Origin of the sequence: Snodgrassella sp. M0351 (assembly GCF_016100575.1) — a bacterium.
In the GTDB taxonomy this organism is placed as follows: Bacteria; Pseudomonadota; Gammaproteobacteria; order Burkholderiales; family Neisseriaceae; genus Snodgrassella; species Snodgrassella alvi.
This window is the reverse complement of sequence record NZ_JACFSG010000001.1, coordinates 1,539,818-1,597,488: the sequence shown is the minus strand read 5'-3', so window position 1 is coordinate 1,597,488 and position 57,671 is coordinate 1,539,818. Positions and strand designations below refer to the sequence as shown.

At 40.0% G+C, this 57,671-nt stretch carries 52 protein-coding genes, 3 tRNA genes and 2 pseudogenes (2 of these 57 running past the window's edge); 25 read left to right on the top strand and 32 right to left on the bottom strand.

All coding sequences use genetic code 11. From position 1 onward, the window contains the following. The 5 genes from atoS to atoD all read right to left on the bottom strand — a co-directional run. Positions 1-1,234, bottom strand: the 5' portion of a protein-coding gene (gene atoS, locus H3V01_RS07115) for a two-component system sensor histidine kinase AtoS (protein WP_198186353.1). 587 nt of this gene lie to the left of the window's left edge; the window shows 1,234 of its 1,821 coding nt (coding positions 1-1,234); it begins with the start codon at positions 1,232-1,234; its stop codon lies off the left edge, out of view. 212 nt (positions 1,235-1,446) lie between these two features. Further along, positions 1,447-2,628, bottom strand: a complete 1,182-nt coding sequence (locus H3V01_RS07110; protein WP_198186352.1) for an acetyl-CoA C-acetyltransferase — start codon at positions 2,626-2,628, stop codon at positions 1,447-1,449. Between the two features lie 19 nt (positions 2,629-2,647). Beyond that, positions 2,648-3,994, bottom strand: a complete 1,347-nt coding sequence (locus H3V01_RS07105; RefSeq protein ID WP_025331312.1) for a TIGR00366 family protein — start codon at positions 3,992-3,994, stop codon at positions 2,648-2,650. A 5-nt stretch (positions 3,995-3,999) separates the two neighbouring features. After that, positions 4,000-4,656: a 3-oxoacid CoA-transferase subunit B gene (locus H3V01_RS07100; protein WP_025331311.1), complete on the bottom strand. Its 657-nt coding sequence runs from the start codon at positions 4,654-4,656 to the stop codon at positions 4,000-4,002. A 12-nt stretch (positions 4,657-4,668) separates the two neighbouring features. Continuing rightward, entirely contained in the window at positions 4,669-5,325 is a 657-nt protein-coding gene (atoD, locus tag H3V01_RS07095; protein ID WP_025331310.1) for an acetate CoA-transferase subunit alpha, read from the bottom strand. Positions 5,326-5,999: 674 nt separating this feature from the next. Here atoD and H3V01_RS07090 point away from each other — a divergent pair. The 4 genes from H3V01_RS07090 (at position 6,000) to H3V01_RS07075 (ending at position 7,899) form a co-directional block, all read left to right on the top strand. After that, a tRNA-Asn gene (locus H3V01_RS07090) sits at positions 6,000-6,075 on the top strand. Between the two features lie 2 nt (positions 6,076-6,077). Beyond that, positions 6,078-6,153: transfer RNA gene (locus H3V01_RS07085), tRNA-Lys, on the top strand. A gap of 682 nt (positions 6,154-6,835) precedes the next feature. Next, a complete protein-coding gene (locus H3V01_RS07080) occupies positions 6,836-7,243 on the top strand; it encodes a DUF4878 domain-containing protein (RefSeq protein WP_084553766.1) in 408 nt (135 codons plus the stop codon). A gap of 32 nt (positions 7,244-7,275) precedes the next feature. Next, on the top strand, positions 7,276-7,899 hold the full coding sequence (locus H3V01_RS07075) for a YiiX/YebB-like N1pC/P60 family cysteine hydrolase (protein ID WP_198186351.1): 624 nt from the start codon (positions 7,276-7,278) through the stop codon (positions 7,897-7,899). Positions 7,900-8,225: 326 nt separating this feature from the next. On the opposite strand, the gene H3V01_RS07070 is transcribed toward H3V01_RS07075, so the two are convergent. The 4 genes from H3V01_RS07070 to H3V01_RS07055 all read right to left on the bottom strand — a co-directional run bounded on the left by H3V01_RS07070 (position 8,226) and on the right by H3V01_RS07055 (position 16,304). Next, complete coding sequence (locus H3V01_RS07070; protein WP_198186350.1) at positions 8,226-8,771, bottom strand: cysteine hydrolase family protein; 546 nt, start codon at positions 8,769-8,771, stop codon at positions 8,226-8,228. Positions 8,772-9,299: 528 nt separating this feature from the next. Next, on the bottom strand, positions 9,300-12,206 hold the full coding sequence (locus H3V01_RS07065) for a type III restriction-modification system endonuclease (RefSeq protein ID WP_198186349.1): 2,907 nt from the start codon (positions 12,204-12,206) through the stop codon (positions 9,300-9,302). A gap of 2 nt (positions 12,207-12,208) precedes the next feature. Further along, positions 12,209-14,152: a site-specific DNA-methyltransferase gene (locus tag H3V01_RS07060; protein ID WP_198186348.1), complete on the bottom strand. Its 1,944-nt coding sequence runs from the start codon at positions 14,150-14,152 to the stop codon at positions 12,209-12,211. 205 nt (positions 14,153-14,357) lie between these two features. Next, a complete protein-coding gene (locus H3V01_RS07055) occupies positions 14,358-16,304 on the bottom strand; it encodes a site-specific DNA-methyltransferase (protein WP_198186347.1) in 1,947 nt (648 codons plus the stop codon). Between the two features lie 635 nt (positions 16,305-16,939). On the opposite strand from H3V01_RS07055, the gene H3V01_RS11270 reads away from it, so the two are divergent. Together H3V01_RS11270 and H3V01_RS07050 are read left to right on the top strand one after the other, a co-directional pair. Beyond that, the gene (locus tag H3V01_RS11270; protein WP_370523949.1) at positions 16,940-17,407 is read left to right on the top strand and encodes a hypothetical protein; all 468 of its coding nucleotides are present in this window, start codon (positions 16,940-16,942) and stop codon (positions 17,405-17,407) included. Further along, entirely contained in the window at positions 17,296-17,694 is a 399-nt protein-coding gene (locus tag H3V01_RS07050; RefSeq protein ID WP_370570126.1) for a type I restriction-modification enzyme R subunit C-terminal domain-containing protein, read from the top strand. The genes H3V01_RS11270 and H3V01_RS07050 overlap by 112 nt, the downstream gene beginning before the upstream one ends. Positions 17,695-17,911: 217 nt before the next feature. Here the strand turns inward: H3V01_RS07050 and H3V01_RS07045 are convergent, their stop codons facing one another. The 9 genes from H3V01_RS07045 to H3V01_RS07005 form a co-directional block, all read right to left on the bottom strand. Beyond that, complete coding sequence (locus H3V01_RS07045) at positions 17,912-19,174, bottom strand: Y-family DNA polymerase (protein WP_198186346.1); 1,263 nt, start codon at positions 19,172-19,174, stop codon at positions 17,912-17,914. Then, complete coding sequence (locus tag H3V01_RS07040; protein ID WP_198186345.1) at positions 19,158-20,555, bottom strand: 3'-5' exonuclease family protein; 1,398 nt, start codon at positions 20,553-20,555, stop codon at positions 19,158-19,160. Before H3V01_RS07040 ends, H3V01_RS07045 begins: the two co-directional genes overlap by 17 nt. 10 nt (positions 20,556-20,565) lie before the next feature. After that, positions 20,566-21,189, bottom strand: coding sequence for a LexA family protein (locus tag H3V01_RS07035; RefSeq protein ID WP_198186344.1), 624 nt, complete (start codon positions 21,187-21,189; stop codon positions 20,566-20,568). 209 nt (positions 21,190-21,398) lie between these two features. Next, on the bottom strand, positions 21,399-21,641 hold the full coding sequence (locus H3V01_RS07030) for a hypothetical protein (protein WP_198186343.1): 243 nt from the start codon (positions 21,639-21,641) through the stop codon (positions 21,399-21,401). Positions 21,642-21,675: 34 nt separating this feature from the next. Continuing rightward, on the bottom strand, positions 21,676-22,281 hold the full coding sequence (locus H3V01_RS07025; protein WP_078475725.1) for a Maf family protein: 606 nt from the start codon (positions 22,279-22,281) through the stop codon (positions 21,676-21,678). Positions 22,282-22,439: 158 nt separating this feature from the next. Further along, a complete protein-coding gene (gene acuI, locus H3V01_RS07020) occupies positions 22,440-23,432 on the bottom strand; it encodes an acrylyl-CoA reductase (NADPH) (RefSeq protein WP_078475724.1) in 993 nt (330 codons plus the stop codon). 170 nt (positions 23,433-23,602) lie between these two features. Then, entirely contained in the window at positions 23,603-24,223 is a 621-nt protein-coding gene (gene acuR, locus H3V01_RS07015; RefSeq protein ID WP_198186342.1) for an acrylate utilization transcriptional regulator AcuR, read from the bottom strand. A gap of 49 nt (positions 24,224-24,272) precedes the next feature. After that, entirely contained in the window at positions 24,273-25,115 is an 843-nt protein-coding gene (locus H3V01_RS07010; protein WP_100125784.1) for an SDR family NAD(P)-dependent oxidoreductase, read from the bottom strand. A 205-nt stretch (positions 25,116-25,320) separates the two neighbouring features. After that, positions 25,321-26,280, bottom strand: coding sequence for a PhoH family protein (locus tag H3V01_RS07005; RefSeq protein WP_041878921.1), 960 nt, complete (start codon positions 26,278-26,280; stop codon positions 25,321-25,323). A 242-nt stretch (positions 26,281-26,522) separates the two neighbouring features. Between H3V01_RS07005 and hisB the strand changes: the two are divergent. From hisB to H3V01_RS06940, 13 genes and pseudogenes are all read left to right on the top strand, one after another. Further along, positions 26,523-27,113: pseudogene (hisB, locus tag H3V01_RS07000) on the top strand (imidazoleglycerol-phosphate dehydratase HisB); the annotation flags it as partial. Positions 27,114-27,642: 529 nt separating this feature from the next. After that, positions 27,643-28,290, top strand: coding sequence for an imidazole glycerol phosphate synthase subunit HisH (gene hisH / locus H3V01_RS06995; protein ID WP_198186341.1), 648 nt, complete (start codon positions 27,643-27,645; stop codon positions 28,288-28,290). A gap of 49 nt (positions 28,291-28,339) precedes the next feature. After that, positions 28,340-29,077 (top strand): 1-(5-phosphoribosyl)-5-[(5-phosphoribosylamino)methylideneamino]imidazole-4-carboxamide isomerase, encoded by a 738-nt coding sequence (gene hisA / locus H3V01_RS06990; protein WP_037392725.1) that lies wholly within the window; start codon positions 28,340-28,342, stop codon positions 29,075-29,077. Positions 29,078-29,224: 147 nt separating this feature from the next. Next, complete coding sequence (locus H3V01_RS06985) at positions 29,225-29,554, top strand: hypothetical protein (RefSeq protein ID WP_025331288.1); 330 nt, start codon at positions 29,225-29,227, stop codon at positions 29,552-29,554. A 34-nt stretch (positions 29,555-29,588) separates the two neighbouring features. Further along, positions 29,589-30,356: an imidazole glycerol phosphate synthase subunit HisF gene (gene hisF, locus H3V01_RS06980; protein WP_025331287.1), complete on the top strand. Its 768-nt coding sequence runs from the start codon at positions 29,589-29,591 to the stop codon at positions 30,354-30,356. A 51-nt stretch (positions 30,357-30,407) separates the two neighbouring features. Continuing rightward, positions 30,408-30,818 carry a phosphoribosyl-AMP cyclohydrolase gene (gene hisI, locus H3V01_RS06975; RefSeq protein ID WP_198186340.1) on the top strand — a complete coding sequence of 137 codons (411 nt, stop codon included), beginning with the start codon at positions 30,408-30,410 and terminating at the stop codon, positions 30,816-30,818. A 16-nt stretch (positions 30,819-30,834) separates the two neighbouring features. Next, a complete protein-coding gene (locus H3V01_RS06970) occupies positions 30,835-31,182 on the top strand; it encodes a phosphoribosyl-ATP diphosphatase (protein WP_084553803.1) in 348 nt (115 codons plus the stop codon). An 84-nt stretch (positions 31,183-31,266) separates the two neighbouring features. Continuing rightward, positions 31,267-31,467: a Sec-independent protein translocase subunit TatA gene (tatA, locus tag H3V01_RS06965; RefSeq protein ID WP_025331284.1), complete on the top strand. Its 201-nt coding sequence runs from the start codon at positions 31,267-31,269 to the stop codon at positions 31,465-31,467. 9 nt (positions 31,468-31,476) lie between these two features. After that, positions 31,477-31,953, top strand: a complete 477-nt coding sequence (gene tatB / locus H3V01_RS06960) for a Sec-independent protein translocase protein TatB (protein ID WP_025331283.1) — start codon at positions 31,477-31,479, stop codon at positions 31,951-31,953. A 13-nt stretch (positions 31,954-31,966) separates the two neighbouring features. Beyond that, positions 31,967-32,734, top strand: a complete 768-nt coding sequence (gene tatC, locus H3V01_RS06955; RefSeq protein ID WP_025331282.1) for a twin-arginine translocase subunit TatC — start codon at positions 31,967-31,969, stop codon at positions 32,732-32,734. A gap of 111 nt (positions 32,735-32,845) precedes the next feature. Continuing rightward, positions 32,846-34,654: a PglL family O-oligosaccharyltransferase gene (locus H3V01_RS06950; protein WP_084552101.1), complete on the top strand. Its 1,809-nt coding sequence runs from the start codon at positions 32,846-32,848 to the stop codon at positions 34,652-34,654. A gap of 162 nt (positions 34,655-34,816) precedes the next feature. Next, positions 34,817-35,500: a response regulator transcription factor gene (locus H3V01_RS06945; protein WP_084552100.1), complete on the top strand. Its 684-nt coding sequence runs from the start codon at positions 34,817-34,819 to the stop codon at positions 35,498-35,500. A gap of 42 nt (positions 35,501-35,542) precedes the next feature. Further along, positions 35,543-36,973 (top strand): sensor histidine kinase, encoded by a 1,431-nt coding sequence (locus tag H3V01_RS06940; protein WP_025331279.1) that lies wholly within the window; start codon positions 35,543-35,545, stop codon positions 36,971-36,973. A 132-nt stretch (positions 36,974-37,105) separates the two neighbouring features. Here H3V01_RS06940 and yihA read toward each other — a convergent pair whose 3' ends face one another. After that, positions 37,106-37,753, bottom strand: coding sequence for a ribosome biogenesis GTP-binding protein YihA/YsxC (gene yihA, locus H3V01_RS06935; protein WP_084547651.1), 648 nt, complete (start codon positions 37,751-37,753; stop codon positions 37,106-37,108). Positions 37,754-38,027: 274 nt separating this feature from the next. Here yihA and H3V01_RS06930 point away from each other — a divergent pair, with 274 nt between their 5' ends. Then, on the top strand, positions 38,028-39,593 hold the full coding sequence (locus H3V01_RS06930; RefSeq protein WP_041878906.1) for a TerC family protein: 1,566 nt from the start codon (positions 38,028-38,030) through the stop codon (positions 39,591-39,593). A 63-nt stretch (positions 39,594-39,656) separates the two neighbouring features. Here H3V01_RS06930 and H3V01_RS06925 read toward each other — a convergent pair whose 3' ends face one another. The 8 genes from H3V01_RS06925 to H3V01_RS06890 all read right to left on the bottom strand — a co-directional run bounded on the left by H3V01_RS06925 (position 39,657) and on the right by H3V01_RS06890 (position 45,205). Then, a complete protein-coding gene (locus tag H3V01_RS06925) occupies positions 39,657-39,860 on the bottom strand; it encodes a glycine zipper 2TM domain-containing protein (RefSeq protein ID WP_198186339.1) in 204 nt (67 codons plus the stop codon). A gap of 191 nt (positions 39,861-40,051) precedes the next feature. Next, positions 40,052-40,390: a ribosome hibernation-promoting factor, HPF/YfiA family gene (gene hpf / locus H3V01_RS06920; RefSeq protein WP_025331275.1), complete on the bottom strand. Its 339-nt coding sequence runs from the start codon at positions 40,388-40,390 to the stop codon at positions 40,052-40,054. A 64-nt stretch (positions 40,391-40,454) separates the two neighbouring features. After that, a complete protein-coding gene (gene rpoN, locus H3V01_RS06915) occupies positions 40,455-41,831 on the bottom strand; it encodes an RNA polymerase factor sigma-54 (protein ID WP_198186338.1) in 1,377 nt (458 codons plus the stop codon). A gap of 6 nt (positions 41,832-41,837) precedes the next feature. Beyond that, a complete protein-coding gene (gene lptB, locus H3V01_RS06910) occupies positions 41,838-42,581 on the bottom strand; it encodes an LPS export ABC transporter ATP-binding protein (RefSeq protein WP_078475710.1) in 744 nt (247 codons plus the stop codon). Positions 42,582-42,590: 9 nt separating this feature from the next. Continuing rightward, positions 42,591-43,094, bottom strand: a complete 504-nt coding sequence (gene lptA, locus H3V01_RS06905) for a lipopolysaccharide transport periplasmic protein LptA (RefSeq protein WP_037392713.1) — start codon at positions 43,092-43,094, stop codon at positions 42,591-42,593. Then, complete coding sequence (gene lptC, locus H3V01_RS06900; protein ID WP_084547647.1) at positions 43,075-43,659, bottom strand: LPS export ABC transporter periplasmic protein LptC; 585 nt, start codon at positions 43,657-43,659, stop codon at positions 43,075-43,077. The genes lptA and lptC overlap by 20 nt, the downstream gene beginning before the upstream one ends. After that, the gene (gene kdsC / locus H3V01_RS06895) at positions 43,656-44,189 is read right to left on the bottom strand and encodes a 3-deoxy-manno-octulosonate-8-phosphatase KdsC (RefSeq protein ID WP_370570125.1); all 534 of its coding nucleotides are present in this window, start codon (positions 44,187-44,189) and stop codon (positions 43,656-43,658) included. Before kdsC ends, lptC begins: the two co-directional genes overlap by 4 nt. Positions 44,190-44,230: 41 nt before the next feature. Continuing rightward, positions 44,231-45,205 carry a KpsF/GutQ family sugar-phosphate isomerase gene (locus H3V01_RS06890; protein WP_198186337.1) on the bottom strand — a complete coding sequence of 325 codons (975 nt, stop codon included), beginning with the start codon at positions 45,203-45,205 and terminating at the stop codon, positions 44,231-44,233. Between the two features lie 206 nt (positions 45,206-45,411). Here H3V01_RS06890 and tal point away from each other — a divergent pair, with 206 nt between their 5' ends. Continuing rightward, positions 45,412-46,467 carry a transaldolase gene (gene tal, locus H3V01_RS06885; protein ID WP_198186336.1) on the top strand — a complete coding sequence of 352 codons (1,056 nt, stop codon included), beginning with the start codon at positions 45,412-45,414 and terminating at the stop codon, positions 46,465-46,467. Positions 46,468-46,974: 507 nt separating this feature from the next. On the opposite strand, the gene H3V01_RS06880 is transcribed toward tal, so the two are convergent. Next, positions 46,975-48,681, bottom strand: a complete 1,707-nt coding sequence (locus tag H3V01_RS06880; RefSeq protein ID WP_198186335.1) for a formate--tetrahydrofolate ligase — start codon at positions 48,679-48,681, stop codon at positions 46,975-46,977. Between the two features lie 367 nt (positions 48,682-49,048). On the opposite strand from H3V01_RS06880, the gene H3V01_RS06875 reads away from it, so the two are divergent. The 4 genes from H3V01_RS06875 to H3V01_RS06860 are packed head-to-tail and all read left to right on the top strand — an operon-like array spanning position 49,049 to position 53,646. After that, complete coding sequence (locus H3V01_RS06875; protein WP_198186334.1) at positions 49,049-50,290, top strand: hypothetical protein; 1,242 nt, start codon at positions 49,049-49,051, stop codon at positions 50,288-50,290. After that, positions 50,290-50,757, top strand: coding sequence for a three component ABC system middle component (locus H3V01_RS06870; protein ID WP_198186333.1), 468 nt, complete (start codon positions 50,290-50,292; stop codon positions 50,755-50,757). Before H3V01_RS06875 ends, H3V01_RS06870 begins: the two co-directional genes overlap by 1 nt. Then, entirely contained in the window at positions 50,754-52,598 is a 1,845-nt protein-coding gene (locus tag H3V01_RS06865; protein ID WP_198186332.1) for a DUF3732 domain-containing protein, read from the top strand. The genes H3V01_RS06870 and H3V01_RS06865 overlap by 4 nt, the downstream gene beginning before the upstream one ends. Positions 52,599-52,602: 4 nt before the next feature. Continuing rightward, complete coding sequence (locus H3V01_RS06860; protein WP_198186331.1) at positions 52,603-53,646, top strand: nucleoid-associated protein; 1,044 nt, start codon at positions 52,603-52,605, stop codon at positions 53,644-53,646. Positions 53,647-54,075: 429 nt separating this feature from the next. Here the strand turns inward: H3V01_RS06860 and H3V01_RS11265 are convergent, their stop codons facing one another. The 4 genes and pseudogenes from H3V01_RS11265 to H3V01_RS06840 all read right to left on the bottom strand — a co-directional run. Further along, complete coding sequence (locus H3V01_RS11265) at positions 54,076-55,656, bottom strand: phosphoethanolamine transferase (RefSeq protein ID WP_198186330.1); 1,581 nt, start codon at positions 55,654-55,656, stop codon at positions 54,076-54,078. 316 nt (positions 55,657-55,972) lie between these two features. After that, a tRNA-Arg gene (locus tag H3V01_RS06850) sits at positions 55,973-56,047 on the bottom strand. A gap of 48 nt (positions 56,048-56,095) precedes the next feature. After that, entirely contained in the window at positions 56,096-57,070 is a 975-nt protein-coding gene (locus tag H3V01_RS06845) for a polyprenyl synthetase family protein (protein WP_041878882.1), read from the bottom strand. A 360-nt stretch (positions 57,071-57,430) separates the two neighbouring features. After that, positions 57,431-57,671, bottom strand: a pseudogene (locus tag H3V01_RS06840) (hypothetical protein); its annotated part runs 110 nt beyond the window's last position; the annotation flags it as partial.

Sequence of the window (57,671 nt, the reverse complement as noted above, 5' to 3'; positions counted from 1 at the left end):
CGCGTACTGCAGCCAGCGGATTGCGGATTTCATGGGCAATGCCTGCCATCAGCTCGCCCAGTGCCACCAGACGTTCGGTTTGCTGGATTAACTTTTCTACTTCTTCCCGTTCGGTGATATCTTTAAAAATAACGACGGCACCAATAATATTGCCCTGATAATCTTTCAGATGGCTGGTGCTGGCTGAGATTCGGATAATTTGCCGGGCAACCGGGAAATCTACTTCCACACCGACATGATCGATACCATTATATAAAGTATCCAGTAAAGGACTTTGAAAATTTTTATCATCAACTATGGTTGAATATGGCCGGCCAAGGACTTGTTCCAGCTGATAGCCGGTGATTTTTTCTGCAGCCGGATTTAACATGGTAATAAAGCCATTATTATCCACAGTAATAACTGCATCCAGTGTGTTTTCCAGAATCAGCTCGTTGATGGTTTTGGTTTTTCTAAGCTTTTCGGCCAGACTGTTAATTCCGCTGACAATTTCATTCAGCTCACCGCGTATAACCGGCAGACGACTATCCAGCGAGAAGGGGAGTTTTTCCAGCCCCTGTTTGATTATATTGATATCAGTATTCAGTTTTTTGGATAAAACAGAAGCAATACAAATACAGCTCAGCATACAGATCAGGCTAATAATAATGACATTTTTATCAAATACAAACGCCTGTTTTTCAATGTCATCCAAAGTTTCATTAGCCCAGATATAGCCGATTATCTGATTATTGCGCACAATGGGAATCATGGCATTCATGATATTGCCGCGGACTTGCTGGCCGGTTTCAATCATATGCCGGCCGCTGGTCATAACTTCACGCCCTTTATGCTCAGCCGGAATAGATTTACCAACATTCACACCATAGGCTGACTGCGGGGCATACAACACAATGGCATCTAATTGTTTATGATAATAACCGGCTGCAATATTCGGCATATCTTTCAGCAGCGGTTCAATTTTAGGAGAGAGATACTGATTAAGCTGGGTAATTTGTTGTGTTCGGGGCAGGCTTTTATCCACCTGCTGGTAAGCATCACCTAAAAGCAAATCCAGAGTTTTGGTAATAGCATAAAGTTTATGGCTTTTTTCCTGTTTGAGAAGTTCGCGCCCTTCTTTATCAATTAGAACGGCACAGACAAAAATTGAAAAACAGGATAGGAAGGTCACCAGTAAAAAAATACGGGCACTGATTCGGTCCGGATATAGGCGCTGAAGGAAGCTGGTGTTCATAAGTGCTCAAATATCCATAATTATCAATAAAATATTTTTAATATCCGGCTGGTACACAGCCAAAATATTTATCTGAATTAATTTTAAATTATCAGATGAATTATGCAAATTAACAAGTCAGGCGATATCGGATAAATTCATTACCACCTGACTGATTAACCTAATCATATGTCTGTTAACCAGACATAACTCTTAGTTTGACCGGATTATCATTAACAGCGTTCCAGAATAACAGCCGTACCTTGTCCGCCGCCAATGCATAATGTTGCCAGTCCCAGCTGTTTATCACGATGAAGCATGGAATAAAGCAGGGTAACCAGAATACGCGCACCGCTGGCACCAATAGGATGACCCAGGGCAATGGCACCACCATGAATATTGGTTTTATCCATGTCAAAATTCAGCTCGCGTCCGACACCGAGGAATTGGGCAGCAAAAGCTTCATTTGCTTCGATTAAATCGATATCAGACAGCTGCAGTGCTGCTTTTTGTAAAGCCAGCCGGGTTGCCGGTACCGGACCCATTCCCATTATGCTCGGATCTACGCCGCCAGAAGCATAGCTGCGAATATATGCCAGTGGTTTTAAGCCTAATTCTTTTGCTCTGGTTTCTGACATCAGCACAAGAGCAGCAGCACCGTCATTAATACCGGAAGAATTACCCGCAGTTACTGTACCGTCTTTTTTAAACGCCGGTCTGAGTTTTGCCAGACCTTCCGCAGTGCTGTCTGCTTTGGGATATTCATCCTGTTTGAAGATAATATCGCCCTTGCGTGAGCTGATGGTGACCGGAACAATTTCTGCTTCAAAGTCACCTTTGTTATTAGCTTCCGTAGCCAGCTTTTGAGAACGCAGTGCCAGTTCGTCCTGTTCCTCACGGCTGATAGAATACTGTTCAGCAATATTTTCTGCGGTAATTCCCATATGGTAATGATTGGTAGCACAGGTTAATCCATCATTCACCATGGTATCGTACAGTTCGGTATTACCCATTTTCAGTCCCCAGCGGGCTTTACTGCCAAGCAGATAGGGTGCCTGAGACATATTTTCCATACCGCCGGCGACAACAATATCATTGTCACCGGTTAAAATACTTTGTGTGGCCAGTACGATTGATTTAAGTCCGCTGCCGCATACCTTATTTACAGTAAAAGCCGGTACGCTGCTGGGAATACCTGCATTCAGTGCAGCCTGCCGGGCAGGATTCTGTCCCAGTCCGGCCTGAAGCACATTACCCATAATCACTTCATTTACCGCACCGGCATCCAGTGCAGCACGTTTTAAAGCTTCGTCAATAACAACTTTCCCCAAATTAATGGCACTGACAGAGGCAAGTGAACCATTAAAACTGCCGATGGCGGTGCGTGCAGCACTGACGATTACGGTTTTTGTCATAATAAACTCCCTTTTTTAACTAGAAAAAGTACAGACCAATCAGGAATATCGGCGTAGTGAATATCAGCGCTGTCATACAATATCCCATAATGTCACGCACCCCGAGACCGGCAATAGCCAGTGCAGGTAATGCCCAGAATGGTTGCAGCATATTCATCCATTGTTCGCCGTAGGCAATTGCCATCGTAGATTTACCTAAATCAGCACCCAGAGCCTGTGCGGCAGGAATCACGAACGGGCCTTGAATAACCCAGTGGCCGCCACCTGACGGTACGGCAAAATTAATAATGCCGGAGCTGAAGAACGTCCAGATAGGGAAGGTATCCTTGCTGGCAATATTGATGAAAAATTCAGTGATAAGACCACCCAGACCGGAATGTTCCATCATCAGCTGAATACCCGCATAAAACGGAAACTGAATGATAATACCGGCTGTGCTTCTGGCTGCATTGGAGACAGCACGCATGTACGCCATAGGTGTACGGTGTAACAAAACACCGGCAGTCAGGAATATCAGGTTAACGGTATTAATGGTGATATTAAAACCATTATGATAGAAGTAAATCAGCAGATAACTGATACCCAGAGCACCTACTAGCAAAGAAAGCAGCTTACTTTCTTCCATTTTTTCAGCTATGGTAGCTGTTTTCCGGTCAAGCTTACGCTGAAAATCAGGTTCTGGAGCCAGCAGCTCAGGATTAACCACATTCACTTTACCGTCAGTTCTGACCATAAACCGCACCAGAAGAGGTAAACAGATAATCAGCATAGAAGTAATAAAAATATTACTGGCTGAAAACATGGTCTGAGAAATCGGCACAATACCCTGCGGATTAGCGTCACTAATCATAAAGTGTGCAACAGGATTCCCCGGAGTTGCCGCCATTAAAGGCATTGATCCGGACAAACCGCCACCCCATGTCATAAAAGCAATATAAGCACAGGCGATCAGTAAGCCATAATCCACATTCTTAACCTGTCTGGCCACTTCCTTTGCCAGCATGGCACCTACAACCAGACCAAACCCCCAGTTTAAAATACAGGCAATGCAGCCGACAAAAGTAACCAGCATGGCTGCTTGTGTAGGAGTTTTAGCCAGAGAGGCAATAGATACCAGAACAGATTTCACCGGAGGTGAGCTGGCTAAGGCATGGCCGGTAACCACAATTAAGGCCATCTGCATACCAAAGGCCAGCAAATTCCAGAAGCCGTCCCCCCACATTTTTATCAGACCCAGAGGCTGTGAATCAGTTAATCCCCAGGCCATGAAAAAAATGATAAAAGTAAGCAGTAAAGCAAATATCAGCGGGTCAGGCAGATATTTACTGACCAGATTAGTCGTATGTCTGGATAAACGTGAAATCATAAAACTTATGCCCCTGTAGCAATGGACATCGTTTTCAGATTATCCGCAACAATAAACTCTGCTGTGGTATGCGCTTTTACAGTATCAACATCCACACCCTCAGCGGTTTCAATCAGATACATTTGACCGTTTATAAATTCAAATACAGCCAGCTCAGTAATAACCATGCTGACTTTACCTTTCGCAGTAAGCGGTAAAGTGCATTCCGGTAATATTTTCGGTTCCCCGGTTTTAGTACAGTGTTCCATGGCAATAATTACCTTTTTCGCACCTGTAACCAGATCCATAGCACCGCCCATACCCGGCACCATTTTGCCCGGTACCATCCAGTTAGCCAGATTGGCATGCTGGTCAACTTCCAGTCCGCCAAGCACACAGGCATCGACATGACCGCCGCGAATCAGCATAAAAGAAAATGCACTGTCAAACATCGCCGCACCGGGAACAATGCCGCAAGGCTGACCGCCTGCATTAACAATATTAGGTTCATCAACTGTTTTAGGCCCCAGCCCCAGAAAGCCATTTTCTGATTGCAGTGTAATATTGATACCTTCAGGCAAATAATTCACCACCTGAGTTGGTAAACCAATCCCCAGATTAACAACATCCCCGTTACGTAATTCCTGAGCAACACGGCGAGCAATTAATTCTTTTTTATCCATTGTCTTTATTCCTTAATCGTTAGTGCTAACCATAAAATCAACTAATGCTGCCGGTGTCATCACCGCATCAGGATGTATCTGGCCGACTTCTACCAGTTCATCAGCCTGAGCAATCACCGTGTCAGCAGCGGTAGCAATCAGCGGATTAAAATTACGTGCAGCATACTGATAGACCAGATTACCGTTGTAATCAGCCTTATGCGCATGAATGATGGCTAAATCAGCACGGATTGGCAGCTCAAGTAAATACTCACGATTATTAACTGATAAAACTTTCTTGCCTTCAGCAACAATCGTACCCACTCCGGTAGGTGTTAAAACTCCGCCCAGTCCGGCACCGCCGCAGCGAATCCGTTCAGCCAGCGTACCCTGCGGTACCAGCTCAACTTCCATCTCACCGGCAATCATTCTTCTGCCTGTTTCACGATTGGTGCCAATATGGGAAGTAATCACTTTTCTGACCTGATTATTGTTAATCAGCGGTCCGACACCAGTGTCTACAAAAGCTGTATCATTTCCGATAAGTGTTATATCCTTAATACCCGATTCCAGAATTGCATTCACAATCTTTGACGGCGTACCACACCCCATAAAACCGCCAAACATAATCGTCATACCGTCTTTAAGAAAATCCCGGATTTTATCGGTAGTGATTAATTTTGTTTGCATCAACGGCTCCTTGTTACACGTTAAAAATTCATCTATGCTTAAAAGCAAGCCACTTTGCTATTGCAATTTGTATACCAGGTTGGAATAATGAAAATAAAATAATAAAATATTGATTTGTAAAAATAAATTTTATATGACAAAAGGGTTTTGAATAAACTTGGCGCAGAAAATTGCACTTGCGTGCAAAAAAAAATTGCACGATTAAATATTTATTATTTATTTGACATTAATGATAAGTAAGAAATTACATTGATTTTAGTTACACCAGCAGACAAGAAAAAAAGTATCAGAATAATCTAGGAGAATAATTAATATTATAATTTATTGGATAAATAATTCTATATTGATAAAAATACTTCAGTTTATTTTTATCATAAATTCTTCAGGAAAATTCCGATGAAGTAATTTGTATAAGGAAAAAACTATATAGTATCTGCTTGGCGTGAATAAACCATAATATATTTTATCAATTTTCAGGTCTGAACTAAGAAGCGCAGAACCTGAATACGTTCATTAGGGTATAAAAGCAAATAGAATTTAAGCTATACAACCATATCTGCAATTAAATATATAGAACTACCAATGATTTGTATTTATTAGGCAGTTTTTGAGGCTTAAAATGGCTAAAAAGGCTTGACGAGTTTAATATCGCCCCCTATAATGCGCTCTTCCTTTCCCTGATAGCTCAGTCGGTAGAGCGACGGACTGTTAATCCGCAGGTCCCAGGTTCGAGCCCTGGTCGGGGAGCCAAAGGGTCGTTAGCTCAGTCGGTAGAGCAGCGGACTTTTAATCCGTTGGTCGAGCGTTCGAATCGCTCACGACCCACCAATATCCTCTCCATTTCTTTATTATATTGCTAAGTTATTTAGCTCAGCTTGTTCAGCATAATAGCATTTCTTTAAATCTTCTTGTTATTTATCTGTCTAAATTTATTGCTATTTATCTAATTCTTTCAAATTAACATCAATATATCTTTATACCTGCTACGAGGATGATTAGTTTGTTATTCCGATGAAGCTCTGGTGTAATATTTGTTGTATTAGATTAGTCAACTGGTTTATCTAGCCAAATCATTCACATAAAATTTTCTTCAAACTTTAAATTATTGATAAACCATTTCTTTGGAGATAAATTTAAATGTATGGTAGTAAAATCTCTGATTTATTTAATTTGAAACAGCTAGCCTTATTTATTCTTAATGGTACCGCACACAATCCTAGTTAGCTCTCTGACAATCAGGTTATATTATCTTAATTTATAGCAATTGATGTACTTTTTCATCATTTTCCTAAAATAGTTTTGATAAAAAAATGGTTTGATAAGTATATTTGTAAGTAATAATTATTCTTGGTAACCAATTTTCTGATTAAATCATTGGCAAAATTTATGTATCAGAACAGATAAAAAAATTATGAAATTCATTATGTAAAGATATTTGTTGATTAATTAATAAAAATTGGTTTATATTTAATAAAATTATTATTTATTAACAAATTGACAGGAAAGTTATATGAAGAAAATTGTTAGTTTATTGATAGGGTTATTTATTACCTTAGCAATTGCTGCATGCGGTGGTAATTCTTCACCAGAAGCTGCTGCAAAAGCATTTACTAAAGCTGTATATAGTGGTGACAGCCAAAAAGTAATTTCCATGATTTATCTTAGTGAACAAGATAAAAAAGAAGCAGGAGTACAGGATATATTATCTGGAAAAATTAAATTGATTGTTTCGCATGCCAAAGAAGCTGCTGATAAAAATGGCGGGTTGAAAAATATATCCATTGAGGATGTCAAATATGACGATGATAAAAAATCAGCACATGTTCAAATAGGTGTAACTTTCAAAAATACAGAACAAATAAAAAAGGAAAATGTATATTTAATTAAAACAGATGATGGCTGGAAGGTAAAAGGTTAACCGATGAAGACCTGCTTAAAGCAGGTTTTATTATGTATAGATATTTAATATATTTTTTAATGATTTGCCTGATTCTGCTGACCGGTGGTTCTACTTCATTTATTTATGAAAGACATCCTCCTTCATATCCACGCTTGATCCGGGATTTACCCTTACTCGAAGTTGGTGACTGGGTTGTGCGTTTAGGTACTACGAATGACAGTCGATGGATTCGTTATTTGGGAAAAAGTGAGTATTCACACATTGGGATGATTGTGCAATTGCAGCCTAAGGTTTTAGTTATCCATGCTACAACAGATGACGGAGAATCAGTATCAAATCAGGTGATGATTTCCGAATTAGAACATTTTTTTAGTCCGGTATTGGCTCAGAAAGGTGCGGTTATAAGACCTTTATTTTTGAATAAGCAAGAAAAGCAACGGATTGCTGCACAAGTTTTGAACCAGCGCGGAAAACCTTTTGTCTTAGATAACAAAAACGAATCTCATTTATATTGCACAACATTACTATTTGACTCAATTGCTCAATTTCATCCGTCATTTAAACCTGAATGGAATTATATATCGGTGCCGTTTTTTGAGGGTGAATATCTGTTTCCTCAGGCATTTGTTAATTATCCCGATACCAAAGTAATTTATCAGATTAAGAATAACTGAAATTTGGGTTGATATATTATTGTTTAATATAAAATATATTTCTATTATATAGCATTAAAGATTTAAATCAGATTTTTTAACATGAATATGTATGTTTAGTAATCTGTATAGCTATACAGATTACTGCTGTTATTCCTTTCAGAATATTCATCCAAAAATTTTGATTATGGTTTGACTATAGATTATATGCTTAAAATGGTAAATATATTTAAAAGACATAATAATACTGTCGAAATTAAGACTTTGTGAATAAAGTTAGTTCTGATTTATTTTTATACATTTTGTGATTTCAGGACAGATTAATCAGAAGCAGGGGAGGTAAATGCTCAGATTATGGTAGCTCCTAAAGTATTCTGAAAGTGCTTTAATGCCCAGGAATGTCCTACCGGGTCAAAGCTGGCAACAGCATGCTGATGAACGACAATCTGATAATTAAGGTTATATGCATCAACTGCTGTATGTAATACGCAGATATCAGTACATACGCCGGTTAAATGTATTTCGGTAATATTTCTTTCACGCAGACGTAAATCCAGGTCTGTTCCGCTGAATGCAGAGTAGTGGCGTTTATTCATCCAGTAAACTTGAGGATTGGTTTGATTGGCTGTATACAACTGGTTTAATGAACCATAGAGATTCTGACCATTGGTACCTATGATATTATGCGGCGGAAATAATTTATTTTCTGGATGGTACTTATCATCAGGCTCGTGCGCATCAATTGCAAATACGACAAAATCTTTCTGCTTTATAAACGTTCTGGTCAGATTTACCATTTCGTTTTCTATGGCTTGTCCTGCCTGACCGGTTGTCAGTGCTCCGTCTGTGGCAATAAAGTCGTTGGTATAGTCGATTGAAATAAGTGCTTTCATATGTCTATTATCAAATTGTTATTGTTGTCTGAGCTCTGTGAATTATAAATCATAAGTTAAACTGATTTTATTTTATTGTGTCTATTGGTATTGTATAATTTTACTTCTTGGCCAAGGTTAAATTCGCGAGTTCGAATTCAGTTTTTCGTTTTAACTCTTCTTCCAAAGACTTTCATTAAAGTACATAACTTTTGAAATTACAGTATTAACTGTAAATTTATCTTCCGTTAAAGACCATTATCATTCGCTTAAAGTAAGTACATTTAAGTCCACCGATAAATTTATCGGCAAGTGGTGATAAGACCAACGCTACATTGATCCTAGACAGCAGTATAACTGGGTATTTTACCTTCTTTCCTATTTCGTCGTTGTTTTAGGTCGGGTGAGTATTTAGTGATTACATCGTGCAGTTTCTTTAAGTTATAGAAGTTTGTGCGGTTTACGTTTCTATCCCTTGCTTTTTTAATTAGGGATACTGGTCATATCCCATTCTGAAGTTGCGTGGGGTACAGATAAAAGCTTCTTCACCTAAATATTTCGAATCAAATTATAAATAGTATCATTAGCAAATTGTGTCTTAAACTCAACTTTAATAGATTTACTTATTTGACTGAATAGTGCTTGTGCATGTTTTATCTTACGTTCTTCTTCAAGTCTTAAACTATCCTTTCCATCTACATTTTTTGTTTCGATAATAAAGTTTAAATAATCACCTTTTGTTGTTTTGACAACATATGCAAAGTCTGGGGAGTACGTGTATCCACCTGCTACAGGGATCTTAATGGAGTTCTTAGGTATTTTTGTAAAAACAGCTACAGACTGAATCTCTCCATCTGTTATGTTGAGCCTTTCAAGCTCTGAGTCATAAAAGACTTCTTCAAAAAGATAAGAATCCAACGGTGGTTTTATGTTGTCATTCAATATACCAAGATCACTTGATAATATCTCACTCACAGGCACACCGTCTGCATTAGTGAATTTTGTAGGATGAATTGAACCTGAAATCACATTATATCCAAGGCTGAATTTGTTAAATGAATTGTTCAGCAAATATTTGCTAAAACCAGATTTAATTTTTCTGATTGTTTGAATGTTCAGGTAGTCAGTGATATTGATAATGTCTTTTATTTCACAAAACACCTTATGCAAGGTATCGTGTTTAGCAAAAATAGTTTGTGATAAGTTATCAAGAAATTCCCGATAGCTCATTGTGTTGAGTTTAGCAAAGTTATCATCGTCACTGACGATACTTTTCGACATTGCCGTATCATTATGAATATAAATTCTATCAATGCGAGTATGAACACCTGATTTAGTAAATCTTTCTGTTTCTTCGAGCATGAATGACTTAAAAATGGATAAGAATTCGTTTTCGCTATTTATTTTATACTCAATCACTGCTTTTTGATTGATCAAATCCCATAGTTCTTTCAGCTCACTGAACTTGCCAATACGCATTTTAGTGCGTCTTTTTCCATCGGTGGCTTTTTTGATTTTGCCTGGTTTCAATCCGGCAGGGAATGCAGCCGGATATTTGGCTTTTAAGTGACTATAGGCATCCGAATCTTTGAAGTTGTCATTATCATCAATGATCTCGCCATCAAAAATTTCATTCATGAGTGTTCTGGATGAAAGCTCAGGATACTGAGATAGGATTTTATCCTTAAGCTCCTGAGTAAACTTACTCGGAACGGTTTCTTTGAAAGAGCTATCATTGACCTCTTTTACAAGAGAATCGACAAAATCTTTTTCTGTAAAATCAACATAATAGTTGAGAGTAAAATTGCGGTCCTTCACACGGCACATGTATTCATTCACAGGAAGACGTAAACCACGCCCTACCTCTTGAAGTTTAGATGTGGTGCTACCACTCGAACGGAGCTTACAAATCTGAAAGACATTTGGGTTATCCCATCCCTCACGCAACGTCCATTTAGAGAAAATGAAGCGGCGAGGATTTTCTAAAGACAATAGAAGCTCTTTGTCATGAAGGATTTCATTGATTTCCTGCTCAATTTTTTCATCTTTATCATTATTGTCTTTTGAAAAATAACCACCATGAACAGAAGATATATCCTTAACAGTTTTTTCAAGGTAGTTTCTATAAAACTCATCTTTCTCTATTTTTAACAATTCATTAGCTTCTGCCAAAACATATTCTTCGAACTTATTTTTCAGGCTTCCGGCAATATCATTACCATCACGATAGCCTTCAATATCATCAATGAAGAAAAGAGTAAGAGGCTTTATGCGTGGCCTTTGTGTCAGATACTCTTTCTCTAATTTAAAGTGTTCTTTGACAGCTTTACGCATCATGTTATCCGCAAGTGTCTGAGCGTAAGAATAGGGGTTTATCGAGTTACCAATTTTTAGCTCAATACCATTACTTAACACTGCTGTAGTCTTGTTTAAAGCATCAAGAGTTAAATCATGGATCGCACTATGCGTCTTAGATAGTGATTCACCTTTGGCTAATTTAAACGTTTTTTTATTGCTATTTTCATTCAGTTCAAATGTAGCTTCTTTTCCGTCAGATTTGACGAACTTGAGATTGGCATTACCCTCACCGACAATATCTTCAATGTATGCATCAATACCTTTAACAAGATCTTCATTGAATGCATCCACGGCTGTAAGACGATAAACTAAGTTCTTATAGCCTTCACTAAAAGTTGCGCCATAGCGGATGATATATTGTGCATTAAATTTTTCAATATTTTCCCATGTCTTTTTAGCCGTAGGAAATTTATGAGGCTCATCAATGATAATGAATGGTTTTATCGCACTAAGTGCAGAAAATGGAGTATCAAAAAGGTTATCAAACAAGCTAACATCATAAGTATCAGTTAAAGACTTAGAGTTAATCATCCCTGAGTTGATCACAAGAACGTGTATGTATTTCTTATTAAAATTACTTGCTTCAACAAAATCATGGATAGCTTGAGGCATGTATGATTTTGCATTTTTACCTGAATTTTTCTGACTTTCAACAACGTAAGTCTTTAGTTCACGCTCATAATCATCTCGAAAGTGTTCTTTTAAAGCATCACTTTTTAAAAAGTTTACTGTTCCGGCTTTGATTGATAAGGTAGGAACAATGATGATAAATTTATTAATGCCAAAGGATTTGTTCAAGTCAAAAATTGTTTTGGTGTAAGTATAAGTTTTACCTGTACCTGTTTCCATAGAAACATCAATCACATTGCTTTTAGCATCGTAATTATCTTTTGAGTGCTCAATACCATTGAACTTCTGAACTTTTTTTAAGTTGTTGTAGTATTGTTGTTCAGATAAATTCAGTTCTGGATTAGCTAACAGGCGAATAGCGACATGATCCGTCTGCTGAGGTATGGCGGATACAAAGACATTCATCACCGCATCTACGCCAGCCTTTTGATGAGGTAAATTCTTTTCGAATATGAACCCGTTAGACATGATTAGTTCCTTACCACCAAATCTAAATCAATAGATTTTTTATTCGCATAATTTTTTAGTGCTTCATTAAGTTCCATCTGTTTCGCACTTTCGAAGTTGCTGCCATAAAATACAACTTTGTTAGGGGCAAAATCTTTGTCTGAGTCCAGCTTTTGAAGTAAAGCTCTCAGTGCTTCACTGGTGAAATTAGGCGCAATCAGATACAGACGACCATCGCACAAGTGCGCTTTATAACCATTAAGATCAACATCTTCAATAGGTGTTGTCAACAAACTGCCATCATACAGGCACCATGTAGTCAGTAGGGTGTCGTACTGTGATTGAGTTAATACAACATCATCAAAGAAGGTATGGTTCGATAACGTAAGTTCTGACTCATCTTTTGTACGAAAATCATTGACTGTTTCAAATATTTTAAACCCTATATCACCACTATAATCAGGATTTTTAGTAAGAATGCTCTTAGAGGCTTTTTTTATCCGTGATTTAGTAATTTCAAATATATTTTTATATCCAGATTTATATGCCTCGCTTCCACCATCACATTCTTCATCTAATTGAACTGAAATGTAATTGATCATTTTTCCAGTTATTAGATTATGCTCTAATACTGCATGTGCAGTTGAGCCAGAACCTGAAAAAAAATCTAATACTAGATCATTATTATTTACAATAATTGTTAGAATGGCATTTATCAATCCAATGGGTTTTGGATTAGGGAATACCTCTTTATTAAAGCCTAGAGTGACTAAGTCTTCAGTTCCTCTCTCGCTATTTGCAAATTTATGCGTCCACGAACTTGTTGGTTTTACTCTTTTATCTTCTGTTAAATAATCTTTAACAGCTATAGTCCATTTTGAACGGACAGACATATAACGAGGCTCTAGTAGATGACTTTTTTCTCTTGCTGAATCTAAATTCCATCGCCATCTTCCATCAGATCCATCCTCACGTGTTGGTTTTATTGAAATATACCCATCTTTTTTTTCTTCTTTATATGTTGGGTAAAAATCCTTTGTTGCCTCATTATACATAAAATAATAGAATAAATTTGGTCGATCATCTCTCCTATCATTGCTTCCAGTTTTTCTTAAATCAATATACCTAAATTTATTTTCACCGTCCGTGTTATTATATCTTTTAGTTACGTTTTCCTCTGGTTCCCACCCAAAAAAATCAATTTTTTCTTTTTTATAGCACAAGATATATTCATGAGAGCGAGCAATGTATTTGTCATCTGAACGCCCTTTCGGGTTATTGATGTTAGCTATATTTGAAATGAAGTTCATTTCACCAAATATCTCATCACATAAAATTTTTAATTGTGATTGTTCGTTATCATCAATCGAAATAAAGATAACGCCATCTTCGCGGAGAAGCTCACGAGCAATATAAAGACGGGGGTAAATGAATGTCAGCCATGCACTATGACTACTTGAACCTTTGACAGTAAAATCGAGGATACGTGTAGCTTCATCAAGATCGATACCAGCCAGTTCAGAAAGCTGTTCAGGTGTAAACTTGCGATCATCGTTATAGGCAAACCCATCAGAGCCTGTGTTATATGGCGGGTCAATATAAATCATTTTCACCTTTTCAGCATACGCATTAACCATATGCTTTAATACTTCGAGGTTATCCCCTTTGATTAACAGATTCTGACTGTTTTTGTTCTCTTCACGTTGGTTATGGTCTTTATCTTCGGTTAGCAACGTTTTTGGCGGTAGGTTAGCCAACAGACGGGCATAGGATTTGCCAAGCCAGTTTAAACTGTATGACTCTTTGGAGAGTTCAACATCCGATGATTTGACGATCTCAAGAAATTTTTCTTGAATGAAAGCCCCGTTTTTATCAAAGCATTGAGGGAAGTTAGCTTTTAAAACAGCAAGTTGTTTACTATTTGCTGTTTCAACTTCTGAAAAAAGTGTTTCTGTATGAGTGTTCATGTATTACCTAATTATTTTATTTCTTAGCCATACATACTTGATGAAAATAAATGATAAGTTGAAGTTATGGTTTTAAGCTGGTTGGAAAATTAATTCTATTTAAACCATAAACAGTTAATATGGCTTGGCAATCATCACAATACCGCATCAACGCCAGCCTTTTGATAAGGTAAATTCTTTTCGAATGTGAACCCTTTAGACATTATTAGTTCCTCACCACCAAATCTAAATCAATAGATTTTTTATTCGCATAATTTTTTAGTGCTTCATTAAGTTCCATCTGTTTCGCACTTTCGAAGTTGCTGCCATAAAATACAACTTTGTTAGGGGAAAAGTCTTTGTCTGTGTCTAACTTTTGAAGTAATGCTTTCAGGGCTTCACTGGTAAAATTAGGCGCAATCAGATATAAGCGACTATCACATAGGTGCGCTTTATAGCCATTAAGATCAACATCTTCAATTGGTGTTGTTAATAAACTACCATCATACACACACCATGTAGTCAATAGGCTGTAATACTGTTCAGATGTTAACACTGCATCATCAAAGAAAGTATGGTTAGATAGTGTAAGTTCAGACTCATCTTTTGCTCTAAAGTCATCAGTGGTATGAATTATTTTGAAACCTATTTGGGCTATATTATTACTTGTGGCTGCTCTTTGAATAAAAACTTCCTGTATTCTTTTTTTAGTTATTTCAAAAATAGATCTATACCCAATAGAATAAGCATTCTTTGTTTTATTTATACCCTCATCTTGTTGTATGCATATAAAATTCCTGCATCCAGAATCTTTATCATTCAAATACACAACAGCTTCTGCTGTTGTTCCTGAACCGGCAAAAAAATCAAGAACCAATGAGTCCTTTTTTGTTCCGATTTTTATAAGATCAGATATGAGAGGAACAGGCTTTGGACCGTCAAATAGCTTATCTCCTAAAAGGTTTTTAAGTTCAGTTGTTGCTGTGCTCGTACTATATTCAGGTTTATACCAAATTGATTTTGGTTTTTTAGTTGGTAGATCACCAAGAGCTGGCCGCTGTTTTTTATAGATGTTTTTACCATCTTTTATATCTATTACTATCAAGTTATAAAATTCGTCATTTATTTTTTCCTTTCCCCATGACCACGAAAGTTCTTCACCTGTAGGGCTTACTGGGTAAATAACATAATCATTTTCGTGTAGAGGTGTGTCATCATCTGTTACATAAACCTTGTTTTCTGAACTGATGAATACAGGAAACCAACCTTTTGGTCTTGATTTTCTTGAAGCATCTTGACCTGTACGTTTTAATGTATCAGCTCTCTTAAATAGGCCGTATTCATCTTCATCCCATTCTTTTTCAACTTCATTTTCATCGATATCGAATTGGCCTAAATGACAAATATCTTTGTTTTTAGCATATACATATATATATTCATGTGTATCTGAAAAGCCAAAGTTATCATGGTTTCCTTTAAGATTCATGATTGTAGGAAGTTTTGCAACAAAATTAACTTGACCAAATACTTCGTCGCATAATAAGCCTAACTGTTTATCTTCATTATCATCTATGGATATGAAGATAACACCATCTTCTTTTAAAAGTTCACGAGCCACATACAAACGAGGATAAATGAATGTCAGCCATGCACTGTGGCTGCTTGAACCTTTGACAGTAAAATCTAGGATGCGTGTAGCTTCATCAATATCGATACCCGCCAACTCAGAAAGCTGTTCAGGCGTAAATTTGCGATCATCGTTATAGGCGAACCCATCAGAACCTGTGTTATATGGCGGGTCAATATAAATCATTTTCACCTTTTCAGTATAAGCATTAACCATATGCTTCAATACTTCGAGGTTATCCCCTTTGATTAACAGATTCTGACTGTTCTTGTTCTCTTCACGTTGGTTATGGTCTTTATCTTCGGTTAGCAACGTCTTTGGTGGTAGGTTAGCCAACAGACGGGCATAGGATTTGCCAAGCCAGTTTAAGCTGTATGACTCTTTAGAGAGCTCAACATCCGATGATTTGACGATCTCAAGAAATTTTTCTTGAATAAACGCCCCGTTTTTATCAAAGCATTGAGGGAAGTTAGCTTTTAAAACAGCAAGTTGTTTACTATTTGCTGTTTCAACTTCTGAAAAAAGTGTTTCTGTATGAGTGTTCATGTATTACCTGATTATTTTATTTCTTAGCCATACATACTTGATGAAAATAAATGATAAGTCGAAGTTATGGTTTTAAGCTGCTTGGAAAATTAATTCTATTTAATAAGTTTTATCTGCTCCCATTTTAGTGGACAGATTTATTAAATTATTCTGTCCATTTATTTCCGAATTGAACAGATGATAAATAATTTAAATGTAAATATTTTTTTACATAGTTATAGTACCTCAATATGCTATAAAATCATTGAATTAGCCTGTGTTATATCATCTAACTTATGTCAATAGATCTATTCTGTTTTAAGATTATTAAAGAAGTTTTAACCACCACATTATCATAACAAATGCCTTTATGACTAATGCTGCATTTCAAACCTTAAGCAGTTAATATGACTTGGCAATCATCACAATAATATTGACCACAACTATCACCATGAACAATCACTTTGCTTGGATAAGCATGTTGAGGCATTCCCATGGTTAATGTTTGGCACACCAATGAACGCTATATCTTTGTATTCATTATTAAAATAAATAACTTGTTAATACTTAGTTACTTATAAAAAGACATCATCGAAGATTAAGATGAAAGCGCCAAGAAATTTAATTTATTACTATTTAATATTTAACTGAGTTTATTGAGTAAATCTAAAAAAGCAAGTAAAAGCCAAAAGAGTGTTGTTAATTTAGTACAGGCACTCTATGAGGAAGGTACTATTAAAGAGATAAAAGAGAAAATAGCAATTATTAAAGAGGTTTTAATGGATAGTTTCTGGCAAACACCAGAACTGGATAAACTTGAGTATGTGCGTGTTGAGTTGCGTGATTTAATTAAGCATTTAAAGGACGATGCTAATGGTCAAACATTTAATGTAGATATTGAAGACTTTATTGAATATGTAGGTGAAACAGAAAGCTTATTTTCTGTGAAAACTTACAAACAACGTGTTATCGATTATTTAATTGAAAACTCCTGGAATCCCGTTATTCAAAAATACGTAATCTTGAGCCTATTACTCGTGCTGATACTGTTGAACTTGAAAATGTATTATGGAACGAACTTGGAACAAAAAGGGAATATAATAAATTTACTTCTAATACCCTAGCAGGTGGCAATGTAGCTGCCTTTATACGCTCTATTGTTGGTTTGGACAAACAAGCCGCTGAAAAACGTTTTAGTCAATTTTTATCCGATAATCAGCTTAATTCACAACAGCAAGAATATTTAAAAACCATTATAAATTATGTGAATGAAAATGGTGATATCACTACTGATGTATTGATCAATGAGTCACCTTTTGACAGCTATGACTGGCAGGAAGTGTTTGGCGATAATGTAGCCTTTATTTCAAAATATGTTAATACCTTACATTCAGTTATTGTTGCGAGATAGTATAAGATACAAATAGAACTACCTAAAAATACACTTTGTATGTAATAGTGAATTAGTTTTTTTCGTCTCGATATAACGTATCTTTCATTCTGACAAAAAATAACGGTGTATCGAATATGACATTGTTAACTGATTTAACCATCTGTAAATCCTAATCTGCACTGAAAACCTATCCTCTAAAAGACGATCTTGGTTATGGATAGTCTGTGTAAAGTATTTATATAGTTAATATTTCTGTAAATTTGGTTGTAATACAGTTGCTTAGATGAGTTCGGGTCATAAGCCAGTCGCCGGATTGCAGTTCGCTGCCAAGCCGGATGCTGCTGCGGCCGTAGCGGCTGGTAATGTTGTCCCATGCTCTCATTAGTTCAGGGCGATGATTGTGCTGGCTATGGCAGAGTAAATCTAACTGCCGGAATATGTGCACTGGTTCGATGCCACCCAGTTCAATTCCACATTTTTTATATTCGTAGCCGGGACGGTAGATGCTGTTTAACAGGTGCCGGGCAATGTGGTTAAGGGTGAGTGTATCGTTACTGGCCTGAGGCAGTTTGGTAATCCGGTAGCCGTTGTATTGTGGCAGGTCGTGGCGAAAGCGATTGGTGTAGATAAATACACCAATGATATGTGCCTGACTGTTTTGTTCGCGCAGTTTGGCTGCTCCGGCGGTAATGTGATGGCTGACGGCCGCCTGTAAACCGTCAAGATTGGTGACTATGTTGCCGAAGCTGCGGCTACGGACGATATTCTGGCGACCGGCTTCTTCTGTGATGAGTTCGCTACAGGGAATTCCCTGCATTTCCCGCTGGGTACGTTCGAGTACAACACCAAATTGTTTTCTTAAGGTTGGGGTATGGGCATTGATGAAATCCAGAGCGGTGTGAATGCCTTGGGCGGCGAGTTTGTGACCGGTTCTGCGGCCGATACCCCAGATTTCGGTAACCGGTTCGCTAGCAAGGGCTCGTTGTCTGATATTCTGATTCCAGTCTGTCCAGACAACAACGCCATTGAAGTGATGGCGGTGGCGTTTGGCCAGATGGTTACAAAACTTAGCTAGTGTACGGGTAGGGGCAATGCCGACACATGTCGGTATACCTACCCATTGTTGGATACGGGAGCGGATATTGTGGCCGAGCTGATGCAGGTTGTTCAGACCGTGCAGGCTGGCAAAGCACTCGTCGATTGAGTAGATTTCAATGGCCGGTACCAGTGAGGCGATGGTGCTCATCATGCGTCGCGACAGGTCGGCATACAGCTCGTAGTTGGACGAGAAAACGATTAGTTTGCCTTGCCGCACGAGGTGCTGAATCTGAAAGTAAGGTACGCCCATTCTGATGCCCATGTCTTTGGCTTCATTGGAGCGGGAAATGACGCAGCCATCGTTATTGCTTAGTACGATAACGGGTTGCTGCCTGAGTTCGGGGCGATAGGCTCTTTCACAGGAGCAATAGAAGTTATTGCCGTCAATCAGGGCAAACATGGGCAGGATTCAGGGCTTGCAGCAGATGTTTATGCTGACGGATGATTTGATAGATGTCGCGATCAAGCTGTCCTTGCGGCTGATTGAGCAGGGTTTGCAGTTGATCGGTATTGCTGGCACTGCCCAGATAAATCCAGTGGTGAAAGATGTGGTATTTGTGCTGTTCTTTTATATAGGCGTAACTACTAAACGGCCATGCAGCCAGTTTAATTTTCTGTAAGGCCAATGCAAGTTTGAGGTTGTGCATGTCGGCGGTAATTTTGTTGATGCAGGCACCACTGCACTGATGCAGCTGATGGCGGAAGCAGGGGCGGTTATTGCTGCCTTTTTCGATCCCTAGAATTTGCAGACACAGATCGGTGTTGCTGATGATGTTTTTAATGCTTTTCTGTGCATCGCTTTTGTTGTGAAACAGGCCGTAATAGTGCTGTTCGCGGTTAAGCTGAACGTGGCGCATGGGTACAATGCTCAGGGTATTGTATCCGTTAGTATTGGTATTCAGCCGGAAGCTGAACAGGTCTTTCTGACGGCGCAGGCGGCGGTTGAGAATGGGCTGACGCTGCTTAATCTGAGCTGATTCGGTGAGCAAGGCGTCCAGTTCGCCGCTACAGGGGATAATGTCGATTTTTCTGGCTTGCTGTGACAGGCTCATTTCTTTGCTGTTGTGCACGTCTTGACTGAAATGGCTCATCAGGCGGGTTTTAACTTGCTTGCTTTTGCCAATATACAGAGGAATGTCGTTGTCACCATAAATAAGGTACACGCCGTAATCGTCGCTGATGTTGTCCAGAACATCGCTGTGCAGGTGAGCGGGCAGGCTGGGGCGCTGCATGATGGTTTTACAGGCCTGATGCAGGATGTTCGCGGGAAAGTTGTGTCTGAGCTGCTGCCAGAAGTCGTAGATAGCCCGGGCATCGGCAAAGGCCCGGTGACGGTTTTGCATGTCGATGTTATGGCGGGCAATAATTTTGTCCAGTCCGTGATGTTTGTGTTCAGGATAAAGCAGACGCGATAGTTTAACGGTGCACAGTTGCTGCGGGTTGAATGTTCTGCCCAGACGTTTAAAAGCCGCTTTGATGAAGCCGTAATCAAAACGCACATTGTGCGCTATAAAGATTCGCTCTTTGAAGATGGCTGCCAGCCGGTCGGCAATTTCATTATCGAAATAAGGTGCTTTTTCTACCATTTTATTGCTGATGCCGGTAAGAGATTGAATAAAAGGCGGAATGCTGGTATCGGGATTAAGCAGGGTATGAAAAGTTTGTGGCTGCTGCTGTCCGGCTTCTGTGTAAATAACCGCGATTTCGGTAATACGGTCGCTGGTGGTGCGTCCGCCGGTAGTTTCGATATCGACAAAGGCAAGTTGCTGATCTGAAAACATGGTTTCTGGGTTAGCGGATGTGTTTGATAACGTAGGTTACGACGCCGACGATGGCAAGGGTGTCGCCTTCTTTTAAGCTGAAATTGGGATAAGATTGGCTGCTGTTTTCGGAGTGTAGTTCGATGCGGTTGTTATCCAGTTTGTGCAGTCGTTTGATGGTAAATTCATTACCTAAATCGGCCATGACGATATCACGGTGTTTGGGTGTGAGGGAGCGGTCGATGATAAGCAAATCGTTACGGCTGATGCCAGCATCCTGCATAGAATCACCACCGCAGCGTACGGCAATGGTGGCAGCCTGATTTTTTATCAGGTACTGGTTGAAATCCAGATAATCGCTGATATAGGGTTCTGCCGGGCTGGGAAAGCCGGCGGGAATGGTTTCGGTGGCTAAGGGAATGTTGAGCCGCGTGAGGTTGTCGGCTATTTTCCAGTAGTCGGCAGGCAGATGCTGTGCCGGTCGCAGCGGGGTAACAGCCAGCTGATTCATCAGGTGTTCTACTGCCGGTATCAGGCTGACGGGAATGCGTTTGACTATTTTGGGTCCGGCAATTCTGGCTTTGCGTCCGGCGCCGGCTCTTACGCCGCCATGCTGATTGTGTTTTGCTGCTGTATCAACCACAATTGTGCTCATCTTGATTAAGTTATTTAATCAAGAATGGTAGATTTTTGATTTTTCTGCGTCAATTATGCCTGCTGCGGATGGCTGGTAATGGTTTGTTTTTTATCTGTTATGCTGTCGGATATTACTCATACTAATCAAAGCTAACTTATTTTATAGTTTTGAATTGGTTTGTATTGATGCTATCGAATGCAGATAAATTGTGATGGCACACAATAAGTTTACTGATGTTGTGCAGGCAGGGAGGCAGAACGGGCCGGATGGCTGTTTGAGCCTGAAGCGTTACTGGCTGAGTTTATTTCATCTGCAATCCGGTCCAGGGTAGTGGTGGTTTCCAGATGGGTACTTTGGATATCCGAAGCGGTGATAGCCGCAGCTTCACTGATGCTGTGTGTGCTCTCATTATGTGAACAGGCTGTCAGGCAGATAAGTGTAAGAGTGAATAGTGGAAGAGGAATTTTCATGGTAGTTGTACGGATGCTGATTTAATTCTGCTTATTATGATCGGGTAAGTGGTGTACAGCCACATTGGGTGAGCAGCTGAGTAGTTTCGTATACAGGCAAACCCATGATGCCGGTGAAGCTGCCGCTGATATGCTCGACCAGCATTCCGCCCAGCCCTTGAATACCGTAAGCTCCGGCTTTATCCAATGGCTCACCGGTAGCAATATAAGCGGCAATCTGTTCATCATTTAAGGCGGCAAAACTGACTATACTGGTTTGCAGGGTCTGAAAGGTTTGGTTTTGCCAATAGATGCAGACTGCTGTATGGACATGATGTTGTTGTCCTGACAGCAGTTTAAGCATGCGAGTTGCATCGTTGATATTTTCCGGTTTGCCGAGAATCAGATTATTCAGGCTGACGGTGGTATCGGCGCTGATAAGGGGAAATTCTGGTGGCTGTTGTTTGCTTTGCTGCCAAGCATTGAGTGCTGCACGGTTTTTCATGCTTGCCATGCGCTGAACATAATCTGTGGCGTTTTCATCTGGATAGGGGGTCTCATCGATCTCTGCATTTAGCCGCAATACATGGTAGCCAAGATTAATGAGGATTTCATGCCGGCGCGGGCTGCCTGATGCAAGATAGACGGTTAGCGGATTCATTGATACAGGATGATTATGTATGGTTGAAATTGACTACGGTTATTTTAGTATTGCTTTAAGTTAGCATGTTGCTTGTTAACGATATAATAAAAGATTATGCCGGATATTTGTTAGCTGCAAGTCATATCCGGCAGCAGATTAGGTTTACTATTATCGGTTTAATGGTTTACGTCGACAATAAATCGTCCTCGGATTTTACCACTAATGATATCTTCTGCAATGTCGCGACACTGATTCAGCGATATGGTATGCGCGATATTTTCTAATTGCTGAATGTCCAGATGTCTGGCAAGAAAATCCCAGGCTGCAATACGTTTTGCTCGTGATGCCATGACGCTATCAATACCTGCCAGAGTGATACCTCGCAAAATAAATGGCGCAACTGTGGCCGGAAAATCCATACCCTGTGCCAACCCACAGGCAGTAACAATGCCACCATACCGGATTTGTGCGCAGATATTAGCCAGGCTATGAGAACCAAGCACGTCAATGGCTGCCGACCATTGTTCCTTTTGTAATGGTTTGCCTGTATCAGACAAGGTTTTGCTGTCGATAATATGCTGCACACCTAGTTGCTGCAGATAATCTGTATCGTTGATTTTGCTGGTAGCTGCGGTAATGGTATAGCCCAGCCGGATGAGTAACATAATCGCCACTGATCCGACACCGCCGGTGGCTCCGGTAACCAGAATATTACCCTGTTTTGGGGTAATGCCATGCTCGATTATACGTTGTACACACAAGGCTGCTGTATATCCGGCGGTTCCGATAATCATGGACTGTCGGGCAGTTATGCCTGCGGGTAGGGGGATAAGCCATTCTGCATTGAGAAAAGCACGCTGGCTCATGCAGCCCCAGTGGGTTTCTCCACAGCCCCAGCCATTTAAAATCACTTTATCTCCGGCTTTGAAATGCTTACTGCTGGTGCTAATAACGGTTCCGACACCATCTATACCGGGAATCATCGGCCACTGCCGTACCACAGGTCCGCTGTTGGTAATAGCCAGGGCATCTTTATAATTCAAACTTGAATACTGCACCTCAATCAGGGTATCACCTGATTGTTGCAACAGGGTGTCTTCACTAATATTTTGGATGTTGCAGGAAAATTCAGTCTGATTTTTTTCTAAGAGTATGGCTTTGGATAGCATGATGATATTCCTGTTACAGTTAACTAGACGAATGGTTTATTTTTATTATAGACCGGTTGTCTAGTTGTAAGTAATTATTGCCGAATCTATCCAAGTATAAGGGATTTTGATTAAATTTCAGTTAAGTAGAGTGTCATTAATTATGGCTGGCAACAGATATTGGAAGCTGACTAATGGTTTTTTATCAGATTAAAAAACTGTTCGGTAAAGATATCCAGCGGCGTTGCATTTTTGAGTAATTTGGCACGGCTGACTGCACCTTCCCAGCCAAGCCAGAAGAAGTAAGCCAGTTTTGTGCAGTCTGTTTGTGAACTGATTTCTTGCTGCTGTTGCGCTAGCTGCAAACAGCAGGCTATTTTTTCCTGCCAGTTGTGCAGGATATTATTGAGTAAAGCAGGATAATTTTGTGGCAGAAGAGATTCATCCTGCATTAGCTCACCCACCAGACAACCTCTGTTGAAATGATATTTGACCATGCTGGTTTTGGCATCTGTGCAGAATGCATTAATTCTGGCCAGTGCGGAAGAGATATTCTGGTTTAATAAATGTTGTTCCAGTTTTTCAGTAAAAAAGTGGTCGTAGTATTCGAGTATGGCTATGCCAAACTCTTCTTTACTCTTGAAATAGTGATAAAAAGAACCTTTGGGTACGCCTACCTGTTTCAGTATGCTTTCAATATTGGCACTGATGTAGCCGTGTGTGGTCATGGCTGCTACGCCGCTGCGGATAAGGGCGATTCTGGTGTTATTACCTTTGCGGGATAATGAGGGGGTACTGAATAATTCTGTCATTGTTATAAGATTTTTGCGGGCTGGTTGGGACAAATGGCTGTGTCAGGGGTCAATTTGATTTTCCCTGTTTTCTGACGGCAGTGCGACATAGCCAGTCCAGACAGCTGATGGGCAGGAATTTTTTCAGATACCAGAAAAGGTGTGCCGGGACGGTAACCGGATAACGTGCTTTAGGTTTGCTGGCATTGAGTGCACGGGCGCAGACCTGGGCGCATTGTTCGGCAGTCAGTGTAAACGGTGCGACAGAACCGGCAGCCTGCAGGCGGTTGAGCTGTGCCTGATAGGCGGCACGATGCACGCTGTTTTCAACATCTATATATTGTTTGAATTTAATCAGTGCATTGGGACGAAAGCGACTGGTGATGGGGCCGGGCTCAAGCAGGCTGATATAAATACCACTGGCATGAGTTTCATGACGCAATGTATCACATAGTCCTTCCAGTGCAAATTTACTGCTGGTATAAGCACTGCGCCATGGCATGGCTGCATAGCCCAGTATGCTGGAATTTACCAGAATACGACCATGCTGCTGACGCCGGAAAATTTTCATTGCTGCGTTGATGCATTGCCATGTGCCGAATACGTTGGTATTAAACTGTTCCTGTAAGGCTGCCCGGCAAAGATCTTCGGCTGCGCCTGTCTGACCGTAACCGGCATTGCAAAATAAAGCATCAAGGTGGCCGAATTCGGCTATTACGGTTTCGATAGCTGCCTGTATCTGTTCATCATTGGTAATATCCAGTTGCAGACTGTGAAAACCTTCTGAACGTAAGCGCTTTACATCTTCTGCCCGACGGCAGCTTGTATAAACGCGCCAGTTGTCTTGTCGCAGAAGCTGAGCGGTTGCATACCCGATACCACTGGAACAGCCTGTGATCAGAATAGTTTTCATCATATTTATGTCGGTTGGAATTTATTTACCGGATGTAGTTTAACATGCCGGAAAATGGATATGTCTGGGTTGTTTGACAGTTATGCTGTTAGCAGCAGGCGGGAAAATATCATTTTCCTGTCTGTGCGGAATATGCAGCTTCTGCCGGTAATCAAATTATTTTATTGCGTTATCAGCGTGCTTTGTTTAATCATTAATCAAAAGATTACTGTTCTTTTTCAGCTGCTTCATCATAAGCGTCGACAATTTTCTGTACCAACGGATGGCGTACTACGTCTTCGCTGGTGAATACGTGAAAATAAATCCCCTCAATGTTGCTAAGTTTTTCACGCGCATCTTTCAGACCGCTTTTGATATTTTTAGGTAAGTCGATCTGGCTGATGTCACCGGTAATCACTGCTTTGGCTCCGAAGCCGATACGGGTCAGGAACATTTTCATTTGTTCCGGTGTGGTATTCTGGGCTTCATCCAGAATAATATAGGCTCCGTTAAGTGTGCGTCCGCGCATATAGGCCAAAGGTGCGATTTCAATCAGCCCTTTTTCCAGTAGTTTGGTCACACGGTCGAAGCCCATCAGGTCATAAAGGGCGTCATACAGGGGACGCAGATACGGATCGACTTTTTGTGCCAGATCGCCCGGCAAAAATCCGAGTTTTTCTCCGGCCTCTACAGCTGGACGAACCAGTACGATACGTTCTACCTGATGTTTTTCAATGGCATCTACTGCGGCGGCGACAGCAAGATAGGTTTTACCGGTACCGGCAGGTCCCAGACCAAATACGACATCATGTTTTAATAATGCCTGTATATAACCGTTCTGACGCGGGGTGCGCCCGCTGATGTTGCCGCGGCGGGTGCGCAGTGTCCAGACTTTGGGTTCATGGTAGTCTGAATTTTCCTGGGTGGTGGTTTTGGCTTCTACCGCAGCTAAATGGATGTCACTATCGCTGATATCGCGCTCACGCGCTATGCTGGCCAGATTCTCCAATGCTTTCACTCCTTGACTGATATGTTCTCCGCTTAAGGTAAAATGGTCAAAACGACGGGTAATTTCAAGATCCAGAGCTTTGCCCAGGCTGATAATGTGCTGGTCTAATACGCCGCACAGGCGTTGCAGAGAAATATTGTCTATCTGATGTAACTGATAATGGCTGGTTTGACTCATAATTACAATAAATAAAAAGATAAATATTGATTTTAATATGTAGTCAGGCTGATCGAAAGCAAGAGAGGATGATTTGATAATATTTTATCTGATAAAAGTGTTTTTTGTGTTTGCTTAAAGAAAACACCGGCTGATCTTGCCGGCAGAATTGAGTTGATATAGATTGTAGGTGTAGTGGAGAAATGCTGCAGGCAATTTATACTACTGCATATATAAATAATTCTGAAATGGAACATTGCATGCGAACTGCGACAATTACGCGTAATACCAGTGAAACAAAAATACAAATAAGTATTAATCTTGATGGCACCGGTGTAGGAAATTTTGATACCGGAGTGCCTTTTCTGGAGCATATGCTTGATCAGATTGCCCGTCATGGGTTGATTGATCTGGATATCCGTTGTCGCGGAGATCTGCATATTGATGATCATCATACTGTTGAAGATATTGGTATTGCGCTGGGACAGGCGTTAAAACAGGCACTGGGTGATAAATGCGGTATTACGCGTTATGGTCACAGTTATGTGCCGCTGGACGAGTCTTTGAGCAGGGTGGTGCTGGATTTATCCGGTCGTCCCGGTCTGGTGTATAACGTAGAGTTTACCCGGGCGTTAATCGGCCGGTTTGATGTGGATTTGTTCAGTGAATTTTTTCATGGTTTAGTGAATCATGCCATGATGACTTTGCACATTGATAATTTGCGTGGTTTGAATGCTCATCATCAGGCAGAAACGATTTTTAAAGCCTTCGGTCGTGCTTTGCGAATGGCTGTTACTCAGGATGAGCGAATGGCAGGGGTGATGCCGTCGACGAAAGGTACGCTGACTGCATAATGGTTTTGTATAGATTCTAATCCGCTGGTGTGTATACATTGGCGGATAAATTTATTTATGTCGGTCTGTACGAGTAATTATGAAACCATCTGCAATAATTTATTTTGCAAATCACAATTACTGATGGCTGTCTTATATACGTTATGTTGTATTTGAAGTGATTGATTACAGTTTCTATCGGCTTGTACAACAAATTGCTGATGAATATGCCGGTTATTTATATCTTTAGGATTATTTTTTTACGGTTAGTTGTCATTGAATTTAACGGATAAAAATAAATGAAATCAGTCACCGGATAATAAAATTCTGATGGATAATATGGAAATAATCAGCATAATTGCTGATAAATATGTGTTTTTTTAGCAAGATTATGGCTACGTATCATAATCTGCCAGTTTCAGATTTTCAGCTATCCGGTGTTCATGTATGATAACAAGCTGTTTCTTTGCAGGCAGCCCGTTAGTGATAACCGGACTCCGGATAAACTTTTGCTGCAGGTATGTTCAGTTGATTTTATAAAGATATGAAGATGAAAGTAGCCATTGTCAATTATGGTATGGGAAATCTGCATTCAGTGCTGAAATCTGTACAGGCAGCAAACCAGTTACAGCAGATGCAGGCGGAAGTTATTCTGACAGCCGAACCGGATGAGGTATATCAGGCTGATAAAATTATTTTTCCCGGTCAGGGGGCTATGCCGGATTGTATGGCTGCTTTGCAGCGGAGCGGATTGGCTGATGCACTGGAAGACGGATTGCGGCGCAAACCGTTTTTTGGTATCTGTGTTGGCGCGCAATTGCTGTTTGAATGTAGCGAAGAGGGTAATACGGCCGGATTAGGCTGGTTTCAGGGTACGGTACCGCGTTTTCAGGCTGCATTAAGTACTGATGGCAGACCACTGAAAATACCGCATATGGGCTGGAATCGTGTACATCAGATGCAAGAGCATCCTTTATTTGCCGGTGTGGCTCAGGATGAATGGTTTTATTTTGTTCATAGTTATTATCTGCGACCAGAGGATCCGTCAATTATTCTGGGTACGGCTGATTATGCCGGTAATTTTGCCTGTATAGCAGGCAGAGATAATGTTTTTGCTACGCAGTTTCATACTGAAAAAAGCCATGCGGCCGGTTTGCAGCTGGTGGGTAATTTTTTGCGGTGGGATGGTACGTTTTAACTGAAGTAAAGGTACCGGTGTTTAACTCGTCAGTATATTTGAATTTAATATGTTATTGATTCCAGCAATTGATTTAAAAGGCGGACAGTGTGTACGTCTTCAACAGGGGCTGATGGAAAAAGCCACTGTATTTTCTGATGAGCCTGCACAGATGGCTGTGCACTGGTGTCAGCAGGGTGCGCGTCGTTTGCATTTAGTTGATCTGGATGGTGCTTTTGCTGGAAAACCAGAAAATATGACCGCCATCAAAGCGATACTTGAACAGGTAGCGGATAATGTGCCTGTACAGCTTGGCGGTGGCATTCGTGATTTGCATACAATTGAACAATATCTGCAGCTAGGACTGAGTTTTGTCATTATTGGTACAGCAGCTGTGAATAATCCCGAATTTGTGCGTCAGGCATGTGCAGCTTTCCCCGGACAAATTATTGTCGGGCTGGATGCCAAAGATGGTATGGTTGCCATTGATGGCTGGGCGAAAGTGACAGATATTCATGTTACTGAGCTGGCCAGACAGTTTGCGGATGATGGTGTTAACAGCATTATCTACACTGATATTGGTCGCGACGGAATGATGAGTGGTGTGAATATTGATGCCACAGTCAAGCTGGCACAGGCAGCTTCTGTGCCGGTTATTGCATCCGGCGGGGTGAGCAGTATGAACGATGTGGAAGCTTTATGTGCCGTAGCCGAGCAGGGTGTTACCGGAGCTATTGTAGGACGCGCGATTTATGAAGGTTCACTTGATCTGGCCGCAGCACAGCGGATGGCTGATCAGTATAAGTAATAAATTTTGCTGACAGTGCTTGTATCAGAATATTTTCTGATAATCTGATTTTGTATAAATTAATAATAATCATATAGGACTCGATTAATACCGATAGCCAATATGATTTTTGGACTGTAACTGTACAGGTAATCAGGGAGGACGTTTATGGTTAGCATCTTAGGTGCGGTAGTAATAGTTTTATGGCTATTGTTTACAATGAACCGCCCGAGACAGACTTTTTTTCAGGCCAGTATATTTACGATGGCGATGATGGTATTCAGCAGCATCATAGAACATGCATGGCCGGAAGTTAACAATGTCTGGTTAGTAGGATGGATAGCACAATGGGTATTTGTATTCATTGTCATATGGCTCTTTGATATTATTGCTGTAAGTACTACCAGTGCCGTGATTTATACATTAGTTGTGGGTATTGTTTACTATTTTTATCAGAATCATATTTTTGCTCTGGTTGCGCAGTGGCTAGGTAAATGATTGCTGCTCAGTAGCAGAGAAAGATGGCATTATTATGGCTTTAGCCAAACGTATTATTCCCTGTCTGGATGTTGATAACGGGCGAGTAGTTAAGGGAATTAATTTTGTTTCTTTGCGTGATGCCGGTAGTCCGGTTGAGGTAGCACAGCGTTATAATGATGAAGGTGCTGACGAGCTGACTTTTCTGGATATTACTGCCAGTTCGGATAATCGTGATACGATTTTACATGTTATTGAAGCGGTAGCCAGCCGAGTGTTTATTCCGCTGACAGTAGGGGGCGGCGTACGCAGTGTTGAAGACGTGCGCCGCTTACTTAATGCCGGTGCTGATAAGGTATCAATTAATACCGCAGCAGTGACCAATCCTGAACTGGTTAGTGAAGCCAGTGCATTTTTCGGTAATCAGGCAATTGTTGTGGCGGTAGATGCTAAAGCAGTCAATGCCGAGAATACCTGCTGGGAGGTTTTTACTCATGGCGGACGCCGGCATACCGGACTCGATGCAGTAGCCTGGGCACAGGATATGGCCTTACGCGGAGCCGGTGAAATTTTGCTGACCAGTATGGATCGTGATGGTACCCGTGCAGGGTTTAATTTACCGTTAACCCGGGCTGTAAGTGATGCTGTGTCGGTTCCTGTTGTTGCATCAGGAGGTGTGGGCAATATTGAACATTTGATAGAAGGTGTTCAGGAAGGTCATGCTGATGCTGTACTGGCTGCCAGTATTTTTCACTTTGGTGAAGTACGTATTCAGGATGCCAAGATAGCCATGAAACAGGCCGGTATTGAGATGCGTATCTAATCTGGCTGCCGATAATGGTTGTATGTTTACCTGAAAATAAGGACAATTGCAGTGTTTGATACGCTTCTGGATGCGATAAAGTGGGATGATAAAGGTCTGGTTTGCGCGGTGGTGCAGGACAGGCATACTCAGCGCGTTCTTATGGTGGCATGGATGAATGCCGAAGCTTTGCGTCAGACAGTAAGTACTGGTCTGGCTCATTATTACAGCCGGTCACGCCAGCAGCAATGGATGAAAGGTGAACAGTCCGGGCATACGCAAAAGGTATATGAAATGCGGCTGGATTGCGACGGTGATGCACTGGTGCTGCTGGTCGAGCAGTCCGGAGGTATTGCCTGTCATACCGGACATGCCAGCTGTTTTTATCGTGTTTATCATGATGGTGACTGGCAGAGCACTGATCCGGTTATCAAAAATGAAAATGAAATATATACTCGTCCTGCCAATGGACACACATACTGATTAAAGAGGAAGCAGGATGACACAAGTACAGGAAAAAGCAGATTTTTCCAGAGTATTAACTGAACTGGCTGATGTGCTGGACAGCAGACGTGAGGCTTCACCGCAAACTTCTTATGTTTCTCAGTTATTGCATGCCGGTGAAGATAAAATCCTGAAAAAAGTTATTGAGGAAGCCGGTGAAGTATTAATGGCATCCAAAGACGGAGATAAACAGCATTTAGTTAAAGAAGTTGCTGATGTCTGGTTTCATACGATGGTGTTATTAACTTATCATCAGATTCGGGTTGAAGATGTATTGCAGGAATTGCAGCAGCGGCAAAATGTGTCTGGTCTGACTGAAAAAGCCAGTCGCCAGCCACAGTAATTACAATGGAATTTTAAATATGCGCAGCTGTGAGTAAACAGCAGGCGCATGTTTTTTTAGGCAGTTGAAGTAAAGGATAACATCATGGGCAGTTTTTCAATTTGGCATTGGGCTTTGGTATTACTGATTGTTGTACTGGTTTTTGGCACCAAAAAATTACGTAATCTTGGTAAAGATCTGGGCGGAGCTGTACACGATTTTAAGCAGGGACTGAACGAAAGTGACCGGGAAAGCACAAAAAATGATGATGTAATCGAACATAATAAAGACGACAGCAAAGTGTAGAAAGCATTTATGTTTGGTTTGGGGTTTGGTGAAATTTTACTGATTGCTGCTGTGGCTCTGGTTGTACTCGGACCGGAGCGACTACCCAAGGTAGCACGCAGTGCCGGTCTCTGGGTCGGGCGCATTCAGAATTTCATTAATAATGTTAAAACCGAACTAAGCCAGCAGGCCGGTGTGGCAGAATTCAGGCAGGCGCGTGACAGCATTGAAGCCGCAGCCCGTTCTTTTGAGCATGATATCAATGCCAATGTGCATAGTATCCGCGGGGAAGTAGATGCACTTAAACGTCAGCTCTCTAAAGATGAACAGCAGGCTGAAACAGACAGTACGCCTGAGTTCTCTGGGTCGTCACAAAATTATCATTTGCCGGTAAGGGAAGCACCGTTGCTGCATCGGGTATCGTTACGCCGGCAGGCTTTGCAACGCCGGCGGGATATGCGACCGCGGCACAGCATTACTCCTAAACTGCGGGTACGCCGACATTGATGGATAACCGATTGTGAAGCAGGTTGAAGAAAATACTGAATTGACGCTGATTGATCATTTGCTGGAATTGCGTCGCCGCTTGATGTGGATTCTGGGAATTCTGCTGCTGTGCTTTGCAGTTTTGGTGCCCTTTGCGCAAAAAATTTATACTTTTGTAGCTGAACCATTAATGGCGAATCTTCCGGCAGGTCAGCATATGATTGCCACAGAAGTGATTGCCCCGTTTTTTGTGCCGTTAAAAGTAACACTGATGGCAGCATTTCTGCTGACACTTCCGCATACACTGTATCAAATCTGGGCTTTTGTGGCACCGGGTTTGTACAGACATGAGAAACGTCTGATACTGCCATTACTGATTGCCAGTGTTTTATTATTTGCTTTAGGTATGGCATTTGCCTACTATCTGGTTTTTCCGGTTATTTTCCGTTTTCTTACCGGTGTTATTCCTGTCGGTGTCAGTATGGCAACTGATATAGATAAATATTTGTCTTTTATTCTAGGTATGTTTGTAGCATTCGGAGTAACATTTGAAGTGCCTGTACTGGTGATTCTGTTAAACAGAATCGGAGTAGTGTCTGTTCAGCAATTGAAAAAAGCCCGTGCCTATGTGGTGGTAGGTGCTTTTGTTGTAGCTGCCGTAGTGACTCCACCGGATGTGCTGTCGCAAACATTACTTGCTATACCGCTGATTCTTCTTTATGAAGTAGGAATTCTGGTGTGTCGCTGTTGGGGTAGTAGTAACAAAAAGACTGCTTTAACAGTCCACTCGGGAAGAGAATAGTTTTGTCACTTTTGCTTTTTTACTGAAATAACAGGCTGCCTGAGAATTTTCAGGCAGCCTGTTTAATAAATAATATAAGCCGGCTAATGATGTTATTCGTTGGAGAGTTGTATGAATCAGTCACAAATTGATTCGTGTCCGAGTATTTGCCGTCTGTCCACACTGATATGGTGGCTGGGGATGCTGACTTTATGCATTGTGCCATTTATGTCGAGTTGGCGGGTAGGTACGCTGTCAAGCTTTTATCTGGAAGCCGGGACGTTATTTTTTGCTCTTTGTCTGACTGGATTAACGGTACTGACACGCAAAACTCAGTTTTCATTTCCTCCTGCCTGTATCAGTCTGCTATTGCTCGCTTTTTTGCTGATGCTACAGGCAAGAGTTATGCATCTTACTTATATCAGCCAGTCTGATCTGACTGCTCTGGTATTTGTAGTAATGGCTTTGCTCGCATGGGCTGCACGGGCATGGGTGATTCGCATAGGCCAGACTCAGGCTGTCACTATTCTGGCGATGGCTCTTGTGCTGGGTGTATTACTGCAGTCAATCGTATGTGTAATGCAGTTTGCTGATATTGCAGGCCGGATACCGGGAATATTGCGCGGTCCGGGTAATCATTACATCTATGGTCAGCTGGCACAGCGCAATCATCTCGGGCATTATCTGATGTGGGGCGTGCTGGCACTGTGCTTTTTATGGGAACAGCGACGTCTGCCTAACTGGCTGGTATGGGTTTTATTAATCTGGTTTACCGGCATCATGGGACTGATCGGTTCACGGACGATTGTTGTCTATGTGCTGGTAATAGGACTGTCACTATTTTTCTGGCGCTGGCGTGCCGGCTCTGCAGCGAATCGCCTGTTGCTGATGCTGGGTATTGCCATAGGTCTGGTATTGCTGTTTCAGCTGATATTAAGCCCATTATTTGACATGTTGCTGCATATCAATTTTCAATCCGGAACAGCACGGCTGGAACAGGGTGGATTTGCCCGGTCTGGCAGACAAATGGAGTGGCATAAGGCCTGGCTGATATTTCAAAGCGCTCCGTGGTTTGGTTATGGCTGGGGCAGTTATTCATATCAGGGCTTTGCTATTGCAGATGTTTATCCGAATGGTTTTCGTCAGTATGAAAATACTGTGCTGTTTACTCATTGTCATAATCTGGTACTACAATTACTGGCTGAAACAGGCATAGTCGGACTGCTAATTGTCAGTGCCTGCTTTTTATGGGTTATCTGGCCTCATTTACGTAAAGGATTTAATCCGGCATCAATTGTGCTGATCAGTATGATTCTGGTGTCTTTATGCCACAGCATGCTGGAATATCCGCTGTGGTACAGCTATTTTCTTGCTGTGTTTGTTTTGTTTGTGGCATTAACGCCTGTATCACAGGAAGACTTGAAACGGTTTTGCCGTCCGGCGTCCGGCCGTGTAAATCAGTTTTGCGCCATAGTGGTATTGATTTCGATGGTTCTGCTTCTGTGGCAAATGATGAACTATCAGCGTTTTTTAAAAGTGCGTGCTGAACGTAATCTGCCCCAGGCTGAACAAGTAAGCCGTATGCATGATTTGCGTAATCAAATGTACTTTCTTCGTTATTATGTAGACATGGCAATTATCGAAAAGTTGAATGTTACTGATTCTTTTTTACCTTTATGGGGTAAACAGGCTGCATTGCTTGCCGGACGGTATCGCCCGTATAGCAACACTTTCATGCGCGGATTTTACTTAGAGCAAGCACATCAGAATAATGAGGCTAAAGAGTGGTTCAGCCATGTAAGTCATTATTATCCTGTACTTGTTCCTGGTTTTATAAGCAGATTTAAACAGCAGCCTAAGGCCGTGGCAGTAATACCACAATTGCAACAAGATTGCCTGAAATATCAGCAGCAAAGCATGCAGAAAGTGAATTGTTTATAGAGTTCAGACAAATATTTAACATAGTGCTTTTTAATGAAAAAATGAGCAAAAGCCTTGTTATTGTAAAGATAATCTCAACCTACATGTTAAGATACAAAGTGTAAATATAGTAAATTCGTCTGTAGTCAATACAGACAACGCACTTCCATTTAGGAGGATGATATGAATCGCGTATTATTAATTGATGATGATAATTTGTTGACTGAACTGCTCACTGAATATCTGACAGCAGAAGGTCTGGAAGTCAGCCGCGTTGCTGATGGTGAAGCCGGTGTTAAAGAAATTTTAACCGGTCAGTATGATGTAGTGGTTCTGGATTCCATGATGCCGAAAATGAACGGTCTGGATGTATTGAAAACGGTACGGGTTCAAAGCAAGATTCCGATTATTATGCTAACCGCCAAAGGCGATGATATTGATCGCATTATCGGTTTGGAAATGGGTGCAGATGACTATGTGCCGAAACCTTGTCAGCCGCGTGAATTGCTGGCTCGTATCAATGCTATCCTCCGCCGTACACATCAAAGTCATGACAATGACCAGAATGGCATTCCGAACAGTATTTCAGCCAGTGGTGTAGTACTTTATCCAGCTAAACGTCAGGTTACTATTGAAGAAGAACCACTGGAGCTGACCAGTACCGAATTCAATCTGCTGGAAGTTCTGATGCGTCATGCCGGACAAGTAGTTAGCAAAGAAACACTGTCTCTGGAGGCACTAGACCGGAAGCTGGCTAAATTTGATCGCAGTATCGACGTTCATATATCCAGTATTCGTCATAAGCTGGGCAATGCCAGTCTGATTCAGACTGTGCGTGGTCTGGGTTATCTGTTTGTAAAAAACTGAACCAGTGGATACAGGCTGTTAATAAACAGCCTGTTCTGATTTATGAAACTGTTCCCCCGTATCTTTGCTACTTTTTGTGCTGTTATTGTTTGTGCCATTTTTGTGGCCAGTTCTTCATTCTGGCTGGTACAAAACACTTTAGCCGAAACACGGTTTAAACAACAGCGTAATTTTGAAGAAAATCTGCTGAGCAGCACCATGAATGCGTTTCAGGCACGTGGTGATGCCGGTATACGCGAACAACTGGTTGAGTGGGGGAATAGTCCGGGTGGCGAAAACCTGTATGTTATTACCGGTGACAATAAAAATGACATACTAGGGCGCCCTATTGATCCTGAAGATATCGATAAAGCACATGAGTTCGCTTTGTCGCATCCGCACTCAAAACTCGTACAGATTGCCTATAATTCACTGGGTGAAGAATATCTCTTCATGATTCGCGGCTGGAATCATGAACGTACTCCACGCCCGCCGAGCCCATTTTTTATTCCCGGTTTACCCATTGCACCAGTCTGGCACGAATTTATTATTCTCAGCTTTATTATTGTTGTAGGTTTATTAACAGCCTATATTCTGGCTAATAATATTACCCAGCCAATCCGCGTATTGTGGCGCGGGATGGATCGTCTGGCTCACGGAAATTTGCAGACCCGTGTTTCTCATCAGCTATCAGAACGTCGTGATGAACTGTATTCTCTAGCCGTGCAGTTTGACAATATGGCAGATAAACTGCAGAAGCTTGTGGAAAAAGAACGTCACCTGCTGCACCATGTATCTCATGAAATGCGCTCTCCGCTGGCACGCATGCAAGCAATTATTGGTTTGATTCACGTACAACCACAAAAACAGGAACAACACTTGCAGCGTCTAGAAAGTGAACTGGGGCGTATGGATTTACTGGTAGGTGAACTGCTTACCTTGTCACGGCTGGAAACCTCTGATTTGCCTATTACGCTGGAACCTTTGTCTTTGGTGCCACTAATCAAACAAATCGTGGAAGACAATCAGGCCATAGCTATGCAGCATCAGCAAACTTTATCATGGCAGTGTGATATTCCTGATACTGCTATGGTAAAAGCCAATGAAAGCTATTTATATCGGGCTTTTGATAATGTTGTGCGTAATGCCATTAATTACAGCCCTGATGGCAGTGAAATTAAGGTTTATCTGCATGAGGGTGGTAAACAGCAATGGCAGGTTGATATCAGTGACAATGGCCCCGGTGTAGCAGAAAATCAGTTACCGCATATTTTTACTGCTTTTTATCGTGCAGACAGTAGTGCTAATAAACCGGGTACAGGTTTAGGATTGGCGTTAACTAAACACATCATTGATCGCCACCATGGCAAAATTTATGCAGATAATCAACAACCCAAGGGTTTAAGTATGCATTTTTTACTGCCTAAATTTACGCCGAGCAGAAACAGGAACCGCCAGAAAAATAAAAATCAGTTGCCTGTAGCCAACGGATAAAGTTATTTATACTTATCTGGCTGGCAGGTTCTCTCCAAAGAATACGTTGTAGTTGTATGTAAACTGCTACTATTTAAATTTCAATATCGATATGGTTTTAGTCTGGCAGATGTATAGTACGACAGATAACTATTAATCTGTGGTTCTCTGGTCTGGTTTTTCCGCGTCTGTTATCAGATTAGTTTGCTGGGTAAACCAGTCAGTGGCAATTTGATTGACCTCATCTATACCTTGCTTTTTCAGACTGGAGAACAGTTGTACCGTAACTTGTTGACGGGCAATGTAAGGTTGAAGTGCTTTTTTCACACTGGACAAGGTTTTAATTTGATCGTTTTTTGATAATTTATCTGCTTTAGAGAGCAGAATATGGACAGGACGCCGAGTTACCGCGAAAAAATCAAGCATCTGTTTGTCCAGCTCTTTAAGCGGGTGGCGGGCATCCATAATCAGAATCAGTCCGATCAGCTGCTTGCGTGTCTGCAGATAATCGCCCAGTAGTGTTACCCAATGTCTGCGGATTGCCTCAGGTACCTGAGCGTAACCATAACCGGGTAAATCCACCATAAACCCGCCATTAGTCAGTTCAAAAAAATTAATGTGCTGGGTACGGCCTGGAGTTTTGGATACATAAGCCAGACGAGTATGATTAGTCAGTGTATTGATTGCGCTTGATTTACCCGCATTGCTGCGACCGACAAAAGCAATTTCAGCGGTTGTTGCGGGCAGGTCTTTCAGATGATTAACGGTAGTATAAAAACGGGCGTGACGAAACAGATTCATGAGTAATTAAAAAAATAGTAAGGTGATAGCATACCATATTTTGAGCCAAGTCCGGATTCAGCTATTTATGTAAATGCTTGCTTTTAGGTGGGGTACTTGATTTTTTGTTTTATGCTGCTAAACTGCATTTAAGATTGTTTTAAGGAAATTTTCAGATGGAAGACGAGGTCTCGAGCAGTTGTATCGTGCATGCAGACGTGTTTTTTCTCTGATTTAAGGCAGCCTTGCTCATGCAGCAGGCTGCCTGTTTGTATTTAACACATAGGAAAAGAAAATGGATTTTAGCTGGTTAGGAGAACCGGCCACATGGGTAGGGCTGATTACCCTGATAATTCTTGAAATCGTTCTGGGTATCGATAATCTTGTATTTGTAGCCATACTGGCGAATAAAGCCAGTCCGAAAAAGCGCGACCATGCCCGTATAGCTGGTTTGTCTCTGGCAGTGCTGATTCGCATTCTGATGCTGGCACTGATGTCTTTTATCATTACCCTGACCAAGCCCTTTGTACATATCAGCGGTTTTGCCATCTCAGTTAAAGATCTGATTATGTTTGGCGGCGGACTCTTCCTGCTCTATAAGGCAACAACTGAGTTGCATGAACGGCTGGAAGGGCATACTGCTATGGCGTCAATTACCAATGTCTCCATTTATGCCAGTTTCTGGAGTGTGGTATTACAAATTGTCGTGCTGGACGCAGTATTTTCACTTGATTCAGTCATTACCGCTGTCGCCATGGTGCAACACATTACAGTGGCAATGCTGGCCGTGATTATTGCTATGGCAATGATGATTTGGGCAAGCGGACCATTAACAGAGTTTGTAAATCGCCATCCTACAGTAGTAATGCTGTGTCTGGGCTTTTTACTTATGATAGGGTTCAGCCTGATTGCTGAAGGCTTACACTTTGAAATACCAAAGGGTTATCTGTATGCCGCTATTGCTTTCTCCATTCTGATTGAGATATTTAATCAGATTTCTACCCGGAATACCCGTCGTAACGATATGATTGGCCGCTCTTGGCGTTATCGTACCGCTGATAGTGTGCTGGGTATGATGGGACTGCGTGAAAAAGAGCTGGCTAAAAATGGTACGCAAACTGATGATGACGAACATTTTGAAGAAAATGAAAAATCCATGATTCGCAGCGTGCTTACTCTGGCCGAACGTCCGATAATGGGTGTCATGACACCGCGCAGTGATATTGAACGTCTGGATTTATCTCAGCCGCGTGAGCAGCAGTGCCAACAATTACAAAGCACACCATTTTCACGGCTGGTAGTAGTAGGAAAGGCCGGAATTGATGAGCCGCTGGGATTTGTAAATAAAAAAGATTTACTTAACCAGTTATTAAGCGGAGAACAATTAAATATTCAGGCTGCATTACGGCAGCCACTGGTCTTACCGGACAGCAGCACTGTACTTGATGCTATGGAGCTGTTTCGTTCGCGAAGTGCTGATATTGCGCTGGTAGTTGATGAATTTGGCGCTGTACTCGGATTGGTCAGTATGAAAGATTTAATGGAAACCATTGCCGGTGATTTTCCAGAAGAGTATGAGCGTGCCGACGCACCCAGTATCCAGCAAAATGCTGATCATAGCGTTACTGTAGACGGCAGTCTTGAATATGCTATTCTGGCTCAGCATCTGCATTTGCCTACATTACCGGAAGATGCTGAGTACCATACTGTAGCCGGATTAATTATGGAAGAAATGCAGGATATTCCGGATGTCGGAGATACCATTGATTATGCCGGTTACCGTTTTGAAGTATTGAACAAAGACGGGCACCGTCTGGAACGGGTACGTATCAGCAAAATTGAACAGCCGGAATCTGAATAACTCGGTTGATAGCCATAAAAAAGCCTGCTGATAACAGCAGGCTTTTTTTGTTAACTAATTTGATTATTGAATCTGGCTACCGATAACGCCACCCAGCGCAGCACCGCCTAAAGTAGCACCAGTATCTTTACCTAACAGATTACCAGCCACACCCCCTATTACTACACCGGCAGCAGTATTACGCTGAGCTGGGGTCATATCAGCACAGGCAGAGAGAGAAGCAGCTACTGCAGCTATTAAAGCCAGTGTTTTTAGATTTGATTTCATGTTAATACCTCTTTCTATTCAGAATAAAGAATTGCGTGTTAATTAATATTTATACGTTACCTATAAACTATTTAACTACAAATAAAATATTATTTCAAAGTTAATTATATACCTTTGGCAAAGCAGTTTAGTAAAAAACTGCAATCAAAATCACAAATGCATTTTAGAGAAATATTCAAAATATCTGCCGATTATTCAAGTTCAGTAGCAGTATCCGTGTCAGTACATATTTCGGGTGTCTGGTGTGAAGGCTGCCTTTTTTCTTTATATTTAATCACAGCCCTGTCCAGTTTATCCATCAGACAATCGATAGCAGCATACATATCATTATCCAGACATTCAATATGGATATCTTTACCGGAAAGATGCAAATCAATTTCAGCTTTTTTCTGTACTTTAAATACAGAGAAAGTGACAGTTGCGCTGATGACCTGATCGGCATGACGGATAATGCGCTCCAGTTTATTCAGTGTGTAGTCTTTCAGAGCTGCGGTAACATCAAGATTCTGTCCGATAAATTTAAGATTCATAGCCTGATCCTTTTTAAAGGGTTTAGGAAAAAACAGAATAAATTTTATGGAAGTTAACTGAAAATTAATGATTACTGTACTGTACTTTACGTTGGTGCGCCGGAGGAATTTTCAAGTCCTCACGATATTTTGCAACTGTGCGCCGGGCTAGATTAATACCCTGCTTAGCCAGCTGATTTACCAAATGTGTATCAGAATAGGGATGTTGCGGGTCTTCTCCGTTAATTATACTTTGCAGAAGTGATTTAATTGCTGTCTGACTGTTACCTGTTCCATCATCCGTTGCTGCAACAGACTGATTGAAAAAATAGCGTAGAGGAAAAACACCTTGTGAACAGGTCAGGTATTTCTGATTGATTGCCCGTGAAACAGTACTCTCTGCCAGTTCGAGAGCCTGAGCTGTTTCTTTAATAGTTAAAGGAGCCAGCGCCAGAGAACCAAAATTGAAAAAATCCTGCTGTTGCTGCAAAATCCATTCGCCCAGACGTTGCAGAGTGGTTTTACGCATCTGCAAGCTGTGAAGACACGTTTGTGCTTCCTGCCATTTGTTTTTACACATAGTATCCATCTCTGTGCTTTTTTGCTCTATCCACTCTTCGACACCGGGTTCTATTCTCAGCTGAGGAAAAGTATCATGCAGAAGGCGTATCTGCCAATTACCACTTTTATTGATATAAACTTCCATATCAGGGCGTACAGACAGAATACCATTACGATCAGGTAATCCGTAACAGGGATAAGGATTCAGTGCGCCAATGAGTTTACAGGCTGTTTCAAGTGTGTTTGCAGAAAACTGGGGCAATTGCCGGCAAAGTTGTTTAAACTGATGGGTACTCAGCCACTGACCAAAGTGTTTGCTAATCAGTAAGCGCGCGCAGGTATGAATTTCATCATTATCGACAGATTCGTCAGACAGATTATCCAGTTGCAGTAACAGGGATTCCTGTAAATTCCGAGCACCAACACCAGTAGGCTCAAACTGCTGCAGAATCGTCAGCGCCTGTGCCAGCTCTGTTTCGTCCAGCCGCCATTCCAGCGGTGCATTTTCTACCAGATCAGTTAAACTGCTGTCCAGATAACCCTGCTCATTCAGATTCTCTATCAGAAAATACACCTGTGCTGCCGTAACGTCATCCAGATCGTATTCACATACCTGCCGGCGCAGCAATTCATACATATCAGGATTGTCGGCAATCGTGTCCCAGACATCACTTTCGGCTTGCATAATACCCAGCTGTGGCGGCTGTACATACTGAGTATCAGAAAAGCTGTCTTCAGATGTATTTTCTACTTCCTCAAGAAAAGGATTATCCGCCAGCCAGCCGGCTACCAGTTCCTGCAATTCCAGCGTAGACAGCTGCAACACCTGTAGCGATTGTTGCAGCTTCGGACTAAGGCGGGTTGTAAGACTGAGTCGGAGATGAGTAGCTGGCCTTTGCATAAGCAGTTAATACTCGAAATGCTCACCCAGATAAACAGCGCGTACCTGTTCATTATTAACCAGCTCTTCCGGTACACCGGAAGCCAGTACACTACCCTGATTAATAATATATGCACGGTCACAGATGCGCAGGGTTTCACGTACATTATGGTCAGTAATCAGTGTGCCGATACCACGCTGTTTCAGGAAAGAAATCAGATTCTGAATATCAATCAATGCTATCGGATCAACGCCGGCAAACGGTTCATCAAGCAGAATAAAACGTGGATTGATAGCTAGTGCCCGCGCAATTTCGACTCGACGCTGTTCACCGCCAGACAGGGAACGTGCAACATTGTTGCGCAAGTGCTCAATATGCAGGTCGGCCAGTAGCAGTTCCAGCTGTTCGGCTCGTTTTTCCGGCGGATAATTAATTTCCAGAATAGCATTGATATTCTGGGCTACTGTCATTTTACGGAAAATTGATTGTTGTTGGGGCAGATATCCCAAACCCAGACGAGCCCGCTCATAAACCGGACGATGAGTAATTTCCTGCCCATCTAGCATAATATTGCCGCTATCAGCCGCTATCAGGCCTACAATCATATAGAAGCTGGTGGTTTTACCGGCACCATTCGGACCAAGCAGTCCGATTACTTCGCCACTGTTGACTTCCAGTGTGACATCGTTAACTACCTGACGCTGTTTAAAACTTTTTTTTAGACCGCTGACACGAAGCTGACTTGGCGGCACAGTAGGCATTACATTCATGAGTATGGATTATTTCTTTTTCTGTTGCGGTTGGATAATAACGTGTACCCGGCCTTTAGGCGCGCTTTTAACGGTATAAACCTCAGTATTGGTGTTATAAACAATTACTGCACCGCGTGCCATATCACCACCACGGTTTACCTGAGCATTACCAGTAATCGTAACAATACCGCTCAGGCTTTCATAATGTACATTATCTCCGTGACCGGTTACCATGCCATCTTTTTCCAGCTGCTGTCCGAACGTAGCAGGCTTGCCATCAGCAATAATTGTCTGGTTACCGGCATTATCCTTATGCGCAGTGATACGGGCTGCATTCATATACATACTGCCCTGCCGCATTTTTACATTACCGGTAAATACGGTTGTTTGATTCTGTTTATCCAGAGAGCCTTGATCGGCTTCAATCTGAATAGGTTGCTGCCGGTCACTTTCCAGTGCCCATGCATGCATACTGCCGGCAAGCAGACAAAAGACTGCTAAAATTTTGCCGTTAATGAGAGTGCGGGTCATAAATAATCGCCTTTACGCGTGCGGGTAAATTCAGAAAGCCGCGTTGTTTGTCGTATTCGAAACCTTGTGATGTACCGTGAGATATACCATACTGGTAAGAAACCTGTGCATCAGTTTTGATAACCTGAGTTTGTGTATCAACATGTAATACACTGGTTTCCAGCTGTCCTGCCGGTTCATTTCCCACCGGATTTTTGTGCCAGACTACCTGTCCCAGTAAATCTACCTTACGGCTGTCGGTATAGTATTGTCCGGTATTGGCCTTAATACGATAAAGTTCAGCACCGTTTTTATATAATCCCATATTGGGATTATCGATATAAATAACAGTTTGCTGCGGAAACTGCCGGGCAGCAGTGGCGTGAATAGTTTCACTTAACTGGCCGTGCTCATCATACCGTTCACCGTCGATTAAATTAATCACATATTTAGGCTCTTTCGGATTCAGAGGAACTTCCACTGTCTTGATATCAGTAATCCGGTCTAGCCAGAAGCTTATGCCGCCAAGTGCTACTGCCAGAATCAGCGGGAATGCCCAGTTACTGCGGCTGCGAATCACATTCATGCCAGATACTCCGCCATATCCTGAGCCAGAAAGCCCTGTGCATCCAGTAATAAATCACAGACTTCACGTACTGCACCGGCTCCGCCGGGCGCACGAGTAACATAATCAGCATGCTGTAACACCAAAGGATGAGAACCGGGTACTGCAACTGCCAGCCCGCAATGTTTCATAACCGGTAAGTCTACGACATCATCGCCGATATAAGCACATTGCTGCTCATCTAAATTAAGCTGCTGTAATAATTGCCGATAACAGCTGCGTTTATCCGAAATACCTTTGAAATAATGTCCGATGCCAAGCTGCTGTACCCGGATACCGACAGAGGGTGCGTCGCGTCCGGTAATAATTGCCGTTTGAATGCCGTGGCGGTGCAACATCTTCAATCCGTGGCCGTCAAGTGTATGGAATGATTTGATTTCCTCGCCGTTATCACGGATAAAAATACGACCGTCAGTCAGTACGCCGTCTACATCCATAATAAACAGTCTGATTTTCCGGGCAGCTTCAACCACCGCACTGGCAGACATAATCGTATTCATCGGCATTCCTCAGTCATAACATTCTCACGCATTTAAACAATCCGTGCCTGTAATAAATCATGCATATTCAGTGCACCAACCGGACGATTATTTGCATCAATTACTGCCAGCCCGTTTACATGATTCTCCTGCATGATTTTCAGGGCTTCCGTCGCCAGCCGGCCGGCAGTGATGGTTTTAGGGGTATGTCCCATTACATCGGCCATCAGCCATTCCTTTAATTGCTGGTTATCCTGAAATAAACGGCGTAAATCACCGTCTGTAAATAAACCGCAAAGCTCTCCGGCAGTATTGACTACCAGCAGCATTCCCAAACCTTTTTCACTCATGGTAACAATGGCTTCACGCAAAGGCGTATCTTCCTGTACCAGAGGCATATCTTGGCCGCCATGCATAACATCAGCCACCGTTAACAACAGGCGTTTACCCAAACTGCCGGCAGGATGGCTTAGCGCAAAATCTTCAGGTGTAAACTGGCGTGCACGCAGCAGTGCCACCGTAAGCGCATCACCCAATACCATTACCGCCGTCGTACTGGATGTTGGAGCCAGCCCTAACGGACAGGCCTCCTGTGATACATGTGCGCATAAATGGATATCCGCATGTTTCGCCATACTCGAACTGGTTTTACCAGTTATACAGATCAACTGCACATGCTTACGTTTGATGGCCGGTATCAGCGCCAGAATTTCCTCGCTTTCACCAGAATTGGATAATGCTATCAGCACATCGCCATCAACAATCATACCCAGATCGCCGTGTCCTGCTTCAGCCGGATGTACAAAATAAGCCGGTGTACCAGTAGACGCCATCGAAGCGGCAATCTTACGCCCGATATGACCGCTTTTGCCCATACCGGTGATAATCACCCGTCCGTGGCAGTCGAGAATTGTGGTTACCGCCTCAGCAAAATGCTCATCCAGACTATTGGCAACTTCACGTATCGACTGCTCTTCAATAGCAAAAACTTCTTTACCCCAGCCTAAATATTTATCCTGTAAATTCATAACATCATCAGCAGTAATAATAAGCAAACGAAAACACAATAAAGTTAACCGGATTATAACCTGATACCGGTTATTTTGTTTGCTTCGGAACTTGTCAAATTACACCATCCTCGTTAGAGTAATCCATAATTCATGAATAACCAGTTTAATCGATTGATTAACCTTAATAAAACATATCTAACGTATATTTACTATAAGGAAATAATATGGCCGTATTAGCACAAGTCAATACATTGGGGCAGCAAATCTGGCTGGATAATCTTTCCAGAAACCTGATTCAGTCAGGTGAACTGGCACATATGCTTGAGGCGGGTATCAGTGGCGTGACTTCCAATCCGGCCATTTTTCAAAAAGCCTTTGCCAGCGATACCCTTTACCAGAATGATATTAACCAGCTAAAACAGCAGCCACTGTCCCCTAAACAGCGTTATGAACAACTGGCCGTAGCCGATGTACAGGCTGCATGTGATGTCTGTCTGCCCTTGTATGAACGCAGTCAGGGTAAAGCCGGATTTGTCAGCCTTGAAGTGGCGCCAGATCTGGCCGATGATGCTCAGGCTACCGTTACCGAAGCCCAGCGACTATGGGAAGTTCTTAACCGACCCAATGTCATGATAAAAGTACCAGCAACAGACAGCGGAATACAGGCATTAACCACACTGGTTGCACAGGGCATTAATGTTAACCTGACCCTGCTGTTTTCTAAAACCCAGCTTAGCAAAGCATGGCAGGCACACGCTGCCGGCATTCGCCAGCGTCTGGCACAAAATCTGCCGGTTAACCGTATTCAGGTAGTCGCCAGCTTTTTCCTGTCCCGCATTGACAGCGCTCTGGACATCACGCTGCCGGAATCTTTGCAGGGTAAAACCGCCATTGCACTGGCCAAAACAGCTTATGCGGAATGGCAGGAATTTATCCAGAGCCGTGAATTTACCGATCTGGCAGCACAGCAGGCAGCACCACTGCGTTTGCTATGGGCATCCACAGGGACTAAAAATCCGGCGTATTCCGATGTTTGCTATGTAGAAAATATTATTGGTGCTGACACCATTAATACCGTACCCACCAACACGCTTAATGCCTTTATCGATCATGGACATGCCGATGCCACACTGACACAGGATGTACAGCAGGCTAAAAACGTACTGATTGAAATTCAGAAGCTGGGTATTAATCTTGAATCCCTAGCAGTGCGCTTACAGCAAGAAGGCTTACAACAGTTTGTGGATGCATTCGATGCATTACTGCAACCTCTGGCTTAAACGGAATAAATAAAACACAACAGACATACGGAAATCTGAATTGTGGCTTACCGGTTAGACTTATCAGAATAATCGGTAAGCTTTTTATAATTTTAGATTAAAAAAAGCATATTGAAAATACATTTGTAATATAAAACTTAAAAAATATTAATTTAAATGATAAATCACACTTGATAATTTAAAATATAGATAAATGAATTAATTTTTAAATTTATATTTAATAATTTTCAATTTTAAAATTAATAATAATAACTATAATTTATAATCTAAACATAAATAATAATCAGAACAATACCATATAAGCCGCGCTGAATTAATCTTAACCTTATAATCGGTATTGCAGCCAGCTTTTGGCCATAAGCCATAATCTTTATCCAAGGCTCAGATGTGTTCATGGCTGCTGAATTCAGACTAATATACATAAAAATGCCACAAAAGCATAAAACTCTTGTGGCATAAGCATGAATTGTCACTCAGCCGGCAACCGACCGGCAGCTCTGTTAAATTTTAATGTAAACCGACAATATTGCCTTCAGCATCAATATCAATCTGTTGATAAGCAGGCAGAGTACCCAGCCCCGGCATAGTCATCACATTACCCGCATATACACGAATAAAGCCCGCACCGGCCGATACCTGTAAACGGGCAATTTCAACATCAAAATCTGTCGGAACATTTTTCAGATTCGGGTCTGCACTGATAGATAATGGTGTTTTCACCATGCATAACGGTAAATGATCAAGCTTAAGCTGCTTGATTTCTTCAATATTCTGCAAAGCCTGTGCCGACAGGTTAGCCTGACGCGCGCCGTATTTCTTCACCATGGTCTGAATTTTTTCCGGCAGCGGCATATTGTCAGCATAGGGCAGAGTAACCGAATTTTCTTGATTGCAGGCAGCGACCACATGCTGAGCCAGAGCCTGAGTACCCGCACCACCCTGAGTAAACGCATCACTGATTTCACATGCATAGGCACCGTGTTCCAGCGCATACTGGCGTACAAAATCCAACTCTTCCTGATGGTCGTACGGGAAGCGATTAATAGCCACAATCACAGGCAGGCCATAGCTTTTCGCATTCTGAATGTGCCAGCCCAGATTAGCACTGCCTTCAGCCAGCAGTTCAACATTACACTGAGTAACTTCTGCCGGTAACGGCTGACCCGGCTTAATATTAAACCGGCCGCTATTTGATTTCAGACTGCGTACCGTGGCTACCAATACAACGCATGAAGGTGCCACACCTGTCTGGCGGTATTTAATATTAAAGAATTTCTCCATGCCCATATCAGAGCCGAAACCAGCTTCTGTTACCACATAATCCGCCACTTGCAGGCCGACCATATCCGCCAGCACCGAAGAATTACCATGAGCAATATTGGCAAACGGTCCTGCATGAATCAGTACAGGAGTCTGTTCTGCTGTCTGCATCAGATTCGGATTAATCGCATCTTTCAGTAACACCGTCATCGCACCGGCTACCTGAAGTTTTTCTGCCGTAACCGGATTGCCCTGAGTGTCATAAGCCAGAATACTCCGCCCGATACGCTGGCGCATATCCTGTAAATCCGTCGCCAGAGCCAGAATCGCCATTAATTCGGAAGCAGCAGAAATCTCAAACCCGTCTTCACGCTCCACACCATTAACACCACAGCCCACACCTACTTTAATCCGGCGTAATGCACGGTCGTTGTGGTCGATTACCCGTTTCCAGACAATCCGGTTTTTATCAATATTCAGCCGCGGCAGCTTGGTTTGTGCCGTAAATTCCTCGCCCAGATGTTCTTCATGGTATAAGCGTGCATCCAGAGCCGCAGAGGCGAGATCATGAGCCGCTGTAATAGCGTGAATATCACCGGTTAAATGCAGATTCAGCTTTTCCATCGGCAAAACCTGTGCCTTACCGCCGCCGGCTGCCCCGCCTTTTACCCCGAATACCGGTCCCAGACTGGGCTGGCGAATACAGGCAATTGCTTTCTTACCGATAAAGTTCAGCCCCTGACTCAGCCCGATAGTGGTTACTGTTTTACCTTCTCCCAGCGGTGTCGGGGTAATAGCCGACACCAGTACCAGCTTGCCCTGTTTGCTATCCGGCTGAATCACCTTTAAATCAACTTTGGCTACTTCACGGCCGTAAGGAATAAGGTATTGTTCGGGAATGCTGCTGTTGCGGGCAATTTCGGTGATGGGGAGTAGGGATGTACAGAATGTCATGGAGCATTTCCTTAGTACGGATTATAAAATATTGTAGATGAAACAGAATAATTGTAAGTTGATTTTCATAAACCTGACAAAATAAATGGTAAAGTAAATTGCGAAAATAACTTATCATCCGGTTAATAATGAAAATTTTAGTTTGTATGAATTTTTATAAAAGGCTGATTTTAATAAATGTTGTTTTTATAATACAATAAAGCCATGTATGAAATAACATATAATATAAAATAATCATTTATAAAATTTGTAAATAATTTGAATGAAGTTTTTAAAAAATACCATTTTTTAAACCTATATGTACAAATTAATATAATTTTAATATTATTAATTATTTTATTAAATTAGGTCTATTTATATCCTGATTATGAGTACTTTTTCACAAGCTAATAAAGAAATTTTAGAAGGTCAAAAGGCAATAGGTTTTGATTATCAATTTGATTATTTTGTTTTTCGAGCTTTACAATTAAAAGAAGATGAAAGTATTGGTTATGAGGTTTTGGATGATGTCCACTTAGAAAAAGCAGATGGGACTACAATTTTATTTCAATTGAAGCATTCTTCTCAAAGAAAACAAGATGGTACAATCAAAAATCTCACTGATTTAGATAATGATTTATGGCACACACTTTATAACTGGGCAAATAAAATAAATACAATAAAAGATTTTTTAGATAGACATTCTTTTGTGTTAGTAAGTAATAAAAATGAAAATTCAAATGGTAATCAATTTATTGATTTACTTTATGATTTTAAGAAAAATGGTAATTTGAGAGAAGCTAGAGATGAAATCGAGTTAATATTAAAATCTACTAACTCTGAAAATATTAAAAGAGAAATTTACTCAGTACTTAATTTATCTGATAAATCACTTGGGGACTTTTTACGCAAAATCCAAATTGATCTAAACGTAGATGACATCATTGCTAAAAGTAAAAAATGTTTAATTGATTATCATATACAAGAAAAAGATGTAGATAAATTCTACGAACATTTATTTTCTCAATTGAAGAGAAATTCATTTGAACAAATTAAAGCAACAGGAAAATTTATACTTACTAAAACTCAATTTAGCATAATCTATAATCAGATTCATTCCTCTACTATTAGTAAAATAAAACTTCCAAAAAGAGATTTTGGCAAAATAGAACCCCCTGCAAATTTAGAAGAATTAAATTTTGCTAAGCAATTAATTGATATCAAAATGGTTAGTATTGCTTCTCTCAAACAAAAAACAAAACTAATTCAATACTGTGTTGAAATGCTACATACAGATAAATATATAAAATTTTGGCTTACGGATTCGGCTATTACTTATGCTGATATACAAGATTATAAAGATGAATGTGTTAGACTTTATAATAATATATTCGATAGACGCTACCGAAATATTGATTTTAAGTGTAATTCGGGAACAAATATTAATGAATTAGAAGAAGAAATTAACGATACCGGTGTTCAAATCGTATACGATGTTAGAGAATTAAATGTGAAAATGTCAAATTATGATTCTCAATTAAGTATAGAATTTAGTAATGGTTTTTTTTGGTTGCTTTCTAATAAATTAGAAATTGGATGGCATTATGACTGGCAGAATAGGTATAAATAATGAAAGATTTTTATTATATATATAATAATGAAGCTTTGGCATGTTGTGTGTTTATTGCAGCATTGAATCATTGTCAAACTTTTGATATAGCCCGTTCGTGTCTTTTGTTGCCATTAGTTTTTGACCAAAGAATGGTTAATTATTTTAATATAAAAAAAATAGATATGAAAAATCTGCATATACTACAGCAATTAATTGACGATAAGCCACATGTATTTTTATCTTTTAATTCCAGATATAAAATGCTTTTGCCAGTTTGTATAAATTCATTAATTATATTGTCAAAATATAATTTGATTGAAATCGGTAAAAATATAAATATAATAAAAAAAGGGGCAATTACATTTGAAAATACAGAGTTAGGTGAGCGATTTAATAAAATTAGTAAAGTGATTCCTAAAATTATTGATATAATGAGTTTATACTCTACTGATAAATTATATAAAATTTTGAAAATACAATTATGAAATTTATTCTTCATGAAATTAAATTATGGTTTAAAGATAAAAAAGCTACATCAAAATCTTACTATTTTTTGCCAAATAAAATAAATGTTATTACAGGGGATTCAAATACCGGTAAAAGTAGTTTTCTTAATATTATTGATTACTGTTTACTTTCAGATCAGGTTAAAATTGCAATGCCTATCATAAAGGCAGTTGATTGGTTTGGTATAAATTTCACTATTAACAATGAAAATGTATTTATTGCACGAAGAAGTGCTAATAATGGAATTTCTTCAATTGATGTATTTTTTGGTAAAAATTCTTTTCCTGAAATTCCGTATAAAAATTCGGATAGACAGGAAATACAAAATTCTTTGAATGCAGCGTTTAATATAACTCAGGAATTAAAGGATATTTTAAATATTTCCTATAGAGATTTTTTACTATTTAATTCTCTAACGGAAAATATAATTGCATCTCAAGAATTGTATTTCGATACAATATATTTTGAGCAAGAATATCCAAGAATGGATTATATAACTAAATTAAAAACAATATTTAATTTTATAACTGGTATAACCACTCTAGAAAACATCAAAACTGAAAAAGAGTCAAACGAAATTCAGGAATACATTAAAAAATTTGAAGATAAAAAAAGAAGAAATAATAACAATAATATTAAATATAAAAATGATTTAATAGAAATTTTGGATGAATGTAAAAAATACAAGCTTCTTGATGAATCTCTCAATTTTGAAACAGTTGATGAAATTATTGAAGCTATTGAAAGTATTATACCTGATATTAATATTATTGATAATAATAATGTTTTGAAAAAAATTGATAAATTGAATAGTAGTAAGAAAATTTTGCAAGATCAATTATTTATAATTAAAAGATATAAAAAGGAATTAAATAATTATCGTAATAATTTAATTAAATCTGCAGATAGTTTACAACCTATTGATTTTTTATATGATAATTTATCAGACCAAATAATATATCCTTTAGAAACACAGGAGTTTTTAGAATATTTAAAAGTATCATTATTGGATATTAAAGAAAAAACAAATAGTAATAATTTTATTCCTAATAATATTATAAATGAGATTACTTCTATTCAAGAAGAGATAAAGCTAATCGATAATGAAATTATTCAAGAAAATAAAAAAAATAAAAATATTCCCTTAGAAAAAAATTATAACTGTTTTATCTTAGGTAATATAAAAGGAAAACTAAACAACATTAAACAGTTTTATACTAGGAAATATGTTAATGTTAAAGAAGAAACATTAGCAGATAAAAAGAAAAAAAATATAGAATTATTGGATGTTTTGAAAAAAATTAGTACAAATAAAGAAGAGAAAATAAATAAATTAAATATGTCAATTCAATTCTATTATTCTCTGTATAACTCTATACCTGTTTACAAAAATTATGTAACTAAATTTATAGTTGAAGAAATGTCATTGAAATTATATCCATCAAATGATATGTTTCCAATAGGTAATCTAGGTAGTAAGTCTAATTTCATGTTTATGCATTTATATTTTTATCTTGGATTACATACTTATTTGCTAGATAATGAATTTTCTTATTTACCACAATTTTTATTTATTGACCAACCGAGTATTCCCTATTATGAAGGCAATGATGATAATTTAAAACTTTCCCATGCTTTTAATTTACTTAATAAATTTATTGATATAGTAATAAATGAGAAAAACACAGATTTTCAAATATTTATGGTAGAACATGCTCCTAAAGAAAATTGGGAAAATACTCTTATTCATTTCCATACAGTTGATGAGTTTTTAAATGGTGTTGCTTTAATACCTCAACAATTAATTAAAAATGATTAAATCGATGCGTAATATTCATTTAGGTAGTTTTGAAAAATTGGTTATACATTATATTGGCAACAAAAGTAGTGCGGATGGTGTACGATTATGTGATGAGTTAAGTAATTATAAAAATGTCGAAGAAATTCTTAATAAATTGATTACTTCCAATTTTAAATTTGATGAGTTGTATCAGTTTCATTTTTTTCCTGATTTAGAGCTCAATCCGGTTTATGCCATTATCAAAGCCATGTTTGAGCATACAGATATTGATGATTTTATTAATCAGTCAAAAAATATGGGGCGTTATCTGTATGAAAAAAGTAATCATCCGCAAATTAAGCCCGGTGAATTGGGTGTATTTTATCTTGCGGACTGTACGGTAGATGATGAAGTAGTGGATTGTATTGGTATTTTTAAATCAGAAAATAAGCAGAGAATTCTGAAAGTTGAAGACCGGCAGAATGGTTATGATTTAGCTGATATTGAAGGATTAAGCATTCAGAAACTGGATAAAGGCTGTCTGATTTTTAATCTGCATTCAGAGCAGGGCTATCTGGTTGCTGTTGTAGATAATACCAACAAACATGCAGAGGCCAAATACTGGACTGAGGATTTTTTAAGTATCAGACCTGTTAATAATGAATATCATCAGACTACTCAGATTATGGAAACAGCCAAGCAATTTATTGCTCAGACCATGGATGCTGATGATGAGGCGAGTAAATCAGAAAAAATCGGTTTGCTGAACAGGTCTGTTGATTACTTTAAAAATAATGAGCAGTTTGATTTGCAGGAGTTTGAGCAGCGGGTTTTTGCAAATGATGATTTGATTCAGCAATATCAGGATTTCAGTCAGAATTATGTGCAGGAAAATCAATTAGAACCGGTTAAAAGCTTTGCTATTTCTCCCAAAGCGGTAAAAAAGCAGGAGAAATATTTTAAAAGCGTGGTGAAGCTGGATAAAAATTTTCATATCTATATCCACGGTGGTAAAGATATGATTGAAAAAGGGCGGGATGAAGACGGGCGTAAGTTTTATAAAATTTATTACCAGCAGGAAAAATAGTAAACCTAACTTATTTAGTATTTTTGATTGTCTGCAAGAATGACGATAAGTCTGACAAAATAATGTCAGACTTATCGTGTTTGTTTACAAAGAGAATAACTCTCTAATAAAAATTTATTTACCAAAAATATTACTAAGCGTGAAATAAGTATATTGATAAAATTATTAAAAAATTTATGGTAGTAAAAGTGATTTTACTCTTATCAGCCTGCAACTGAATATAAGTTTATGCAGAAAGTGGTTTCTAACCAATGAAAACAAAAGCTGGTTTCGGTAACATTAGAAATTGAAAATCTTCGAATCTAGCAGAAAATGCAGCTATTCTTATAGCAGAAAAAAATTAATTCAAAATTTTTAATCAATAAATTTCTATGAATGTATGACTAAATTAGCGATATTAATATATCCGTGAATGGAACTTATTTATTATTATTGTTTTATATTTATACTAGCCGAATTAACTTCAATATCAGTTATGGGAGGCTGATTTTTTACTATATCAGAAAGATGTCTATATTTTTTCCAGTAAATAATCGGATTAGAATTATCCGGAAGTTTATCAGCATACTGGAAGGTATAATTCTCATTCGTTACATTTGTTTTTATATTAATGAAAGTAGAGTAAAAATCAATTAGATTTAATCCGCTAATCGCTTTTTTTACCAGAATATGTTTTTTTTCATCCGGGGCTAAATAAAACAATGGTACCTGATATTCTTGTAATAAACTCAGATCATGAAAAACACGATCTGGTTCAACCGATAATCCGTGATCTGAAAAATACATTAATTTATATTTTTTTCCTTTCATAAGTTCTGTAAGTTTTTTTATAAATAAATCTAATTTTTCAATGCTTGCCACATAGCAGTCAGCTTGATTATTTAGTTTAAAATTTGATTTAAAATCATTAATTTGCGAGCATATTGGTTCATGAGAGCCCATCATATGTACAAAAACTACTTTTTTGTTACTGTTTTTGTTTATTACTTCCGAAACAATGGGTAACATATGATCATCATCATTAAAGTTAGTATAGTATGGACCTTTTTTTAAAAATTTGGATTTATCAGTTGTACCAGCTAATGCAGAAAAAATATTATCTCCATATTCACTTGTGCCCTGATTGCTAACCCAGTAAGTCTCATACCCGGATTTTTTTGCTAAGGAAACGAAATTAATTTTCCAGTCAATCTTATTTTTTTCAGGATAGGCTTTAAATAAAGTTCTAGTTAAGGATTGTTCTGTATTCGGACCAGCAGCCACTAATCCATCAATAAAAATTCCATTGGCTGTATTTAAAAAAGGAGTTGTATTGAGAGGGTAGCCATATACGGATAAATAATCTTTTCGTACAGATTCACCGATTACGACTAAAAATATTTCAGTATTATCATCTTCATTTAACCGACTTACCCGGATATTGTTATTATTACTGCCAATATATTTTTTCATTTCTTCATGTATTGAATTTATTTCTTGATATGCAGATATGATGTTTTTTAAAAATGCACTATCATTTACTTCCAGCTGCTGATAAGAAATGCCGAATAAAGTTATTATATAAAAGAATATAAAGCTTATTACTGAGACAAATTGTGAAATTTTATTTTTCTTAATTTTTTGTGTTTTTATAATTTTATTTAAATAATAAATTAAACCTTGAATAAATATAAATACTACAGTAATTAAAATTTGCTGTTTAACAGCCATGAGATAACCAATAATTTCAAGTTTATTAGTTTGTAATAGTGGCATTAATAAATCAGCTGTTGGTTTGCCGTAATTTATCCCTGTAGGAAAATAAAATGATAATACGGAAAACGTAACTAACAGACTTATTAAAGTAAATTTATTTGCCGAACTTAATATGTAACAACCTAAAAATAATAATCCAGTAGAAATAACTGTATGATCAAAATCATAGTAATAACCTAAACCATATATAAGAGCTAAAGTAGATATAATATATAAAATAGGTAATAAAACTAAGGCTGTTTTTCTGGTTATCACTCACATACCCCAATTATTTATTTAAAGCAGCTAGGTAAGAAATTTTGCTATGTGCTTAAATAGTTTATTGATTTGTATTATGAAAATAATATTTGATTTCACTAAGCTGTTAATATTGGTTCTTAATGATAAATTCTTCTATCATATTAGAAATATTATAATAAAGTTTTAGGTATAGTTCTCCGGTTTTAATTGAATCATAATCCATTTGTTAATAAGCGACTTGTAAATAGTACATTGATAATATATATAAACACAGAGTAGAGATGATATTTTTTAATGTGTCTATATCTAAGATGTATAAATTACAATTCTTTGGTCCCGCCGACAGGAATCGAACCTGTATCGCACGCTTAGGAGGCATGTGTTCTATCCGTTGAACTACGGCGAGACTTTTTAAAAACAGAGCTATGGCTGAAATCTGCCATAGCCCGCTATTTTAAGAGATTCGGGCTAAAGATGCCAAGGCTAAATCTCGCATAGCCTGGGTGGTTTCATTAACCGGTAACTCATTCAGGCAGTTAATTGCGGCATCTACGGCTTTTTTTGCCTGCATAGTGCAATAAGCCAGTGCATCAGAGTTGATTACGTGATCGTGAATTTTGTTGAAGTAGCTGCGGTCGGCGTGTTCCAGAGCATGGCGTACATCGGCTTTGGCCGCAGCACTGCCCTGATTAAGCAGGTAAATCAGCGGCAGGGTAGGTTTGCCCTCAGCCAGATCGTCGCCGACATTTTTACCAATGGTTTCTACATCACCGGCATAATCCAGTACATCATCGATAATCTGGAAAGCTGAGCCCAGATATGTACCGTAATTTTTTAAAGCCAGTTCCTGCTGTTCTGTAGCCTTGGCAAGTATGGCACCTACCTGTGCCGCCGCCTGAAAGAGTTTGGCGGTTTTGTATTCGATTACCTGTAAATACTGTTCTTCAGTGACATCAATATTACCAATATTCATCAGCTGCATGACTTCACCTTCAGCAATGATATTGGTGGCTTCTGCCATCACTTCGAGAATACGCAGGCTGCCGGAGCCAACCATCAGCTGGAAGGCTCGTGTGTAGAGAAAATCGCCCACCAGTACAGCAGCGGCATTGCCAAACAGATTATTCGCAGTTTTCCGGCCGCGGCGCAGGTCGCTTTCATCCACTACATCGTCGTGCAGCAATGTGGAGGTATGGATAAATTCCACCATGGCGGCCAGTGAAAAAAGCGGGTCTTCTGTATAGCCCAGTGCTTTGCCGGCAAGGATGGTAATTATCGGGCGCAGGCGTTTACCGCCGGCACTGATAATATACTGGCCTATTTGTGAAATCAGGACAACTTCGGATTCAACAGCACGGTTGATTACCGCATTAACACGGTTTAAGTCTTCAGGCAGATGTTTCTGGAAATAAGGCAGGTTCTCAAGCATGTGTTTAGTGTTTCTGCAACTGGTAATGATGATGTGTTTTAGCCATGTGTCCCCGAAACTGCCGGGCACTTTTGTGTATTATTATACTTGAAATTCATTTGGGAAATGAGAAAAGTTAGATTGGGTTAATAAAGATGCAATTGTGAATCGGTTAGGTAAATTATGCTGATGTATACACAAGCCGGAGCAGAAATTCTATGCTCAAAGCGGTGCATCCGTCACAAATGGTAATATATCCGGCAGCCGGTTAACAGTTATGCTGCAATATTTGTAAAGTATTTTTGTGTGTTTGTACGGTAGACCGGAGAGCAAATTTTATGACAATGAATAATTCAGCTCAAGTCTGAGTATGATAAATTATTAATATAAATCAGTTATGTAGTACTTCGCCATTTTATCCATTAATTTACCGGAACTTAAAGCATTACTTGAAGATGTTAATGATAAAATAAATTGCATAAAATCAGGTGCATTACTAATCATGCCGGAACCACCTAAATGATAGGCTTCAGGATTAAATATGCGTTTCGGATTATAGGACAAAATCTCGTTATTCCAAGATTCATCTAATTGCATGCAATAAGGGCTTGGCATGGGTAAT

Excerpts from the sequence above, each read along its gene's own strand:
- H3V01_RS07110 (WP_198186352.1), bottom strand. The coding sequence starts at position 2,628 with ATGACAAAAACCGTAATCGTCAGTGCTGCACGCACCGCCATCGGCAGT.
- H3V01_RS07105 (WP_025331312.1), bottom strand. The coding sequence starts at position 3,994 with ATGATTTCACGTTTATCCAGACATACGACTAATCTGGTCAGTAAATAT.
- H3V01_RS07100 (WP_025331311.1), bottom strand. The coding sequence starts at position 4,656 with ATGGATAAAAAAGAATTAATTGCTCGCCGTGTTGCTCAGGAATTACGT.
- atoD (WP_025331310.1), bottom strand. The coding sequence starts at position 5,325 with ATGCAAACAAAATTAATCACTACCGATAAAATCCGGGATTTTCTTAAA.
- H3V01_RS07080 (WP_084553766.1), top strand. The coding sequence starts at position 6,836 with ATGAAGAAAATTGTTAGTTTATTGATAGGGTTATTTATTACCTTAGCA.
- H3V01_RS07075 (WP_198186351.1), top strand. The coding sequence starts at position 7,276 with ATGTATAGATATTTAATATATTTTTTAATGATTTGCCTGATTCTGCTG.
- H3V01_RS07070 (WP_198186350.1), bottom strand. The coding sequence starts at position 8,771 with ATGAAAGCACTTATTTCAATCGACTATACCAACGACTTTATTGCCACA.
- H3V01_RS07065 (WP_198186349.1), bottom strand. The coding sequence starts at position 12,206 with ATGTCTAACGGGTTCATATTCGAAAAGAATTTACCTCATCAAAAGGCT.
- H3V01_RS07060 (WP_198186348.1), bottom strand. The coding sequence starts at position 14,152 with ATGAACACTCATACAGAAACACTTTTTTCAGAAGTTGAAACAGCAAAT.
- H3V01_RS07055 (WP_198186347.1), bottom strand. The coding sequence starts at position 16,304 with ATGAACACTCATACAGAAACACTTTTTTCAGAAGTTGAAACAGCAAAT.
- H3V01_RS07045 (WP_198186346.1), bottom strand. The coding sequence starts at position 19,174 with ATGTTTGCCCTGATTGACGGCAATAACTTCTATTGCTCCTGTGAAAGA.
- H3V01_RS07040 (WP_198186345.1), bottom strand. The coding sequence starts at position 20,555 with ATGTTTTCAGATCAGCAACTTGCCTTTGTCGATATCGAAACTACCGGC.
- H3V01_RS07035 (WP_198186344.1), bottom strand. The coding sequence starts at position 21,189 with ATGAGCACAATTGTGGTTGATACAGCAGCAAAACACAATCAGCATGGC.
- H3V01_RS07030 (WP_198186343.1), bottom strand. The coding sequence starts at position 21,641 with ATGAAAATTCCTCTTCCACTATTCACTCTTACACTTATCTGCCTGACA.
- H3V01_RS07025 (WP_078475725.1), bottom strand. The coding sequence starts at position 22,281 with ATGAATCCGCTAACCGTCTATCTTGCATCAGGCAGCCCGCGCCGGCAT.
- acuI (WP_078475724.1), bottom strand. The coding sequence starts at position 23,432 with ATGCTATCCAAAGCCATACTCTTAGAAAAAAATCAGACTGAATTTTCC.
- acuR (WP_198186342.1), bottom strand. The coding sequence starts at position 24,223 with ATGACAGAATTATTCAGTACCCCCTCATTATCCCGCAAAGGTAATAAC.
- H3V01_RS07010 (WP_100125784.1), bottom strand. The coding sequence starts at position 25,115 with ATGAAAACTATTCTGATCACAGGCTGTTCCAGTGGTATCGGGTATGCA.
- H3V01_RS07005 (WP_041878921.1), bottom strand. The coding sequence starts at position 26,280 with ATGAGTCAAACCAGCCATTATCAGTTACATCAGATAGACAATATTTCT.
- hisH (WP_198186341.1), top strand. The coding sequence starts at position 27,643 with ATGAAAGTAGCCATTGTCAATTATGGTATGGGAAATCTGCATTCAGTG.
- hisA (WP_037392725.1), top strand. The coding sequence starts at position 28,340 with ATGTTATTGATTCCAGCAATTGATTTAAAAGGCGGACAGTGTGTACGT.
- H3V01_RS06985 (WP_025331288.1), top strand. The coding sequence starts at position 29,225 with ATGGTTAGCATCTTAGGTGCGGTAGTAATAGTTTTATGGCTATTGTTT.
- hisF (WP_025331287.1), top strand. The coding sequence starts at position 29,589 with ATGGCTTTAGCCAAACGTATTATTCCCTGTCTGGATGTTGATAACGGG.
- H3V01_RS06970 (WP_084553803.1), top strand. The coding sequence starts at position 30,835 with ATGACACAAGTACAGGAAAAAGCAGATTTTTCCAGAGTATTAACTGAA.
- tatA (WP_025331284.1), top strand. The coding sequence starts at position 31,267 with ATGGGCAGTTTTTCAATTTGGCATTGGGCTTTGGTATTACTGATTGTT.
- tatB (WP_025331283.1), top strand. The coding sequence starts at position 31,477 with ATGTTTGGTTTGGGGTTTGGTGAAATTTTACTGATTGCTGCTGTGGCT.
- H3V01_RS06950 (WP_084552101.1), top strand. The coding sequence starts at position 32,846 with ATGAATCAGTCACAAATTGATTCGTGTCCGAGTATTTGCCGTCTGTCC.
- H3V01_RS06945 (WP_084552100.1), top strand. The coding sequence starts at position 34,817 with ATGAATCGCGTATTATTAATTGATGATGATAATTTGTTGACTGAACTG.
- H3V01_RS06940 (WP_025331279.1), top strand. The coding sequence starts at position 35,543 with ATGAAACTGTTCCCCCGTATCTTTGCTACTTTTTGTGCTGTTATTGTT.
- yihA (WP_084547651.1), bottom strand. The coding sequence starts at position 37,753 with ATGAATCTGTTTCGTCACGCCCGTTTTTATACTACCGTTAATCATCTG.
- H3V01_RS06930 (WP_041878906.1), top strand. The coding sequence starts at position 38,028 with ATGGATTTTAGCTGGTTAGGAGAACCGGCCACATGGGTAGGGCTGATT.
- H3V01_RS06925 (WP_198186339.1), bottom strand. The coding sequence starts at position 39,860 with ATGAAATCAAATCTAAAAACACTGGCTTTAATAGCTGCAGTAGCTGCT.
- hpf (WP_025331275.1), bottom strand. The coding sequence starts at position 40,390 with ATGAATCTTAAATTTATCGGACAGAATCTTGATGTTACCGCAGCTCTG.
- rpoN (WP_198186338.1), bottom strand. The coding sequence starts at position 41,831 with ATGCAAAGGCCAGCTACTCATCTCCGACTCAGTCTTACAACCCGCCTT.
- lptB (WP_078475710.1), bottom strand. The coding sequence starts at position 42,581 with ATGAATGTAATGCCTACTGTGCCGCCAAGTCAGCTTCGTGTCAGCGGT.
- lptA (WP_037392713.1), bottom strand. The coding sequence starts at position 43,094 with ATGACCCGCACTCTCATTAACGGCAAAATTTTAGCAGTCTTTTGTCTG.
- lptC (WP_084547647.1), bottom strand. The coding sequence starts at position 43,659 with ATGAATGTGATTCGCAGCCGCAGTAACTGGGCATTCCCGCTGATTCTG.
- H3V01_RS06890 (WP_198186337.1), bottom strand. The coding sequence starts at position 45,205 with ATGAATTTACAGGATAAATATTTAGGCTGGGGTAAAGAAGTTTTTGCT.
- tal (WP_198186336.1), top strand. The coding sequence starts at position 45,412 with ATGGCCGTATTAGCACAAGTCAATACATTGGGGCAGCAAATCTGGCTG.
- H3V01_RS06880 (WP_198186335.1), bottom strand. The coding sequence starts at position 48,681 with ATGACATTCTGTACATCCCTACTCCCCATCACCGAAATTGCCCGCAAC.
- H3V01_RS06875 (WP_198186334.1), top strand. The coding sequence starts at position 49,049 with ATGAGTACTTTTTCACAAGCTAATAAAGAAATTTTAGAAGGTCAAAAG.
- H3V01_RS06870 (WP_198186333.1), top strand. The coding sequence starts at position 50,290 with ATGAAAGATTTTTATTATATATATAATAATGAAGCTTTGGCATGTTGT.
- H3V01_RS06865 (WP_198186332.1), top strand. The coding sequence starts at position 50,754 with ATGAAATTTATTCTTCATGAAATTAAATTATGGTTTAAAGATAAAAAA.
- H3V01_RS06860 (WP_198186331.1), top strand. The coding sequence starts at position 52,603 with ATGCGTAATATTCATTTAGGTAGTTTTGAAAAATTGGTTATACATTAT.
- H3V01_RS06845 (WP_041878882.1), bottom strand. The coding sequence starts at position 57,070 with ATGCTTGAGAACCTGCCTTATTTCCAGAAACATCTGCCTGAAGACTTA.